Annotated in this window: 37 protein-coding genes and 7 tRNA genes; 19 read left to right on the top strand and 25 right to left on the bottom strand. The window is 71.8% G+C overall.

The genetic code is table 11. The features are described from left to right. Positions 1-255: 255 nt before the first annotated feature. Positions 256-663 carry a thiol-disulfide oxidoreductase DCC family protein gene (locus ABH928_RS34610; RefSeq protein ID WP_370072689.1) on the bottom strand — a complete coding sequence of 136 codons (408 nt, stop codon included), beginning with the start codon at positions 661-663 and terminating at the stop codon, positions 256-258. 109 nt (positions 664-772) lie between these two features. Here ABH928_RS34610 and ABH928_RS34605 point away from each other — a divergent pair, with 109 nt between their 5' ends. Beyond that, a complete protein-coding gene (locus ABH928_RS34605; protein WP_370072693.1) occupies positions 773-2,395 on the top strand; it encodes a hypothetical protein in 1,623 nt (540 codons plus the stop codon). A 99-nt stretch (positions 2,396-2,494) separates the two neighbouring features. Here the strand turns inward: ABH928_RS34605 and ABH928_RS34600 are convergent, their stop codons facing one another. The 4 genes from ABH928_RS34600 to ABH928_RS34585 all read right to left on the bottom strand — a co-directional run bounded on the left by ABH928_RS34600 (position 2,495) and on the right by ABH928_RS34585 (position 7,139). Next, entirely contained in the window at positions 2,495-3,058 is a 564-nt protein-coding gene (locus tag ABH928_RS34600; RefSeq protein ID WP_370072688.1) for an HIT domain-containing protein, read from the bottom strand. A 78-nt stretch (positions 3,059-3,136) separates the two neighbouring features. Beyond that, positions 3,137-5,113 (bottom strand): threonine--tRNA ligase, encoded by a 1,977-nt coding sequence (gene thrS / locus ABH928_RS34595; protein ID WP_370072687.1) that lies wholly within the window; start codon positions 5,111-5,113, stop codon positions 3,137-3,139. A 90-nt stretch (positions 5,114-5,203) separates the two neighbouring features. Beyond that, a complete protein-coding gene (locus ABH928_RS34590; RefSeq protein ID WP_370072686.1) occupies positions 5,204-6,538 on the bottom strand; it encodes a hypothetical protein in 1,335 nt (444 codons plus the stop codon). 43 nt (positions 6,539-6,581) lie between these two features. After that, positions 6,582-7,139 carry a DUF4365 domain-containing protein gene (locus ABH928_RS34585; protein WP_370072685.1) on the bottom strand — a complete coding sequence of 186 codons (558 nt, stop codon included), beginning with the start codon at positions 7,137-7,139 and terminating at the stop codon, positions 6,582-6,584. Between the two features lie 233 nt (positions 7,140-7,372). On the opposite strand from ABH928_RS34585, the gene ABH928_RS34580 reads away from it, so the two are divergent. After that, positions 7,373-8,098, top strand: a complete 726-nt coding sequence (locus tag ABH928_RS34580) for an exonuclease domain-containing protein (protein WP_370072684.1) — start codon at positions 7,373-7,375, stop codon at positions 8,096-8,098. Positions 8,099-8,198: 100 nt separating this feature from the next. Here the strand turns inward: ABH928_RS34580 and ABH928_RS34575 are convergent. Further along, positions 8,199-8,270, bottom strand: a tRNA-Val gene (locus ABH928_RS34575). A gap of 115 nt (positions 8,271-8,385) precedes the next feature. On the opposite strand from ABH928_RS34575, the gene ABH928_RS34570 reads away from it, so the two are divergent. Next, positions 8,386-8,823: an isochorismatase family protein gene (locus tag ABH928_RS34570; RefSeq protein WP_370072683.1), complete on the top strand. Its 438-nt coding sequence runs from the start codon at positions 8,386-8,388 to the stop codon at positions 8,821-8,823. Positions 8,824-8,913: 90 nt separating this feature from the next. On the opposite strand, the gene ABH928_RS34565 is transcribed toward ABH928_RS34570, so the two are convergent. Further along, positions 8,914-8,985: transfer RNA gene (locus ABH928_RS34565), tRNA-Val, on the bottom strand. 309 nt (positions 8,986-9,294) lie between these two features. Here ABH928_RS34565 and ABH928_RS34560 point away from each other — a divergent pair. The 3 genes from ABH928_RS34560 (at position 9,295) to ABH928_RS34550 (ending at position 11,849) form a co-directional block, all read left to right on the top strand. Then, a complete protein-coding gene (locus ABH928_RS34560) occupies positions 9,295-9,708 on the top strand; it encodes an SsgA family sporulation/cell division regulator (RefSeq protein WP_034091203.1) in 414 nt (137 codons plus the stop codon). A 351-nt stretch (positions 9,709-10,059) separates the two neighbouring features. Further along, positions 10,060-10,698: a CGNR zinc finger domain-containing protein gene (locus ABH928_RS34555; RefSeq protein WP_370072682.1), complete on the top strand. Its 639-nt coding sequence runs from the start codon at positions 10,060-10,062 to the stop codon at positions 10,696-10,698. Next, positions 10,695-11,849 (top strand): low temperature requirement protein A, encoded by a 1,155-nt coding sequence (locus ABH928_RS34550; protein ID WP_370072681.1) that lies wholly within the window; start codon positions 10,695-10,697, stop codon positions 11,847-11,849. Before ABH928_RS34555 ends, ABH928_RS34550 begins: the two co-directional genes overlap by 4 nt. A 55-nt stretch (positions 11,850-11,904) precedes the next feature. Here the strand turns inward: ABH928_RS34550 and ABH928_RS34545 are convergent, their stop codons facing one another. After that, a complete protein-coding gene (locus tag ABH928_RS34545; protein ID WP_370072680.1) occupies positions 11,905-12,396 on the bottom strand; it encodes a hypothetical protein in 492 nt (163 codons plus the stop codon). A gap of 93 nt (positions 12,397-12,489) precedes the next feature. Here ABH928_RS34545 and ABH928_RS34540 point away from each other — a divergent pair, with 93 nt between their 5' ends. After that, positions 12,490-12,999: a DsbA family protein gene (locus ABH928_RS34540; protein WP_370072679.1), complete on the top strand. Its 510-nt coding sequence runs from the start codon at positions 12,490-12,492 to the stop codon at positions 12,997-12,999. Between the two features lie 72 nt (positions 13,000-13,071). On the opposite strand, the gene ABH928_RS34535 is transcribed toward ABH928_RS34540, so the two are convergent. The 3 genes from ABH928_RS34535 to ABH928_RS34525 form a co-directional block, all read right to left on the bottom strand. After that, on the bottom strand, positions 13,072-13,908 hold the full coding sequence (locus ABH928_RS34535; protein ID WP_370072678.1) for a GNAT family N-acetyltransferase: 837 nt from the start codon (positions 13,906-13,908) through the stop codon (positions 13,072-13,074). After that, positions 13,908-14,729 (bottom strand): aminotransferase class IV, encoded by an 822-nt coding sequence (locus tag ABH928_RS34530; RefSeq protein ID WP_370072692.1) that lies wholly within the window; start codon positions 14,727-14,729, stop codon positions 13,908-13,910. Before ABH928_RS34530 ends, ABH928_RS34535 begins: the two co-directional genes overlap by 1 nt. Positions 14,730-14,841: 112 nt before the next feature. Continuing rightward, positions 14,842-15,888: a chorismate-binding protein gene (locus tag ABH928_RS34525; protein ID WP_370072691.1), complete on the bottom strand. Its 1,047-nt coding sequence runs from the start codon at positions 15,886-15,888 to the stop codon at positions 14,842-14,844. A 228-nt stretch (positions 15,889-16,116) separates the two neighbouring features. On the opposite strand from ABH928_RS34525, the gene ABH928_RS34520 reads away from it, so the two are divergent. The 5 genes from ABH928_RS34520 to ABH928_RS34500 all read left to right on the top strand — a co-directional run bounded on the left by ABH928_RS34520 (position 16,117) and on the right by ABH928_RS34500 (position 16,633). Continuing rightward, positions 16,117-16,189 (top strand) — tRNA-Gly (locus ABH928_RS34520). A 31-nt stretch (positions 16,190-16,220) separates the two neighbouring features. Further along, a tRNA-Cys gene (locus tag ABH928_RS34515) sits at positions 16,221-16,294 on the top strand. 1 nt (position 16,295) lies between these two features. Continuing rightward, positions 16,296-16,367: transfer RNA gene (locus ABH928_RS34510), tRNA-Val, on the top strand. Positions 16,368-16,441: 74 nt separating this feature from the next. Next, positions 16,442-16,513: transfer RNA gene (locus tag ABH928_RS34505), tRNA-Val, on the top strand. A 48-nt stretch (positions 16,514-16,561) separates the two neighbouring features. Continuing rightward, positions 16,562-16,633, top strand: a tRNA-Val gene (locus ABH928_RS34500). Between the two features lie 153 nt (positions 16,634-16,786). On the opposite strand, the gene ABH928_RS34495 is transcribed toward ABH928_RS34500, so the two are convergent. Continuing rightward, complete coding sequence (locus ABH928_RS34495; RefSeq protein WP_196194181.1) at positions 16,787-16,996, bottom strand: hypothetical protein; 210 nt, start codon at positions 16,994-16,996, stop codon at positions 16,787-16,789. Positions 16,997-17,438: 442 nt separating this feature from the next. On the opposite strand from ABH928_RS34495, the gene ABH928_RS34490 reads away from it, so the two are divergent. The 3 genes from ABH928_RS34490 to ABH928_RS34480 are packed head-to-tail and all read left to right on the top strand — an operon-like array spanning position 17,439 to position 20,711. Continuing rightward, entirely contained in the window at positions 17,439-19,571 is a 2,133-nt protein-coding gene (locus tag ABH928_RS34490; protein ID WP_370072677.1) for a protein kinase, read from the top strand. 56 nt (positions 19,572-19,627) lie between these two features. Further along, positions 19,628-20,107: a hydrolase gene (locus tag ABH928_RS34485; protein ID WP_370072690.1), complete on the top strand. Its 480-nt coding sequence runs from the start codon at positions 19,628-19,630 to the stop codon at positions 20,105-20,107. Then, positions 20,082-20,711 (top strand): TIGR03086 family metal-binding protein, encoded by a 630-nt coding sequence (locus tag ABH928_RS34480; RefSeq protein ID WP_370072676.1) that lies wholly within the window; start codon positions 20,082-20,084, stop codon positions 20,709-20,711. Before ABH928_RS34485 ends, ABH928_RS34480 begins: the two co-directional genes overlap by 26 nt. Before the next feature lie 13 nt (positions 20,712-20,724). Here ABH928_RS34480 and ABH928_RS34475 read toward each other — a convergent pair whose 3' ends face one another. From ABH928_RS34475 to ABH928_RS34435, 9 genes are all read right to left on the bottom strand, one after another. After that, entirely contained in the window at positions 20,725-21,528 is an 804-nt protein-coding gene (locus ABH928_RS34475) for a TrmH family RNA methyltransferase (RefSeq protein ID WP_370072674.1), read from the bottom strand. A gap of 23 nt (positions 21,529-21,551) precedes the next feature. After that, positions 21,552-22,778 carry a uroporphyrinogen-III C-methyltransferase gene (gene cobA, locus ABH928_RS34470; RefSeq protein ID WP_370072673.1) on the bottom strand — a complete coding sequence of 409 codons (1,227 nt, stop codon included), beginning with the start codon at positions 22,776-22,778 and terminating at the stop codon, positions 21,552-21,554. A 161-nt stretch (positions 22,779-22,939) separates the two neighbouring features. Next, on the bottom strand, positions 22,940-26,860 hold the full coding sequence (gene cobT / locus ABH928_RS34465; RefSeq protein ID WP_370072672.1) for a nicotinate-nucleotide--dimethylbenzimidazole phosphoribosyltransferase: 3,921 nt from the start codon (positions 26,858-26,860) through the stop codon (positions 22,940-22,942). A 557-nt stretch (positions 26,861-27,417) separates the two neighbouring features. Next, the gene (cbiE, locus tag ABH928_RS34460) at positions 27,418-28,614 is read right to left on the bottom strand and encodes a precorrin-6y C5,15-methyltransferase (decarboxylating) subunit CbiE (RefSeq protein ID WP_370072671.1); all 1,197 of its coding nucleotides are present in this window, start codon (positions 28,612-28,614) and stop codon (positions 27,418-27,420) included. A gap of 296 nt (positions 28,615-28,910) precedes the next feature. Beyond that, a complete protein-coding gene (locus ABH928_RS34455) occupies positions 28,911-29,579 on the bottom strand; it encodes a GNAT family N-acetyltransferase (protein ID WP_370072670.1) in 669 nt (222 codons plus the stop codon). Between the two features lie 114 nt (positions 29,580-29,693). Then, positions 29,694-30,539, bottom strand: a complete 846-nt coding sequence (locus ABH928_RS34450; protein WP_370072669.1) for a MetQ/NlpA family ABC transporter substrate-binding protein — start codon at positions 30,537-30,539, stop codon at positions 29,694-29,696. A 79-nt stretch (positions 30,540-30,618) separates the two neighbouring features. Continuing rightward, a complete protein-coding gene (locus ABH928_RS34445; RefSeq protein ID WP_370072668.1) occupies positions 30,619-31,428 on the bottom strand; it encodes a methionine ABC transporter permease in 810 nt (269 codons plus the stop codon). Further along, positions 31,425-32,426, bottom strand: coding sequence for a methionine ABC transporter ATP-binding protein (locus ABH928_RS34440; RefSeq protein WP_370072667.1), 1,002 nt, complete (start codon positions 32,424-32,426; stop codon positions 31,425-31,427). Before ABH928_RS34440 ends, ABH928_RS34445 begins: the two co-directional genes overlap by 4 nt. 418 nt (positions 32,427-32,844) lie before the next feature. Then, positions 32,845-33,345 carry a GNAT family N-acetyltransferase gene (locus tag ABH928_RS34435; RefSeq protein WP_370072666.1) on the bottom strand — a complete coding sequence of 167 codons (501 nt, stop codon included), beginning with the start codon at positions 33,343-33,345 and terminating at the stop codon, positions 32,845-32,847. 324 nt (positions 33,346-33,669) lie between these two features. Between ABH928_RS34435 and ABH928_RS34430 the strand changes: the two genes are divergently transcribed. Beyond that, positions 33,670-35,199 (top strand): FAD-dependent monooxygenase, encoded by a 1,530-nt coding sequence (locus ABH928_RS34430; protein WP_370072665.1) that lies wholly within the window; start codon positions 33,670-33,672, stop codon positions 35,197-35,199. On the opposite strand, the gene ABH928_RS34425 is transcribed toward ABH928_RS34430, so the two are convergent. After that, entirely contained in the window at positions 35,188-35,499 is a 312-nt protein-coding gene (locus ABH928_RS34425; RefSeq protein ID WP_370072664.1) for a hypothetical protein, read from the bottom strand. The two genes, ABH928_RS34430 and ABH928_RS34425, sit on opposite strands and share 12 nt — an antisense overlap. Positions 35,500-35,728: 229 nt before the next feature. On the opposite strand from ABH928_RS34425, the gene ABH928_RS34420 reads away from it, so the two are divergent. Beyond that, positions 35,729-36,454 (top strand): lysophospholipid acyltransferase family protein, encoded by a 726-nt coding sequence (locus tag ABH928_RS34420; RefSeq protein ID WP_370072663.1) that lies wholly within the window; start codon positions 35,729-35,731, stop codon positions 36,452-36,454. A gap of 94 nt (positions 36,455-36,548) precedes the next feature. After that, positions 36,549-37,163: a hypothetical protein gene (locus ABH928_RS34415; protein ID WP_370072662.1), complete on the top strand. Its 615-nt coding sequence runs from the start codon at positions 36,549-36,551 to the stop codon at positions 37,161-37,163. A gap of 102 nt (positions 37,164-37,265) precedes the next feature. Here the strand turns inward: ABH928_RS34415 and argH are convergent, their stop codons facing one another. From argH to ABH928_RS34400, 3 genes are all read right to left on the bottom strand, one after another. After that, on the bottom strand, positions 37,266-38,690 hold the full coding sequence (gene argH, locus ABH928_RS34410) for an argininosuccinate lyase (protein ID WP_370072661.1): 1,425 nt from the start codon (positions 38,688-38,690) through the stop codon (positions 37,266-37,268). Positions 38,691-38,695: 5 nt separating this feature from the next. Next, entirely contained in the window at positions 38,696-39,892 is a 1,197-nt protein-coding gene (locus ABH928_RS34405) for an argininosuccinate synthase (RefSeq protein ID WP_370072660.1), read from the bottom strand. A gap of 136 nt (positions 39,893-40,028) precedes the next feature. Continuing rightward, positions 40,029-41,315, bottom strand: coding sequence for an alpha/beta hydrolase family protein (locus ABH928_RS34400; RefSeq protein WP_370072659.1), 1,287 nt, complete (start codon positions 41,313-41,315; stop codon positions 40,029-40,031). 62 nt (positions 41,316-41,377) lie between these two features. Here ABH928_RS34400 and ABH928_RS34395 point away from each other — a divergent pair, with 62 nt between their 5' ends. Next, positions 41,378-41,920: a helix-turn-helix domain-containing protein gene (locus ABH928_RS34395; RefSeq protein ID WP_370072658.1), complete on the top strand. Its 543-nt coding sequence runs from the start codon at positions 41,378-41,380 to the stop codon at positions 41,918-41,920. Positions 41,921-42,016: the final 96 nt, after the last annotated feature.

Below are 42,016 nucleotides of genomic sequence, written 5' to 3'. Positions count from 1 at the left end.
GCCTGGTCCCGCCCACGCGGCGAAGCCGCAGATCAGCAGAGCCCCGCGCCCCTGGGTGTTGCAACTACCTGCGGCAACAAAGCCCCCGCCTGGTCCCGCCCACGCGGCGAAGCCGCAGATCAGCAGAGCCCCGCGCCCCTGGGTGTTGCAACTACCTGCGGCAACAAAGCCCCCGCCTGGTCGCGCCCACGCGGCGAAGCCGCGGATCAGCAGAGCCCCGCGCCCCTGGATAGTGCAACGTCCCTCAGCGCATAGCTACCTGTCAGAGATCGAGCAGGCCGGCGTGCCGCCGGGGAGGCGGTGGCGGTTGGTGGCGATCCAGATGTACAGCTCCGAGAGGAGGAAGCGGAGGCCCGGCAGGAACGCCAGAGCGCCCAGCACCGTCCAGGGGAACCGCCTGCTGCGTAGCAACAGCTTCGCTGCCGCGTCGGCGCCGCCGACGACCGTGCCCGTGGGGGTGATCCAGAGGACCTCGCGCTCCGCGCGGGCCTCGGAGACCGCGCCGTCGGTGAAGGACGCCAGCGCGTCCAGGTCCGCGCGTTGGTACGGGATCGCCGTCCAGCCCGACGTACCGAGGACGCGCTCCGCCGTCCGCACGGACGTCGTACAGAAGGCGCAGTCGCCGTCGTAGAGCAGGACCGGGGTGCCCGCAGTGAGCTCCATACAGCCATTCTCGCAGGTCCGACGGGAACCCCTGACACCGGGTGATCGGCGGCGATACCCTGACTCCGCAGGCCCGTTGACACACGCTCAGAGAGGATTCGCCGTGACGATGAGCGACATCGGGCCGCAGGTGCTGCGGACCGATCCGTCACCGAGCTCGGGGGCCACCACCTCCCTCTCCTCCCTCGCCTACCGCGACGGCGACTTCGAGCGGCTGCTCGACCTCTCCGAGGGCGTCAAGCACAAGTCGGGCCGGATCCGGCTGCTCTCCCCCAACCTCGGCGAGGCCTTCTGCGAGGCCGTGCTGGCCCGCACCCTCGGCGCGACGCGCAAGCCGATGGTGCCGTCGTACGGCGCGGCGTCGCGCCTCGTCGTCGAGCACTGCCTGGAGGCGGAGGACGTCCGCCACCAGCGGGACAAGCGGCTGACCTTGGTGGCCGTCGTCTTCGGACTGCTGTTCCTGCCCGGGGCGTTGCTCTGGCTGCTGGTCTTCGAGGCCGCCCGGCGGTCCGGTGCGAAGCGGCGCGAGGTGGTGCAGAACTTCGGCGTGCTCGTGGCCGTGCTGATCGCGGGCCTGCTGGCGTGGCGACCGGGCACCGTCACCGGGTTCTGGGGCGACTACCTGCGCGTCATGTGCATCGTGCCGGTGGCCGGCTGGTTCGTGGCGCGGCAGATCTGCGTGCGCACCTCCGAGCAGTTGCGGTCGCGCTGGCGCTCGCTGCTCGAGGGCGGCGCCCTCGGGCCGACCGTGCCGGGCGCGGTGCCCAAGGGGCCGGACGACCACAAGGCCGAGAACCAGCGCAAGCAGCTGTCCAAGCTCTCCGCCGAGCAGGACACCAACATCGTCCACTACGCCGGTTCCAAGGGAATACTCGGCCTCGGCCCCCGCTGGGCGTCCTGGCAGCTCGCCGAACAGCTCAAGCCCGCACCGGGGTTCGAGGAGATTCGCCCGTTCCACGCCTTCGACCTGGTGCGGAAGATGGACGAGCGCCTGGGCCGGCTCAAGCGCTCGCCGCTGGCGGACGGCGGCGTCCCCGGCGTCGACGTGAAGCACTGGGTGGTGCTGCCGCTGGGCGAGGGCGCGGACGAGTTCGGCCGGCCGTCGGGGCCGGAGATGGACGGCTTCCTGATGCGGCCGTCCGCGGTGGCCGACGTCGCGAACAAGCAGTCCTTCGGGAGCAGCCCCCGGCACTACCTGGGCACCCAGTTCGTGCTCTGGAACGGCCAGTTGGTCATCACCATGATGACCAGGGTGAGCGTGCTCTCGGAGACGCTGCGGATCGAGGTCTCCGGTCACGCGCTCGGCCCGCTGCCGGGCTGGTTCGGCGACAAGCCGAAGGCGCCGGAGAAGCAGGTGCAGAAGACCGGCAAGTTCTGGGAGGAGCGGACGGTCACCCTGCCCGTCGTCACCAACGCCGAGGTGGTGCGACTGGCCACCCGGGCGCCGTTCACCTGGAACCAGGGGCTGTTGAACTGGCTGGGCGGTTCGGTCAAGCTCCCGGAACCGTTCGGCATCCGCTCCGCCTGGGCGGCGCGCCCGTGGAGCAACCGTTTCATGGCCGACGACGCGATCAACATCGCCGTCCCGGTGCTGCGCGCGGTCCACGAGGCGACGTTGGACGTGCTGCGGGACCACGACATCGACGTCGAGCGCTTCCAGAACCGCTCGCAGATGCTGGGCTCGGAGGCCCAGGGCATCCGGCCGTTCAAGGCCGACGTGTACGACGCGTGAGAGCGACCGTACGACGAGGGGCCCCGGACGCGATGTCCGGGGCCCCTCGCTCTGCATGCTCGCTCAGTCCTGCATGCCCGCTCACTCCTGCATCCCCGCTCAGTCCTGCGGCCAGGCCTCGGCGACCAACTTGCGGGTCTCGCTCAGCATCTGCGGCAGCACCTTGACCCGGCCGACGACCGGCATGAAGTTCGTGTCCCCGCCCCAGCGCGGCACGATGTGCTGGTGCAGGTGGGCCGCGATACCCGCGCCGCCCGCCGAGCCCTGGTTGATGCCGATGTTGAAGCCGTGCGCGCCGGACGCCGTGCGCAGCGCCGTCATCGCCTGCTTGGTCAGGTCGGCGATCTCGACCGTCTCCTCCGCCGTCAGCTCGGTGTAGTCGGCGACGTGGCGGTACGGGACGGCCATCAAGTGGCCACCGTTGTAGGGGTACTTGTTGAGGACGGCGTAGGCGTGCACCCCACGCCGGACGATCAGACCGTCCTCGTCGCTCATCGACGGAATGGCGCAGAAGGGACAGCCGTCGTCCGGCTCGGGGCCGGTCGGCTTGTCCTCGCCCTGGATGTAGGCCATCCGGTGCGGGGTCCAGAGGCGGCCGAACCCGTCAGGGATGCTCTGCTCCTCGTACTGTTCGTACGGCTCCGTGGTCATGCTGATCAGCATAGGCGGAGGGCGGCCCCGGCTGGGACCGCCCTCACCACACCCATACCCGCTGCTCCGGCGGGACAGCGGACCTCGGACTCAGACCTGGACGCGGCGCTCCACCACGTCGAGCAGTTCGGCCAGCGCCTCCTCGCGGGAGATGCCGTTCTTCTGCGAGCCGTCGCGGTAGCGGAAGGAGACGGTGCCCGCGGCCATGTCCTCGTCGCCGACGATGACCATGAACGGGACCTTCTGCTTCTGGTGGTTGCGGATCTTCTTCTGCATCCGGTCCCCGGAGGCGTCCACCTCGAAGCGCAGGCCCTTGGCCTTGGCCTCGCGGGCGAACTCCTGGAGGTACTCGACGTGGCCGTCGCCGATCGGGATCCCGACCGCCTGGACCGGGGCCAGCCACGGCGGCATGGCGCCCGCGTAGTGCTCCAGCAGCACCGCGAAGAAGCGCTCGATCGAGCCGAACAGCGCACGGTGGATCATGACCGGACGCTGACGGGTGCCGTCCGCCGAGGTGTACTCGAGGTCGAACCGCTCCGGCAGGTTGAAGTCGACCTGGATGGTCGACATCTGCCAGGTGCGGCCGATGGCGTCCTTGGCCTGGACGGAGATCTTCGGGCCGTAGAAGGCCGCGCCGCCCGGGTCCGGGACGAGCGGCAGGCCCTGCTTCTCGGCGGCCTTGCGCAGCGTCTCGGTCGCCTCCTCCCAGACCTCGTCCGACCCGATGTACTTCTCCGGGTCCTTGGTGGAGAGCTCCAGGTAGAAGTCGTTCAGGCCGTAGTCGCGCAGCAGGTCCAGCACGAAGGTCAGCAGCGAGTCGAGCTCGTCCGCCATCTGCTCCTTGGTGCAGTAGATGTGCGCGTCGTCCTGGGTGAAGCCGCGGGCGCGGGTCAGGCCGTGGACCACGCCGGACTTCTCGTACCGGTACACCGTGCCGAACTCGAACAGGCGCAGCGGGAGCTCACGGTAGGAGCGCCCACGGGCGTCGAAGATCAGGTTGTGCATCGGGCAGTTCATGGGCTTGAGGTAGTAGTCCACGCCCTCGTCGAGCTGCATGGGCGGGTACATGCCGTCCGCGTACCAGTCCAGGTGGCCCGACTGCTCGAAGAGGGTGCCCTTGGTGGCGTGCGGGGTGTAGACGAACTCGTAGCCCGCCTGCTCGTGCCGCTTGCGCGAGTAGTCCTCCATCGCGCGGCGGATGATGCCGCCCTTGGGGTGGAAGACCGCGAGGCCGGAGCCGATCTGCTCCGGGATGGAGAAGAGGTCCAGCTCGCTGCCGAGCTTGCGGTGGTCGCGCTTCTCGGCCTCCTCCAGGAAGTCGAGGTACGCCTTCAGCTCGTCCTTGGACGGCCAGGCGGTGCCGTAGATGCGCTGCAGCATCGGGTTCTTCTCGCTGCCGCGCCAGTACGCGGCGGCGTTGCGCATCAGCTTGAAGGCCGGGATCAGCCGGGTGCTGGGCAGGTGCGGACCGCGGCAGAGGTCCTTCCAGCACAGGTCGCCGGTCTTGGCGTCCAGGTTGTCGTAGATGGTCAGCTCGCCGCCGCCCACCTCGACGTCCGCGCCGTCGTCGGAGGAGGCGGAGCCCTTGAGGCCGATCAACTCCAGCTTGTACGGCTCGTTCGCCAGCTCCTCGCGGGCCGACTCCTCGGTGACCACGCGGCGCTGGAAGCGCTGGCCGCGCTTCTGGATCTCCTGCATCTTCTTCTCGATGACCTTGAGGTCCTCGGGGGTGAACGGCTTCTCGACGTCGAAGTCGTAGTAGAAGCCGTCCTTGATGGGCGGGCCGATGCCGAGCTTGGCCTCCGGGAAGACCTCCTGGACGGCCTGGGCCATGACGTGCGCGGTGGAGTGGCGCAGGATGTTGAGGCCGTCCTCGCTGGTGATCTCCACCGGCTCGACCTCGTCGCCGTCAACCAGCGTGTAGGTGAGGTCCTTGAGCTCGCCGCCGACCTTGGCGGCGATGACAGCGCGCTCACCCGGGAAGAGCTCGGCGGCCGTCGTGCCCGTCGTCACCACGCGGTCTTCCCGGTCGGGTTCGCGATTGATGATCACACGGACGTCCGACACCGGACTCTCCTGACTCTCGGTTCCTCGTGGAAGGGCAGCAGTGCGCTGCGATCACGATGGTACCGACCCGGCGGGCGCCCTCGCGCAGGCTCACCCCGCTGCACCGCGGTCGGGGCCGGGGCCAGGGCCGGGGTCGCTGTCGGGGTCCGTGTCGGTATCGGTGTCGTCCTCGCCCTCGACGCCGTCCGACTCACCCCCGCCGGGGCCGCTCAGGCGCAGCGTCTTGGCCAGGCGGTCGCGTTCGGCCTCGTCGAGCTCGACCACGGCGACGTCACGGGCGCCGGTGATCTTGCGGAAGCCGCCCTTGCGCTCCAACAGGCCACGCAACCGGACCGGTGCCCCCTCCAGATGGGCGGTCACCGCGGTGCGGTAGTCGCGGTCGCCGAGGCGGACCCGGACCTCCTCGACATCCGCGCCGCTCAGCACCCGCAACCGGACCACGCCCTCCGCTCCCGGGACGGCCCGCTTGAGGCGGACCACCGCGCCGGTGAGGGCGACCTCGACGGCGGGTTCGCTGCGTTCGAGCCGGGCCGCCGCCGCTTCCAGGGCCGGAAGGTCGCCGGGCGAGAAGTCGACGACCAGGCGCCGGTTGCCGAACCCATGCGGGACGCCGACCTGCGCCGACCAGTGCAAGCCGACCTGCGCGCCCTCGCTGCCGCGGACCAGGTGGGCGACCGAGCCGACCAGTTCGCGGCTCAGCCCGAGCCGGACGCCGTTGTCGAACGCGTCGGTCTGGCCGGTGGCCCGCTGCAGGTCGATCGCGTCCCGCAGCGTCTCCAGCGCGCGGACCAGGGTGGTCGTGGCGAGCCGGTCGGCGGGCGCGGGGCTGTAGGCGGTGAGCAACCCGGCGCCGGTGCCGGGCGCGACGACCAGGACCCGCTCGACGTACTCGGCGGCGTAGGCGTCCAGCCGCGCACCGAAGTACGCCGCCCGGGCCTGCCCGGCCTTGGCCGCCGCCGCGAGCATGGCGGCGGCGGCCGAACGCAGCTCCGCCTCCGCGCCCCAGGCCACCGCTCCACCGACACCGGGCACCTCGCGTCGCCAGTGGATCTCGTCGCCGGGGACGAGCAGCGCGGCCAGGATGGCGCGGGCCGAGGGGACGCCGGAGCGGGAGAGGGTGAGGACGGCCTCCTCGATCAGGTCGAGGCTGTCGTCGAAGTGACGGTCACCCGGGACCAACAGGCTGGTGTCCGGCTCCAGGTCGTCGGGCGGGGCCCAGCGGCTGTAGCGGCCCTGCGCACCGCCCTTGCGGATCCAGCCGTGCCGGGCGAGCAGGGTGGTGAGCACGGCGGGGTCGACCCGTCCGGGGTCGGGCAGATCGGGTTCGGCGGGGGGCAGCAGGGTGCGTCCGCCCCGGGCTCGCACGGCGGCGCGGGCCACGGGGATCACGGAATCTGCCGGGGTGTCCTGCCGCCTGGCTGTCACGCGTGCCCTCCCGAGCCGGTGGGATGCCCGTGAATCGGGATGATCACGGCCGGTCGCCCGCCCCCACACGCGCCATGATGGCGCACAGGGCGCGGTCGTCGAAGACCTGCTCCGTCGGTATCCGGACATTCGTCCGCCGCCTGCCGGTGATCGGATGTCCGGCCAGGTTGACCCAGTAGCAGCAGTGCCGCAGCTCCAGCCGGTCGGGCCGGGCGAGCAGCCACTGGTCGACCTGACGGGGCGCCAGCATCACCACCAGGATCTTGTGCACGGCGACCCGGGGGTGGGCGAGTTTGCGCAGGTGGTCGTTGTCGAGGGTGAAGCTGAAGTGCGGTCCGGCCGGGTTCGGCGGGATCTGCGCGGTGCATTTGAGCTGGACCTTGATGGTGGCCTCGTCGTCGACCAGGTGGGCGGAGTTGCCGTGGCTGAGATGCCAGTCGATCCCGTTGTCCGGGAAGGGTGAGGCGAGGGCGCAGCCCGCGGCGGCCGCCACGGCATGGAGATACCCCACCTGCAGCGTCTCCATGCAGGAGGTGACGGCGAGTTGACCGCGAAGAGAACGCCCGTCCGGCGCGGCCGGTTCGGGCCAGGTAGTTGCCATCGGTACCGCTCCGGTCCAGACGACGGGCGGATCCGCCCCGTTTCGGACACCCCGTCAACTTCGGTCTTTCCACGACTGGATGGCGCGAAACAACGCAACAGCTGTGTATCTCCGACAGGAGGATTGAATGCGGAAAGTGACCGGGTATCACCCAGGTGTGAAGCGTTTCTGCCATCCGTCGAGATCACAGTGACGGGGCGAGAAAGGACAGCAGAAAGGACAGGGGGACGGTGATGACGCTCTGGCACGAAGGGCCGCTCGCGTCCTTCGACACCGAGACCACCGGCGTCGACGTCGAACGCGACCGGATCGTGACGGCCGCCCTGGTGCTGCAGGACGCGCCGGGCGGCGAACTGCGGCGGCTGGACTGGGCCGTCGACCCGGGCCTGCCGATTCCCGCGCAGGCCACGGCGGTGCACGGACTGACCGACTCCTGGGCGCGCGAGCACGGCCGGGCACCGGGAGTCGTGGTGGAGGAGATCGCGCACGCTCTGGCCGAAAGCGCGCGCGCCGGACGGCCGTTGGTGGTGATGAACGCCCCCTACGACCTCACCCTCCTCGACCGCGAACTGCGCCGCCACCGTAATCTGATGCTCAGTCACTACTTCTCCGGCACACCGCTGTTGGTTCTGGACCCCTGGGTGCTGGACAAGCATCTCGACCGCTACCGCAAGGGCCGGCGGACCCTCGCCGCACTGTGCGCGAGCTACGACGTCCCACTGGCGGACGCGCACGACGCCGGCGCCGACGCCACGGCGGCGATGGAGCTGACCAGGGCCATAGGGCGTCGTCACCACGGCCGCCTGGAGGGGTTGACCACGGCGGAGCTGCATCTGCGTCAGGCGGTGTGGCACGCGGCGCAGGCGCGCGGACTCGAACAGTGGTTCTCGCGCAGCGGTACACCCACCCCGGTGGATCGGGCCTGGCCGCTGCGGCTCCCCCTGGAGCAGGCCGCCTGAGTGGCGGAGGAAGGTCTGGCGAAGGCCCTGCGAAGGACCGAAAGAAGGGGAAGAACAGCTGAAGGCCCCTCAACTGAGGGGCCTTCATGTCCTGCACGGGTGGGCGATACTGGGTTCGAACCAGTGACCTCTTCGGTGTGAACGAAGCGCTCTCCCACTGAGCTAATCGCCCGGGCACGCAGAGAACATTAGCACTGCCTGGGCCGATGCCAGAAATGCCTATCCCGAGCCTCGTCGTTCGACTCGAACGATCCGAACGATTCGAACACCAGTGCTAACCTGGTCGTATGGCCACCGCACTGCTGCTCCTCGACGTCCAGCGCGACATGCTGCTCACCCCCTCCGTCGCCGCGTCCCTGCGCACACTGCTCAGTCGGGCCAGAAACGCGGGTGCGCCCGTCGTCCACGTCCGCAGCGACGGCCAGCCACTGCTCTTCGGCTCCTGGCACGGGGAAACAGTGGTCGACCGCACCGACGAGAACGCCTTCCTCGGCAGCGCCCTCACCGAGGCGCTCCCGGCGGGGAGCCGACTGGTGGTGGCCGGAGTCTGGAGCGAGCACGCCGTCTCGGCCACGGTGACGGCGGCGCTCGGACGCGGCTACCGCGTGGTGCTGGCCTCCGGCGCGCACGAGGGGTTCACCATGGAGGCGGCGCGACGGGTGGAGGACGAGCTGGCGGCGGTCGGCGCGGTGATCGCCGACGCGGACGCGGTCCCCTTCAGCTGACGCCCCGCTGATCCGGCTGAAGCCGCGCTGCTCCGATCGGGACACGCCGAAGGCCCGCAGGTCGACGACCTGCGAGCCTTCGGTCCGGGGTGGGCGATACTGGGTTCGAACCAGTGACCTCTTCGGTGTGAACGAAGCGCTCTCCCACTGAGCTAATCGCCCGGGCGCAGGGAAAACACTACCGCATGCCGACCCCTGCTCCGGCACCGCTCCGGCCCGTTGCGCCGGGGCGCGGGCAGAGCTGCGCCCACTGGCCGGACACTGGCTGAAAACCGTCCCTGGACGAACCGCGAAACGGCTCTCACCTGCCGCTTCGTGTGACTCCTGTGACGTCTGTGACGACTGCGCCAGATGGGGTATCCGGAGCGCACTAATCCGGACAGAGGGGTTTACACCGGGCCCAACGGTGGGATGGTCCGTTCGCCGACGTGCGATCCCCGAGCGCACACTGAGCGAAAGGCCTTGGCGCTTATGAACACCACGGTCAGCTGCGAGCTGCACCTGCGCCTCATCGTGTCGAGCGAGTCTTCCCTCCCCGTTCCGGCGGGGCTGCGCTACGACACGGCCGACCCCTATGCCGTGCACGCCACCTTCCACACGGGCGCCGACGAGACCGTCGACTGGGTGTTCGCCCGCGACCTCCTCGCGGAGGGGCTGCACCGGCCGACCGGGACCGGCGATGTCCGTGTCTGGCCCTCACGCAGCCACGGACAAGGAGTCGTCTGCATCGCGTTGAGCTCTCCCGAGGGAGAAGCCCTGCTGGAAGCCCCGGCCCGCGCGCTGGAGTCCTTCCTCAAGCGAACCGACGCCGCGGTCCCCCCGGGGACCGAGCACCGGCACTTCGACCTCGACAGGGAGCTGAGCCACATCCTGGCGGAGAGCTAGCACCATGCGCTGACCTCGCACAGCGCTGCACCTACATGCGCGGGCGTGCTACTCGGGGGCACGCGGCGCAGCACGGCAAGGCCGTTGCGGCCCGGTGATGGAGACCCCATCGCCGGGCCGCAGCGGCTTTTCCAGGCCCCTCACACGTCGGTCGCCTCGTCGGTCGCCACGTGGGTCGCCGCATCCGTCGACACGTCAGTCGACGCGCGTCACTCCCCCGTTCGGGCCTGTCAGCACGGGCGATGGTGTCGTCATGACCTTGACCCGTCACGAAGGGTAGAGTCCTCGCCAACCAGTCGGCCCCAACCACGCGGCCGAACCGTCGGGCCACGGAGAGCCAGGAGCCCCGCCGTGCTGATCACCCACGACACCGAATGCGCTCTCGACGCTCTGGTCGAGCTGCTGAACACGTCCCCCGAAGCCTGCGGCCAGGAGGCTCTTCCGGACCTGCCCGCCCTGCGCGGCTTCGTGGCCCACCGCGAACTGAGCGAGGTGGGACGGCTGACCGCCACCGACCTCGACGCGATCCGCCTGCTGCGGGCACGCTTCTGGGAGGTGCTGGGTGCGCCGACCATCCCTGAGGCGGCCGAGCTGCTCAACAGCCTGATCGCCCGGGCCGGCACCACGCCCAGACTGACCGACCACGACGGTCACGACTGGCACATCCACTACTTCGCGCCCGGCGCGGCGCTGGCCGACCGGATGGCCGCCGAGTCCGGGATCGCCCTGTCGATGGTCCTGGTCGCGGGCGAACGCGAGCGGCTGCGCCGTTGCGAGGCCCCGGACTGCGTCCGGGTCTTCGTCGACCTCTCCCGCAACCGCTCGCGCCGCTACTGCGACAGCCGTACCTGCGGCAACCGCCTGCACGTGGCCGCCTACCGCGCGCGGCAGCGCGTCGCTCCCCCGCCGGAGGCCGAGCTCGGCTCCGCGCGGAGCGCGGCCGTGGGTGACACGACGCCGGAGACGCCCGGTGTCGGCGTGGGGACGTGACTGAAGGGAACAACGGGAGCGGCGGCCCGACCGACGCGACGACGGCCGGAACCACGGCGCCCGCGGATTCGGTGCGTCCGCTGGAGCTCTTCTTCGACCTGGTCTTCGTCTTCACCATCACCCAGATCGCCGGGCTGCTCGCAGCCCACCCCGACCTGCTCCGCCTGGCCCAGTCGGCGCTGCTGCTGGCGCTGGTCTGGTGGATGTACGGGGGCTATGCCTGGTTGACCAACGCGCTCGACCTGGAGCAGATCGGCCCCCGCCTGCTGCTCCTGCTCGGCACGGCGGGGTTCTTCGTGATGTCGATGGCGGTGCCGCGCGCGGCGGAACCGGGCCCGTGGGGGCTGGTCTTCGGTGCGGCGTACCTCCTCGTGGTGCTGGTCCACGCCTTCGGATTCCTGGGCACCTCCGGCCACCTCGGGATCACCAGGATCGGCCCGATCAACGTGATCAGCGCGCTGGTGGTGCTCGCCGCCGGGGCGGTTCCCGCGCACGAGCGCGCCTGGGTGTGGGCGGTCGCCGTGCTGATCGAGTGGGTGACCCCGTTCCACGGCGGCGTCGGCGGGTTCAGCGTGGGTGCCGGGCACTTCGTGGAGCGGCACGGGCTGGCCGTGATCATCGTGCTCGGCGAGTCGATCACCGAGGTCGGCGCGGCGGCGACGCACGAGGACCGACTGACGGCGGTGCTGGTGGGCGCTCTGCTGGCGCTGGCCGTCAGCGCGGCGATGTGGTGGCTCTACTTCGACCGCGAGGAGCACGACAGTCTGACCCTGCTGGAGCGGGTCCCGGCGCAGCGTCGCACCCGCGTCGCGGTCCTCTCCTTCGGCTACGCCTACCTGTTCGTCATCTTCGGCATCGCCCTTTCGGCGGTCGGGATGCAGGAGGCGATCGACGCGTTCACCGAGCCGTTGCACGGACTGCCCGCCGCCATGCTGCCGCTCGGGACCGCCCTGTACCTCGGTGGACTGGCCTACTTCCACTGGACCTTGGCCGGGCGGTGGCCGGTACCGCGCCTGGTGGCCGCAGCCGCCGTGCTCGCCGCGGGCGTGCCCGCACTTCTCTGGTCCGGGGGCTGTGCGGCCCTGGCCGCGACGGCCGGCCTGCTGATCGGCCTGATTCTGTGGGAACGGACGCGCCTGAAGCGGGCGTGATCCGACGGCCGCCGAGCGCGCGGGCAGTCGCCCGGCCAGCCGCCCGGAGAGCCGGTCAGATGCCGCGGCGCTTGAGGATCTCCTCGATGTCGGAGAAGTCGCCCAGGTCCGTACCGCCGCTCCCACCGGACGTGCCGGGCTTGCCGGACGACGAGGCGGGAAGTGCCTGGCCGGCTCCCGCCGGGCGTCCGGTGGTGGCCGCCGGGGCGGGCTGCTTGGCGGCGACCGACGTGCCGTTGCCCTGCGACGTGCCCTTCCCCCTGCCCCGACGCAGCCGCACGCCGGTGCTGAACAGCACTACGACCGCCACGCCCAGCATCACGACCCCGATCCACACCCGGGGGTCGAAGACCAGGTGAGTGGCCCAGCTCGCCAGGCTGTGGCCGATCTGCCGGAAGACCGTGATCAGGCCGGTCAGCCAGAGCCCGGTCGGGACCAGAGCGACCGCGAGCCACCGGATCCCCGCCCGAAACCGTCCGCGCGAGGCGGTGAGCACCGCGAGCACCACGCCCACGGCCGAGAGTGCCATGCAGATGATGCCGGTCATGATCGGGCTCTCCTTCTGCTGCCGGGATGCCGCCGGGCTGCTGGGCCAGCGGGCGTCATAACCATCGTGCCCATAAATGGGAGACTTGCGAGCATGACCGAAAGTTCCTCGGGCGCGTCCGCGTCCCCCGTCAAGACCGTCGAGCTCTGGTGCGAGCTGCAGTGTCCCGACTGCGCCACCGCGCTCGACGACGTACACGCGCTGCGCGCCGCGCACGGCGACCGCGTGGAGATCGTGCTGCGCCACTTCCCGCTGGAGAAGCACACGTTCTCCTTCCAGGCGGCCGAGGCCGCCGAGGAGGCCTTCGCCCAGGGCAAGGGCTGGCCGTTCGTGGAGGCGGTGCTGGCCCGCACCGAGGAGCTGGACCGCAGCGGGCTCAAGCTGCTGCTGAAGGTCGCGGAGGAGCTCGGCCTGGACGCCGAGGAGATGGACACGGCGCTGATCGACGGCCGCCACAGCTTCACGGTCGAGGCCGACCACGCCGAGGGCAAGGCCATCGGCGTCAAGGGCACCCCGAACTGGGTCGTCGGCCGCGAGCGCCTCGACGGCAGCAAGAGCCAGGACGGTCTGCGCGAGCGACTCCTCGCCCTGCTGGGCGAGTGACACCGCCGGCCTGCTGACGTTTTCGGCCGTGGGCCGGACCGGGGAAGTCCCGGTCCGGCCCACGGCCGTTGCTCAGAGCAGCGACTTGCCGAAGACCCAGCGGACGGTGCGGTAGCCCAGCGACTCGTAGAGCCGCTCGGCCGGGGTGTTCCCGGCGTGGACGTTCAGGCCGAGACGGCGTCGACCGGCGTCGAGGGTGAGGCCCTCGGCGAGCAGCATCAGCGACCGCCCGTGGCCGCGACCCCGCTGCGCCTCGTCCACCAGCACGTCGTAGACCCAGGCCGGTCGGCGGCCCGACTCGGAGGTGTTGATCCAGACCGTCCCGACCGGGACGCCGTCGACGGTCAGGCGACTGATCACGGTGTCCGGGGTGTCGAGGCCCCCGCCGAGCATGGCCGCGTGGTCCGCGTCGCTCTTGGTCCGCGCCTGGTCGGGCGTCATCCCCATGCCGACCAGCAGCTCGAGATAGCCCGCCGTCTCCTGCGCCAGCCACACCGGGTACTCCGCCCAGGTCATCGGTCGGCCGACCGTTCCGGCGGGCAACACCGGTGCGGTGTCCGGGAGTTGCTTGACCATGTTGCGGGCGGCCGGGGCGTAGCCGAGGCCCGCCACCCAGCGGATGGCGCGGTCGGGCTCGGGCGAGCGCTCCGGCAGCACCGACAGCTCGGCGCGGCGGCAGCCCCAGGAGCGCAGGATCTCCTCGGCGGCGAGGACGGCGACGGTGCCGCGTCCCCGACCGCGATCCGGCTCGTCCACCGCCAGGTCGATCAGCACACCCACGTCGCCCGGCGCGACGCGCAGGCGGACGCCGCCGACCGGCCGTCCGTTGACGCAGATCGCGTAGTCACGCCCGCGCCCGCCGAGCGGCGTCCGGGTCTCGGGACCGGTCGGGCGCAGGGTCGTCGTCACTACGGCTCCAGGTCGGCGGCGGCGCGCGCGGCGAAGATCTCGCCGACCTTGACGGTCACGTGGCCCGGCGCGCCAGCGAGTTCGCGTTGGTCGACCCGGGAGACGCCCTGGACGTCGCGGAGGGTTCCGGTCAGGAAGACCTCCTCCGCCTCCTGCAGCACCGAGTAGGGCAGGTCGGCCTCCTCCGCGTCGGTCCACTCCAGCACGAGCGCGCGGGTGATCCCGGCCAGGCAGCCGGAGGAGAGCGGTGGGGTGAGCAGTCGACCGCCGACGACCACGAAGACGTTCGAGGCCGTGCCCTCGCACAGCATGCCCGCGGTGTTGGCGAGCAGGGCCTCACCGGCGTCGTGCTGGTGGGCGCGGGCCAGGGCGACGACGTTCTCGGCGTAGGAGGTCGTCTTCAGCCCGGCCGTCGCAGCGTGCTCGTTGCGCCGCCACGGGACGGTGACCACGGGGGTGGCACCGGTCCGTCGGACGGTCGGGCCGAGCGCGACGACGAGCGTGGGCGTAATCTCGCCGCGTTCCGAGCCGAGCGGCGCGACGCCGCCGGTGTAGGTGATCCGGAGCCGTCCCAGCGCCGTCGGGTTGGCCTCCAGCACCGCCGCGCAGGCGCGTTCGACCTCGGCCCGGTCGGGGGTGGGCAACCCGAGGCCGCGCGCGGAACGCTCCAGCCGGTCGATGTGGCGGCGCAGCGCGAAGGGGCGGCCGTCGGTCGTCTTCACCGTCTCGAAGACGCCGTCGCCGACGGTCATGCCGTGGTCGAGGACCGAGACCGTCGCCTCCTCGGCGTCGTGGAGTCGGCCGTTGACCCAGATCTGCACGGTGGCACCCCTCACGCTCAACTCGTTACTGCCGCATACGCTCAACTCACCGCATGCGCGCCGTCACTGAATGCGCTGACCTCACTGCATGCGCTGAGCTCACTGCATGCTCTCAGCTCGGCACGTGTGCCGACTCGCTTTCCGACGCTATCGCGACCAGTCGGGACGCCTTGAGTTCGGTCTCGGCCCACTCACGGTCCGGATCGGAGCCCCAGGTGATCCCGGCCCCGGTGCCGAAACGGACGCAGGGCCCGGCCGGGTCGGCCCGGTCGACCCAGAACGTGCGGATGCCGACCGCGAGTTCGCCGATGCCGCGGTCCGCGTCGACCCAGCCGACCGCGCCGCAGTAGGGGCCGCGGGGCGCCGTCTCCAGCGCGTCGATGATCCGCAGCGCGCTGCTCTTGGGCGCTCCGGTGACCGAGCCCGGCGGGAAGGTGGCCGCCAGCAGCTCCGGCCAGCCCGTGCCAGGCCGCAACCGCCCCTCGACCAGCGACACCAGATGCACCAGGCCCGGATGCTTCTCGACCGCGCACAGCTCGGGCACGGTCACGCTGCCGGTGACGCAGACCCGGCCCAGGTCGTTGCGGACCAGGTCGACGATCATCACGTTCTCGGCGAAGTCCTTCTCCAGCAGATCGGCCTCGGTGCGGCCGGTGCCCTTGATCGGGCCGGAGCGGACGACGGCCCCGTCCCGGTGCAGGAAGAGCTCGGGCGAGGCGGTCGCCACCTCGACGCCGTGGTCGGGCAGGCGCACGGTGCCCGCGAAGGGGGCCGGATTGCCGCGGGCCAGGCGCGCGGTCAACGCGTCCACGTCGGCGCGGGACGGGTCGGGCAGCGGCGCGGTCAGCACCCGGCAGAGGTTGGCCTGGTAGACCTCGCCCACGGCGATGTACTCGCGGATCCGGCGGACGCCCGCCGTGTAGGCGTCGCGGTCGAGCGAGCTCTGCCAGTCCTGGGGAGCCGGGCCGAGCCAGCCGTCCGATCCCGTCTCCGGGATGTCCGTCTCCGGGATGTCCAGGCGGACGTCCGCGAAGCGGGCGCAGGTGATCCGGCCCTCGAAATCGGCGACGACGGCCCAGAACCCGGCCCCGTCCAGCACCGCCGGATCATTGCTGACCTCGCACAATCCGGTGGCGACCCGGCCGGCGAACCGGGCCATCGGGACGGACGACGGAATCGGATGGATCACGGGTGCTCTCTGCCTTCTGCGGGACGTACGGCAGGCGGAAGTCTAGGTCTCCGCAGGCAGGAGCGCCTGTGGGGGCGACTGCCGACTACGGCACGCAGGTGGATACGGAATTTGAGCTGGGCCCGGAATCCGCTAGAGTTCAACACGTCGCCGGGACGCGGACCGCAGAAAGTAAGCGGAAAGCAGACCGGAGATCACGCGGACGTGGCTCAGTTGGTAGAGCATCACCTTGCCAAGGTGAGGGTCGCGGGTTCGAATCCCGTCGTCCGCTCGGAAGGAAGATCGCTTGTCGGTCTTTTCCTGGTGGAGTGGCCGAGAGGCGAGGCAACGGCCTGCAAAGCCGTGTACACGGGTTCAAATCCCGTCTCCACCTCCATGCGCGATTAGCTCAGCGGGAGAGCGCTTCCCTGACACGGAAGAGGTCACTGGTTCAATCCCAGTATCGCGCACTGCCCCTCCGGGGGCGTGCACCATGGCAAGGCCCAGCAGTACCGGCAACATCCGCAGTACCGCAGCACCACCCGCGCGATTAGCTCAGCGGGAGAGCGCTTCCCTGACACGGAAGAGGTCACTGGTTCAATCCCAGTATCGCGCACTGCCCCTCCGGGGGCGTGCACCACGGCAAGGCCCAGCAGTACCGCCCGCGCGATTAGCTCAGCGGGAGAGCGCTTCCCTGACACGGAAGAGGTCACTGGTTCAATCCCAGTATCGCGCACCGAAGAAGGCCCCCAGGCTCAGCCTGGGGGCCTTCGCGTTGCCCGTCTCGGAGGGCAAGGCGCGCGAGCACCGCGCCCGGGCTGCCCTCACCGACAGACCGGACACGGCACCCGCCGTTCTCGGGAACGGCACAGGGCCGTCGGGACGGGCCTCAGTGGCCCATCAGCTGCACCACGGTGTTCGCCTGCAAGGCGAACTGGTGCCAGGCGCCGAACGCGTAGGCGAGGAGCGCCGCGACCGGCAGGGCGATGGCAAGCGCGACCAGCGGGTTCCTCGTGCCCTCCGGCGACCTGCGCCGCCGCGCGGGGCCCTCCGTCTGCATCGCCATCGCCAACTCCCCCATCCGCCTCTTCGTCGTCATGCCCGTCACCGTCGTCGTCCTTACTCGTGTTGCCGCAGCGCGCGGACGGAGCCGGTCTGCTGAGGGCGGCGGGCGGAGAACCTCGGGGGACGAGCGTCCCGCCCACCGCACACAACCACCGTATGACTCCCCGCATTCCCGGTCGTCATGCCGACGCAGGGTCCTCGGTGCATCCCCGAGGAGGACCCGCCGACCGTGGATCTCGTCCCCGAGGTGGAGAAGGCCCCGGCGGAACCCTCAGGGAGAACCCTGAGCCGGCCGCTGCGTTGCGTATCAGCACACCGGCGGCGCGAGTCCGTAAGCTGTGCCCAGGCAGACGGCGCGAACCGACCGGACGGGCGGACCGAGCGACCGCAGGACGAACGACAGACGCACGACACACGGGCAGCACCCGCCGCACGGCGGCGACCTGACGGTGGGACGGGACGGCAAGGTGGCGATGATGCGGCTCCGACGGGAGGACCCGCGGCTCGTCGGTCCCTACCGGCTGCACCGCCGTCTCGGCAGCGGCGGGATGGGCGATGTCTACCTCGGCGCCGACCGCAAGGGCCAGAAGGTCGCCCTCAAGCTGATCCGGGCCGAGTTGGCCGAGGACAACGAGTTCCGCACCCGCTTCGCCCGCGAGGTCGCCGCCGCGTCCCGGATCCGCGGCGGCTGCATCGCCCGGCTCGTCGCCTCCGACATCGACGCCGAACGTCCGTGGCTGGCAACGGTCTACGTCCCCGGGCCCTCGCTCTACAAGCGGGTCGGCGACGACGGTCCGCTGCACTGGCCCGAACTCGCCGCCGTGGGCGCGGCGCTGGCAGACGGCCTGACCCAGGTCCACGACGCCGGAGTGGTGCACCGCGACCTCAAGCCGTCCAACATCCTGCTCTCACCCAAGGGCCCGCGGATCATCGACTTCGGCATCGCCTGGTCCAGCGGCGCGAGCACCCTGACGCACGTGGGCACAGCGGTCGGCTCCCCCGGCTTCCTCGCGCCGGAGCAGGTGCGCGGCGTCGGTGTGACGGGCGCCACGGACATCTTCTCGCTCGGCAGTACGCTGGCCTACGGGGCCACCGGGGACACGCCGTTCGGGTCCGGCAGCTCGGAAGTGATGCTGTATCGGGTCGTGCACGAGGAGCCCGATCTGACGGAGATTCCGGCGGCGCTGGCTCCGCTGATCCGTGCCTGCCTGGCCAAGGATCCGGCGGAGCGGCCGACCCCGGCCCAGGTGCACGAGAAGCTGCGCGAACTGGCCGCGCGTGGGGCGGCGATCGGCCGCAGCATCGCACCGCCGACGCAGCAGCCCGCGCGTCCGCCGCGTGAGGCGCGTGCCGGGCACGACGGGCACGACGGGCGTGAGCCCCAGCAGGACACGCTCCCGGACCCGCAGCGGGACCCGCGCGCCCGGCACGAGGCGCAGCGGGAGGCACAGCGAGAGGCGCAGCGCGATCTGCACCGCGACGCGCACCGGGATCCGCATCGCGAAGCCCAGCGTCCGGCGCAGCGCGACGGGCAGCGGACGGCGGCGGCGCCGCGTGACGCCCGGCGTCCCGGCGCGCGGGAGGGGCGCCCGCCGGGGGCACGCCCCGGCGCGTCGGCTTCGCGGGCGGGCTCGGCGTCCGGCGGCAACGCCGGTTCAGGCCTGCGTTCCGACGCCGGTTCGGCATCCGCCACTGCCTCCGCCGCGGCCTCCGGATCGGCCTCCGCTCGCCCGTCCGGGACCCGGCGTCCGGCGCCGGCGACGGCACGCGAGCCGCAGCCCACGCCCGCGCGCCGTCCCGCGCCCCCGCGTGGAGCGCAGCGCACGCCCCCGCCGAACCGGCCCGCCAACCGTCCCGGTGGTCCCGCCGCGCGGCGGCGGTTGCTGCGGCAGCGGCTGATCGTCTTCATCACCGTCACCGTCGGCGTGGCGCTGGCCATCGCCACCGCCCAGGGGTGCGAGAGCCGTTCGCCCAAGGGCTCCGCCCCGGCGAGCCCCGTGGCCGCCCACAGCGCCACCGCCTCCTCCGGCTCCGTCGCCCAGGACGCGAGCCAGGGGCTGGTCGCGATGTCGGCCGGTGACCCGTCGGCCCAGACGGTCACCGCGATCGACTGGGGCGGGCGTTCGTACCAGGACCCGGCCGACGGCTCCCGGATCGACCTGCGTGCCGGGCACGGTACCGGCCCCGGCTCACCGGTCACCTTGACCACGGTGCTGCCCGCCCGGTACATGGGCCGGCCCGCGGCAGTGGTCGTGCTGACCCGCCGGGTCCAGGCGGTGCCCGAGGACATGATCGAGCTGTACCAGGTCCCGTCGAGCGGCGACCCGGTGCTGCTGGCCGCGCACGCCTCGACCGGAAACCCCAACGGCAACAGCAGTTGGCAGATCCAGAACGGCGCGGTGGTCCGCGCGGAGAGCACCCCGGCGACCGGTAGCCGCACGGTCAGCACCACCCGCTACACGGTCGCCGCCAAGGGCGCCATGACCGAGACCTGGCCGGGCAGCACGGCGGCGTCCGCATCCGGCGTCACCTCGCCCACGGCGTCCGCCACGGCCTCGGGGTCCGCCTCCGCAAGCGCTTCGACGTCCGCCTCCCCGACGCAGGGCTGAGCGGCGGAACGGAGCTGGGCGGGGGCGAACTCCCTTGGCACGGAGAGCTTTCCGAGCTGCTTCCGGCCGAGCTCGTCGACGTGCCCTACCTGGCCGCCCGCTACCCCGGCTCCCCCGCCGTCGCCGCCCGGCCGGGCCTCGCCGACGGGGCGAACTGCCAGCTCTACGCCTACGCCGTGCTGGCCCACTTCGGCCTGCGGGTACCGCCGTTGCGCTCCAGGGACCTGTGGTCGGACCGGGCAGCCACGCGCGTCGTCCCGACCGCCCGACCGCTGGACCTGCTTCTCTTCGGCCCCACCGCCGCCCCTTACGGCGCCCACGTCGGCGTCTGCCTCGCTCCGGACCGGATCCTGCACCTGTCCCGCGAGGTCGGCCGCCCGGCCGTCTGGTCCCTCGCCGACTTCGGTGCGCGCCAGCGCCACCGGGTGCTGATCGGCGTCAAGCGCGTGGCGGGAGCGGTCGTTCCGGGCGAGACTCGGAGAGACGGCTCGGAGCGAGGAGGCTCATCCCATGACCACACAGACGCCGGAACCTGACGCCGGCGGGCCCGTGGACTACCGCCCCGCGACCGCTCTGGTCGCCGAAGTCGTGCGGGGCGTGCACGACGAGCAGCTGGACACGGTGACGCCCTGTGCCGGGATCACGGTCGGCGCATTGCTCGACCACATCGACCTGCTCTGCGTCGCCTTCGCGGCGGCGGGCCGGAAGGAGACGCTGCCGGACGGCGGACGGCCCCGGGAGCCGGACGCGTCGCGGCTCGGCGCCGACTGGCGGGACCGGCTGCCCGACCGGCTGGAGACGCTCGCCGAGGCCTGGCGGTCGGCCGACGCCTGGGAAGGGATGACCAGGGTCGGCGGTCTTGATCTACCGGGGCAGATCGCGGGAGCAACCGGCCTGGACGAGGTGCTGGTCCACGGCTGGGACCTGGCCGTCGCCACCGGACAGGCCTTCCCCACCGACGACGCCCAGGCGGCTGCGGCGGTGTCCATCGCAGCCGCCTGGGCTCAGGACGTCGTCGCGCAGAACCCTGACGGCACGCCGGGCCTGTTCGGACCGCCCGTCGCCGTCCCCGACGACGCGCCGCCGCTGGACCGTCTGCTCGGCCTGACCGGTCGCGATCCCGACTGGGCTCCGGTCTGAGCCGGAGGGCCGGTCAGGGACGCGTGGCGTAGAAGGCGACGGCGGAGGCCGCGGCCACGTTGAGCGAGTCGACGCCGTTGGCCATCGGGATGGTGACCCACTCGTCGGCCGCGCGCAGAGCCGCCGTGGAGAGGCCGCTGCCCTCCGTGCCGAAGACCAGCGCCAGGCGCTCGTGCGGGCGGGAGACGAACTCGTCCAGCGGGATCGCCCGGTCCGCGAGGCAGAGGGCGGCGATGGTGAAGCCCTCGTCGCGCAGCATCGTCAGCCCGTCCGGCCACGCGTCGAGGACCGCGTACGGGAGGCTGAGCACCGCGCCCATCGAGACCTTGACGGAGCGTCGGTAGAGCGGGTCCGCGCAGCGCGGGCTGAGCAGGACCGCGTCGACGCCGAGCGCCGCCGCGTTGCGGAAGGCCGCGCCGGTGTTGGCATGGTCGACCAGGTCCTCGAAGACCGCGACCCGCCGCGCCCCGGCCAGCACGTCCTTGACCGACGCGGTGGGCTTGCGCTGCATCGACGCGAGTGCGCCCCGGTGCACGTGGTAGCCGGTGACCTGCTCCGCGACGGCCGGGGTGACCGCGTAGACCGGGGCCGGGACCTCGTCGATGACGTCCTTCATCTGGTCGATCCACTTGGCGGACAGCAGCATCGACCGCATCCGGTACCCGGCCAGCCGGGCACGGCGGATCACCTTCTCGCCCTCGGCGATGAACAGGCCCTCCTCCGGCTCGCGGCGGCGGCGCAGTTCGACGTCGGTGAGGGCGACGTAGTCGTGGAGGCGCGGGTCCTCCGGGTCCTCGATGGTGATGAGCTCGGCCACGGGTCGATCCTGCCCGCTACGGCTCACGGTGCCAAGGCGACGACGTCACCGATCACGACGACCGCGGGCGGCCGGATGCCCTCCGCCTCCACGACAGCGGCCACATCGGCCAGTGTGGCCCGGACGACGCGCTGCGCGGCGGTCGTCCCCTCCTGGACCACGGCCACCGGCGTCTCCGGCGCGCGCCCGCCCGCGACCAGCGCGGCGGAGATGGCGGCGATCCGCTCCACGGCCATCAGCAGCACCAGCGTGCCGCGCATCTTGGCGGCGGCGTCCCAGTTGACCAGCGAGCGCGGGTCCTGGGGCGCGACGTGGCCGGAGATGACGCTGAACTCGTGCGTCACGCCCCGGTGCGTCACCGGGATCCCGGCCGCAGCAGGCACGCTGATGGAGCTGGAGATGCCCGGTACGACCGTGACCGGCACGCCCGCCTCGGTGCAGGCGATCAGCTCCTCCATCCCGCGCCCGAAGACGTAGGGGTCGCCGCCCTTGAGCCGGACCACGAACTTGCCCGCTCGCGCGTGCTCGATCAGCGCGTTGTTGATCGCCTCCTGGGCCATGTACCGGCCGTAGGGGATCTTGGACGCGTCGATCACCTCGACGTGCGGCGGCAGCTCCTCCAGCAGCTCGCGCGGGGCCAGCCGGTCCGCGACGACGACGTCGGCCTCGGCGAGCAGGCGGCGGCCCTTGACGGTGATCAGGTCCGGGTCGCCCGGTCCCCCGCCGACGAGCGCGACCCCGGCCGTGCGACCGCGGTGGTGCGCAGCGGCGAGGCTGCCGTCACGCAGCCCGCCGATGATCGCGTCCCGCAGGCCTGCGGACCGGCGCGGGTCGCCGGAGAGGACGGCCACGACCGTCCCCTCCTGCCGCCCGCTGGCGGGCGTCCACGCCGAGGCGGCGGACGCGTCGTCAGCACGTGAGCAGAAGACCCGGAGCGTCTCGGCGTGCGCCGCGGCCGCGGCGTTGGTCTCCGCGTCGGAGGTGGCGATCAGCGCGTACCACGCGTCCGCGAGGTCACCGGGCAGGTAGTTCCGCTGCTCCCAGCGGAGTTCGCCGGCGTCGGCCATCGCCTGGACGGCGGGGGTGGTCTCCGGCGCGATCACGACCACGTCGGCGCCTGCGTTCAGCAAGGCCGGCAGGCGCCTCTGAGCCACCTGTCCCCCGCCGAGCACCACGACCCTGCGGCCGGCGAGGCGCAGCCCGACGGGGTACGGCGGGGTGGTGTCGTCGTCGAGCGGTGCGGTGGGCATGGTCGGCACTCCGTGGGACGCGAGAACTTTTGAGTACATGGGACGTTGCACGACTTAAGGGGCCCCGCGCCCCTTGATAGTGCAACGACAGGCGGCAGCAAAAGGTGAGCCTCGACACGGCGAAGGTCACTGCAGAAGCGATTCTGCCGCCCACCAGGGCGTTAGTGCTTCTCGGTGACCCCGGCCGAGTCGAACGTGGCGACATCGTGCATCGCCCGCGCCGCCGACTGGACCAGCGGCAGCGCGAGCAGCGCACCGGTGCCCTCGCCGAGACGGAGGTCGAGGTCGATCAGCGGACGCAGACCCAGCTTCGCCAGCGCCGCCTTGTGACCCGGCTCCGCCGAACGGTGGCCGGCGATGCACGCCGCCAGCACCTCCGGGGCGATCGCCTTGGCGACCAGCGCCGCCGAACCGGCGATCACGCCGTCCAGGATCACCGGCGTACGCAGCGACGCCGCGCCCAGCAGGAAGCCCGCGATGGCCGCGTGCTCCAGACCGCCGACCGCCGCGAGGACGCCGATCGGGTCGGCCGGGTCCGGCCGGTGCAGCTCCAGGGCCTGACGGATGACGCCGACCTTGCGGGCGTGCGTCTCGTCGTCGATGCCGGTGCCGCGGCCGGTGACGACGGCCGGGTCCTCGCCGGTGAAGACGCAGATCAGCGCCGCCGCCGCGGTGGTGTTGGCGATGCCCATGTCGCCGGTGACCAGCGCCTTGTTGCCCGCCGCGACGAGGTCACGGGCGGTCTCGATGCCCACCTCCAGCGCGCGCATGGCCTCCTCGCGGGACATCGCGGGGCCCTGCGTCATGTCAGCCGTGCCGGGGCGGACCTTGCGCGGCAGCAGGCCGGTGGTGCGGCCGGACTCGATCGCCGGGGGCAGCTCGGAGGCGACGCCCACGTCGACCACGCAGACCTCGGCGCCCAGCTGGGTGGCGAAGGCGTTGACGACCGCGCCGCCCGCCAGGAAGTTGCCCACCATCTGCGCCGTGACCTCCTGCGGCCACGGGGTGACGCCCTGGGCGTGCACGCCGTGGTCGCCCGCGAAGACCGCGACGCACGCGGGCTCCGGGATCGGCGGCGGGCACTTGCGGGAGAGACCGCAGAGCTGCGCGGAGATTATCTCCAGCATGCCGAGCGAGCCGGCCGGCTTGGTCATCCGCTTCTGCCGGTCCCACGCCTCACCGAGCGCCTTGGCGTCCAGCGGGCGGATACCGCGCAGGGTCTCCTGCAGCACGCTGTGCGGCTCCTCGCCCGGGAGGGCGCGGCGGCCGTAGGTCTCCTCGTGCACGACCCAGGAGAGCGGGCGCTTCTTGGCCCAGCCCGCCTGCGCGAGCTCCGGCTCCTCCGGGAACTCGTTGACGTAGCCGACGCAGAGGTAGGCGACGACCTCCAGGTGGTCCGGCAGACCGAGCTCGCGGACCAGCTCCTCCTCGTCGAAGAAGCTGACCCACCCCACGCCGAGGCCCTCGGCCCGCGCGGCGAGCCAGAGGTTCTCCACCGCGAGGGCGGCCGAGTACGGCGCCATCTGCGGCTGGGTGTGCCGGCCGAGGGTGTGCCGACCGCCGCGCGTGCGGTCGGCGGTGACCACGATGTTGACCGGGGTCTCCCGGATCGCCTCGATCTTCAGTTCCTTGAACTGCTTGGCGCGGCTCTTGGGGAGGGAGTCGGCGTAGACGTCGCGCTGACGCTCCGCCAGCTCGTGCATCCGGGTCCGGGTCTTGGCGGAGCGGATCACCACGAAGTCCCACGGCTGCGAGTAGCCGACGCTGGGCGCGGTGTGCGCGGCCTCCAGGACGCGGATCAGCACCTCGTGCGGGATCGGGTCGGTGCGGAAGCCGTTGCGGATGTCGCGCCGCTCGCGCATGACGCGGTGGACCGCCTCGCGCATGTCCTCGTCGTAGGCCGGGGCTGCTTCGCCGTCCACCTCTTCGTCCTCCGCTTCGTCGGCGTCCTTGGCGTCGTGGGCGTCCTCGGTTCCGGCGTCCGTCTCGGCCTCCGCCTCGGCGGCGGGGTCGGCCTCGGGCCGGGGCGCGGCGTCGGCCTCGGGCTGCGGGACGTCCGACTTCTCGGCGTCCGACTGCTCCGGCCGCTCGGCCTGCTCGGTCTGCTCGGCGTCAGCCCGGGTGCCGGGCGCGTGGGTCGCGTCCTCGGCCGCTTCGGGCTTCGCCTCGGCGGGCTGCTCGGGCGCGGTGACGGCCTCGGGCTGCGCGGCATCGGCAGGCGCCTCGGCGGCAGCGCCGGGCTCGACAGCCTCAGCGACTGCCTCGACGGCGGGGTCGGTCACGGTCGGGGAGCCGGCGGCGGACTCGACAGGGGTTTCGGCGATGGTTTCGACGGCGGGCTCCACAACGTTCTCGACGGCCGGCGACTCGGTCGGGGCGTCGTTCTGGTTCACGATCTCGTTCACGTGCTCGACGTCGCTCGGGGTCTCGGCGACGGCCTGCGGCTGCGTCTCGGCGGGGGCCTCGGACGTGGCGTCAGGCTGCGCGGCGACCAGCTCCGGGTCGACGGTCAGCACGCCGGTGCCCTGGGCGGTGACCTCCGGCTCGGCCGGAGCGGCCAGGGTCTCCGCGGTCGCACCGGACGGGGGCGCGATAAAGCTGGCGATCCGGCTCTGCGGAGCGTCAGCGCGCCCGCCCTGTGGCGGAATCACGGCCTCTGCGACCGGAGCCTCGGCGGCGGCCTGGGCCTGCGGCTCTTCCGACGGCGACGCCTGGGCGGGTTGCTCCGCCTGATCCGCCTGCTGCGGCTGCGACTCCACGGGCGCCTCGACCGCGACCGGCTCGGCGGGCTCCACGGGGGCGACCACGACGTTCGGGGTGTCTGCAGCGACGGGCTCGACCGGTGCAACCGGCTCGCCGGAAGGCCCGGCAACGGCCTCGGCGTGCTGTTGCGCCACCACCGGGTTGCCGCCCAGCGTGCTCTCCGGGGAGGGCATCTGCGCCGGAACGACGGGCATGGGCACGGCGGTGGCGACCGCAATCGGCGCACCCGCCTGGGCCTGAGTCTGGGCCTGGGTCTGCGCCGGGTCGGCCTGAGTCTCCACCGCGGCCTGGACCGCCTCCGCTGCGACGGCATGGTCGAGGTACTCGGGCGAGCCGTTGGTGGCACCCGCCGGAACCGGAGCGACCGGCACCGGGATGCCGTGCGGCGGGGTAGCGGACGGGAGGCCGGAGTTGCCGCCGCTGGGCCCGCGGTCGGCCAGCGAGCGGACCGGGACCTGGCCCGTCATCAGGGACGGGTCCGGGATGGGCGGACCGGCGTGCAGCGGACGCCGCTGCTGAGCCTGCTGCTCCGCGATGCCAGGGCCCGACGCCTGTGCCACGGCCTCGACCGACTGCGTCTGCGGCTGCTCGCCGCCGGGCTGGACCTCTGCTGCGTGCCCTGCCTGGGCGTCCTGCTGGAACTCCGGCTGCGCCTGCACAGGTGCCTGCGGCATCGCCTCGGCCGGGACGAAGCCGAGCGCGTCCGGCGTGGCCTCGGCGTGCAGCGCGGGCGGCGCGACCGGCGGCCAGGACGGCGTGGGGGCACCGTTGTGCGCCTGCGCGTAGGCGACGTCACCCGCAGGCATGGCCTCGGGGGCGACTGCCCCGACCGGCGCGACGGGCGCGACCGGCTCCACGGCCTGCGGCAGCGGATCGGTGTGAGGGCCGGTCAGCGGATCGTTGAACAGCTGCGGGAGCGGGTCCGTCAGCGGGTCGATCGGCCGGCCGGGGCTCGACACCTGCACCGGCTGCGCCGCAAGGACGGACGGCTCGGCCAGCACCGGCTGCTGGGCGTACATCTCCGGGCCCGGCACGCCGCCCTGAAGGTACGCCGCCTCGGCGACCTGCACCGGCTGCGCCGCCTGCGGGATCTGGGCGGCCACCGGCACCTGCGCGGCGTGCGGGGCGGCCATCGGCGCGCCCTGCCCCCGCGCCGTGGCCTCGTTCCAGGCGTCCTGCGGACCGGGCATGAGCAGCTCCTCCTCGTCGTCGACTTCGTCGAGGAAGGTGTACGCAGGGCGGCCGACCGCCTGCGGCACCTGCTCCGGCTCGGCGCCCGAGACCTGCCCCCCGTTCGGGACGATGCCGGATTCGCTCATGTCACTGGCTCCTTCCAGGGCCGCCTGGCGTGCGCGGCGACGCGGTGCGCGACCGCGACACCCACCGTTCCGGTCCTCGCCTCGCCGCGGTGGGCCGGAGAGCACCGGCCTGCCGCAAACAAGAACGACAGAACCCGGGCAACCGGCACGATCGCCCCGGACTCACCCGGCATTCTTCCGTCCCATCAGGGGCGATGGCCAACGAGCACGCCCGCCCGCGCTGTGGCTTCCGCCACGTTGCGCTCGCCCCGTAAGAACAGAGCGTCAGCCTACCTGCCGTCAGTGACGGGCAGTGCCACGGTCTTGCCTCATGGACGCACACGTGTGCGAAGCACGCCGCGCGCGGACGGGATCGTCTTGGCAGGGGGAAGTTGCACCTCCAGCGGCGCGGGGAACTGGTTGATCAACTGCGCGCGCGAGAAACCACCCGGTGCGAATGGCCCTGTGCGTTGAGGACCATCCGTCATGGGTGGCTTGCCGCGCAGTTCCCCGCGCCCCTGGAGGTGCGACCACACCCGGCAGGTCAGCAGAGCCCCGCGCCCACCGCTCAAAGCGCCCTAACGGTCGCCCCAGAGCACGTACCGCGGCACCGCCGCGCCCAACTCGCCGCTCGCGTCCAGCGGAGACGACTGCAGCAGAGTGCCGGAGACCGTGTAGCCCGCCTCCGCGAAAGCGTGGCGGACCTCCTCGGCCTGGCCGAGTGTGCGAGGAACCGTGACGATCCGTTCCGGACGGCGGGTCAGGCAGGCGCGCAGCACGTCCGCGCCGTGGCGGACCAGGACCACGTCCGGCTCGGGCAGGTCGGCGAGGGCCTCCGGCGCGGTGCCAGGGACGGTCTGGACCTCGACGCCCGCGCGGCGGGCGTTGACGTCGAGGCGGGCGCAGGCGTCCGCGTCGCGGTCGACGGCGATGACCGCCGCGCCGCAGCGGGCCGCCTCGACGGCGACCGCGCCGTCGCCCGCGCCGACGTCCCAGAGCAGGTCACCGGGGCGCGGGCCGAGCCGGGCGAGCACGAGCGCCCGCACCGGGGCCGGGAGTTCACGTTCGTACCCGGCCTGTTCGGAGGGCAGCGCCCAGCCACGCGCCGGTCCGGGGAAGTCGACCGGGCGGCCGGCGAGCCAGCCGGAGGGCGGCAGCGACTCGGTGCGTGCGGGCCCGCCGACGACCAGCACCACGTTCGGGTCGCGCCACAGGTGGTTGGGGACCCGGTCGGAGGTGAGGACGGTGACGTTCTCCTCCGGCGTGCCGAGTGCCTCGCAGATGACGAAGGTGCGATGCACGTCGCGCAGCATCAGCGCAAGCTCGGACGGTCCGGCGCCGGGCGCGGTGAGCACCGCGACCTTCGGGTGGGCGCGGCAGATGTTGACGGCACGGCGCAGTCCGCGGTTGTGGGTGCTGACGATCTGGGCGTCGTCCCACGGCATCCCGGCCCGTGCGAAGGCGGCGGCCACGGCGGAGACGGCCGGCATGACCTCGATCTCCAGCCCGAACTCGGGACGGCGCAGCGTGCGCACCACGCCGAAGAACCCGGGGTCGCCCTCGGCCACCACGACGGCCGCGCCGCGGTGCTCGGCGATCCTGCGGGCCACCAGTTCGACGCTGCCCAGCACCATCCGCTCGACGCCCTTGCCCAGGCCGAGCCCCTGCAGCTGGTTACCGCCCGCGGCGACCAGCGTGGCCGCGTCGAGCGCGGCGCGGGCCGACTGGCTGAGCGGCGAGCCGTCCCAGCCGATGACGGTGACGCGGTCAGCCACGGCGGTTCCGCCTCCTCACGATGCCCCCAGCGGCCTCGGCGCGGTCTGTGTCGGTGTGTCGGTTCTGTGCGGGTTCAGCGCCGACGCGCAGCCCGGGCGTGTCGTCCGGGTCGGGCGTCGCGTGCGTCGGGCGGGCATACGAACGGTACGCGACCGCGCGAGCGAGCAAGCTCCCGGCGTCCGCGACGGACAGGCTAACGGGTTCCGGGTCCGCGATCACCCCGGGAAAGCTGTGAGCTCCGACGAGGCCAAGGAGACGAGAGCCAAGGAGACGAGAGCCAAGGAAAGGGCGGGACTCAGGACCAGCCGGGCTCGAGGTCCTCCACCAACAGGTCCTCCACCAACAGGTCCTCGGGCAGCAGGCTCCAGACGATCAGGTCGGAGCGGGTCTCGCGGTCGGGCGTCGCGTCGGCGCCGCGCACCAGCCAGGAGCTGCGCAGCACGCCCTCGCTGATCGCGCCCAGCTTCTGGGCCACCTGCTGGGCGGGGGTGTTGCCGGCGGCGGTGCGGAGCTCCATCCGCTCGAACTTCTGGTCCTCGAAGAGCCACTGCGCGACTGCGTGGACGATCTCGCCGGCGTAGCCCTCGCCGCGTGCCCAGGGCGCGACCACGACCTGCGCCTCGGTGCTGCGCAGCCGCCAGTCGGTGGCGCGGAGCCGGACGGTGCCGATCAGACGCTGGGTCAGGAACTCGACCGCCCCCAGAACCAGGCCCCGGCAGCTGTCGCGCTCGCGGGCGGCCCGGCCGTGGACCCAGGCGTGGGCGTCGGCGGCGGTGTAGGGGTGGGGCACGGTGGTCCACTGGTGGACCAGTTCGTCGTTCAGCATCTCGGCCAGAGCCGGGGCATCCTCCGGCTCGAGGGCGCGCAGCACCAGGCGATCGGTGTTGATGGTGATATCCGGGAATCCGCACGCGGATCCCGCCGCGGACCCGGACGGTCCGGTCGCCGTATCGCTGCTGCTCATGGAACGATCATGCTCCAGGGTGGGGGCCGCCGTCACCTGTTTGCCCCGGCGCGCCGAACTGCTCCGGGGCGAACAGGCACTGACGGCTGTGGGAGAACGAGGCTACTCGCTCCGTCAGAAGGCCGGAATCACCGCCCCGCCGAAGGTCTTCTCGATGTACTGCTTGACCTGCGGCGAGTGCAGCAGCTCGGCGAGCTTCTTGACCCGCGGGTCGTTCTGGTTCCCGGCCTTGACGGCGAGGATGTTGGCGTAGGGGTTGCCCTGCGCCTTCTCCAGCAGCAGCGCGTCCTTCGTCGGGCTGAGGTGGGCGTCGAGGGCGTAGTTGCCGTTGATGACGGCCGCGTCGACGTCGCTCAGGGTGCGCGGCAGCTGGGCCGCGTCGATCTCCTGGAACTTGAAGTGCTTCGGATTGCTCGCGATGTCGTCCGGCGTGGCAGTGATGCCGGCGTCGGACTTCAGGGTGATCAGGCCGTTGTCGGCGAGCAGCTTGAGGGCACGGCCCTCGTTGGTGGCGTCGTTCGGCACCGCGATGGTCGCCCCGTCGGCGAGCGCCTTCGCCGACTTCACCTTGTTCGAGTACAGGCCCAGCGGCTCCAGATGGACGGCCTCGACGGAGACCAGGTCGGTGCCGTGGGTCTTGTTGAAGTCCTCCAGGTACGGCAGGTGCTGGAAGTAGTCAGCGTCGGCGGAGCCGTCCTGCACGGCGAGGTTCGGGGTGACGTAGTCGGTCACCACCTGGACCTGGAGCTTCAGACCGACCTTGGGCGCGAGGTTCTTCGCGATGAAGTCGAGGATCTGCGCGTGCGGCGTCGGCGAGGCGGCGACGATCAGCGGCTTGTCGGCGTCGGCCGCCGAGCCGGAGGCGCTGCCGGAGGTCGAACCGGAGCCGCACGCGGCCAGCGAGAGGGCCAGGGCGCCGGTGACGAGGGCGGTGGTGGTGAGCTTCACGGAGGTACGCACGAAAAGTGCCCTTCCTTGGTTGTGCCGAGCGGTGCTTGGTGGTGCTCTGCTCGCGGTGCTTACGTGTGGTGAGGGTGGATCAGCGCGTGGTGCCGGAGGCGACCGGCTCCTGCGCGGGGGTGTCCGTGGCCGTCGCGTCGTCGGTGACCGACGCTGCGACCACGGAGGTCTTGGGGGTGGTGACGGTCCGTCGGAACGAAAGTGCGAGGGTGAACCGTCGGGAGGTGGTGCCGCGCTTGTGGTCGAGGCCGCGGGCGAGCCCCTCGCCGAGCAGCTGGACCAGCGTCACCAGGACGACCAGCTCGGCCGCGATGACCCACATGAAGGTGGTCTCGAAGCGCATGTAGCCGTAGTTGATGGCCAGCGTGCCCAGCCCGCCGCCGCCGACCGTGCCGGCCATGGCCGAGTAGCCGATCAGCGCGATGACGGTGGTGGTCAGCGCCGAGATGAGACCCGGCAGCGACTCGGGGAGCAGCGCCTTGCGGACCACCGTCCAGGTCGAGCCGCCCATCGCCTGCACGGCCTCGATCAGCCCGCCGTCCACGTCGCCGACAGCGGTCTCGACCAGCCGGGCGAAGAACGGGATCGCGCCGACGGCCAGCGGCACGGTCGCCGCCTGCCACCCGAGCGTGGTGCCGGTCAGCCAGCGGGTGAACGGGATGATGGCCACGATCAGGATCACGAACGGCAGCGAGCGGCCGATGTTGACGATCGCGCCGATCAGCTTGTTGACCGCCGCGTTCTGGAGCAGCCCGCCACGGCGGGTCAGCACCAGCAGCAGTCCGAGCGGCAGGCCGACCACGACGGTCGCGAGGGTGGCCAGGCCGACCATCCAGCAGGTCTCCTGCGTCGACTGCCACAGCAGCGGCTGCATGTCCGACCAGTTCACGCCGCCACCTCCACCTGAAGCCCCTGCTCGCGCAGGTAGCCGATCGGTACGACGTTCTCCTCGAAGCTGCCGGGCAGCGCGACGCGCATCCGGCCGACCTGGCGCCCGCCGATCGTCTCGACGGCCGCGCCGACGATGTTGACGTCGACGTTGTAGGTGCGCGCCAGCTGGGAGATGAACGGCTGGACGGCGGCGTCGCCCTGGAAGGTGATGTCGACCAGGGTGCTGCCCTGCAGCGGCTCGTCACCGGCGACGGGCGTGCCGCCGCCGAGCGGGAAGAGCTCGCGGGCCAGCTCCGAGCCGGGCCGGGCGAGCAGCTCGCTCAGCGTGCCGGACTCGACGACCTTGCCCGCCCGCATCAGCGCGGCGGAGTCGCAGACGGACTTGATGACGTCCATCTCATGCGTGATCAGCAGGACGGTCAGGCCCAGCTGTTGGTTGAGTTCGCGCAGCAGCTGGAGCACCGAGCGCGTGGTCTCCGGGTCGAGCGCGGAGGTCGCCTCGTCGGAGAGCAGCACCTTCGGATCTCCGGCCAGCGCCCGGGCGATGCCGACGCGCTGCTTCTGTCCGCCGGACAGCTGCGCCGGGTAGGCGCGGGCCTTGTCGGCGAGGCCGACCAGGTCGAGCAGCTCGGCCGCCTTGGCGGCCCGCTCGCGACGGGTGAGCCCGGTCAGCTCCAGCGGCAGCTGGACGTTCTCGGCGACCGTGCGGCGGGCCAGCAGGTTGAAGTGCTGGAAGACCATCCCGATGGAGCGGCGGGTGGCCCGCAGCTCGCTCGCGGAGAGCTCGGTCAGCTCGCGTCCGTCCACCTGGACGCCGCCCGAGGAGGGCCGCTCCAGCAGGTTGACGCAGCGGATGAGCGTGCTCTTCCCGGCGCCGCTGGTACCGACGACGCCGTAGACCTCGCCGGTGCGGACGTGGAGATCGACGCCGTCGAGAGCGACGGTGTCCCGGCCATGGGCGCGGTAGACCTTACGCAGGTCAGATGTGGTGATCACAGGTGATTCCGTGGGTCGGCGCGCGAGGGCGTGGCACTCGCGCGAGAAGGGGCGTGCGGGGCAACCCGGAGCGGAGCTCTACGGGCGGGGACGAGGCCGAGCGGGGAGGCTCAGCAGCCGCACATTCGACAGCGGCTGCGCGTCATGGCGCGCATGCCACGACCACCTGCCGGCGTTGCGCCGGTGAGGAGGAAGGTCGTGTTCGCTGTCATGGGACTCAGTAAAACAGATGATCCTGGGATCATCCAAAACGAATGCTTGGGCAATAGAGAAGTTGCACTTATCTAAGGGGCGCGGGGAACCGCGCGACAAGCCACCCACGCAGGTAGGGCACCGAACGGGCGGGGCCATCCGCATGTCAGTGGTTTCTCGCGCAGTTCCCCACGCCCCTGGACAGCGCAACCGCGCCTTGAGGAAATCAGGCGGTCGCGGCCAGGTCCTCCACGGGCTTCTCCAGGCCGATGAAGCTCAGTCGGCTGTTGACCTCCTCCACGTCCACCCGGCGGTAGCCGAGGCGCTGGTAGAGGCGGAGGTTGCCGACACTCCGATGCCCGGTGGAGAGGCGGAACGAGCGGGGACGCGGGTCCTCGGCCGTGAGGAGGGTCTCCATCGCGCGCACCAGCCGGGTGCCGAGGCCGTGACGCTGCATCCGCGGGTGGACGCAGAGCCGCCCTATCCTGCCGACGCCGTCCTCGTCGACCCAACCGCGGATCGCCCCCACGACCTCGTCGCCGAGGCGGGCGACCAGCATGCGACGGTCCTTCAGCTCGGCCCGGACGCTCTCCAGGCTCTCCGTCAGCGGGTCGATGGCCCAGTCGCCGTAGAGCTCGGCCTCGTCCTGGTAGCAGAGGTACTGGAGCTTCAGGATCCGCTCGGCATCGTCCTCGGTGGCGACCGAGGTGGTCACGCTCATGCCCATGTGCGCTTCCTCCCTTTCTCGTGAGCCCGGCCGCGCGGAACTGAGGGGAAGCGACCGGGATGCTGACCGGAGGTGTGGTCCGCCCGACGATCATGCGGTGCCACCGGCGAACGTTCCAGAGCCCTTTACCCCGTGGTACTCCGATTGCAACCTGCGCGGTCGTCGGACCGGTTCGCCCGCCGGAGCGGCTTTCCTTGCGACACAGCCGAGTTAGCGCCAGAGTGACACTCCTCACGCCACACTCGAACGGAGCGCCCCGACGTCGGGACACCCTGACGTCCGGCCACCTCACCGCCTCACCACTTCTCCGGGGAGCAACGAGCGATGCGCACAGGCAAGAACACCGACGCGGGCAGGGCCGTCGAGACCGACTACGACCTCCTGGTCGTCGGCGCCGGGCCGACCGGCCTGCTGCTGGCCGGGGACGTCGCCGCGGCCGGGCTTCGCGTGGCGCTGCTGGAGAAGCGTCAGGAGGAGTCGAACCTGTCCCGCGCGTTCGCCGTCCACGCGCGGACGCTGGAGCAGCTGGACGCCCGTGGCCTGGCCGACGAGCTGATGGAGACCGGGGCGCAGATCGACAACCTGCAGATCTTCGGCAGGCTCAAGGTGGAGATGGGCCAACTCCCCAGCCGCTTCCCCATGGTCCTGATCACCCCTCAGTACAACACCGAGGCCGTGCTCCAGCGCCGCGCCCTGGACGCCGGGGTCACCCTCGTGCGCGGGGCCCACGTCACCGCGCTGCGCCAGGACGCCGTCGGCGTGGAGGTCGACGCGACCGTGGACGGCGGCGCCGTCACCTTCCGGGGCACGTACGCCGTCGGTACCGACGGCGTCCACAGCACCGTGCGCGAGTTGCTGGGCGTTCCGTACCCGGGCGAGTCCGCGATCCAGTCGGTGATGCTCGCCGACGTCCGGCTCGAACGGGAGCCGTCCAGCCTGCTGAACGTCGGCGCGAGCGAGGCCGGCTTCACCTTCATGGCGCCCTACGGCGACGGCTGGTACCGGATCCTCACCTGGGACCGGCACGACCAGCAGCCGGACCGCGCCCCCGTCGACTTCGACCGGCTCTGCCGGGTCACCACGCGCATCCTCGGCGAGGACTTCGGCCCGCACGAGCCGCGCGCGCTCTCCCGGTTCCACAGCGACGAGCGGCAGGCGCCGACCTACCGGGTCGGCCGGGTCTTCCTCGCGGGCGACGCGGCGCACTGCCACTCCCCCGCCGGCGGCCAGGGCATGAACACCGGCCTCCAGGACGCCGCCAACCTCGGCTGGAAGCTGGCCGCCGCGCTGCGCGGCTGGGCCGGGCGGGATCTGCTCGACAGCTACCACGCGGAGCGGCACCCGGTCGGGGCGCACGTCCTGCGCACCTCCGGCGGTCTGCTGCGCCTGTCGATCGGTGACGAACCGGCACTGCGGCTGGCCCGCAGGCTGATGCTGGGCGTCGGCAGCCGACTGCGCCCGCTGACCCGACGCGGCGGGCTGGAGATCTCCGGCATCGGCATCTCCTACCACAAGCAGGCCCCGTCCGGCTCCCACCCGTACGTCGGCACACGCGCCCCCGATCTGGAGCTGTCCCGCGACGCGGAGCATGACGGCAAGGGCCCGTCCCGGCTCTACGAGGCCCTGCGGGAGGGGAAGTTCGTCCTGGTCAGCGCGAACGGCCAGGCATCCGACGACCGCTGGTCGGACCGGCTGCTGCACGTCACCTCGCCGCGGCTGAACCACCGGGTAGTGCTGGTGCGCCCGGACGGATACGTGGCCTGGGCGGCTGACGGCCCGACGCCGCAGCAGATGAGCGCGGGCATCGGTGGATGGCTCGGGGAACCGGCGCCCGTGAGCGACCTACAGGCCTGAGAGTGGACCGAGGCGCCGTCTCAGACAGCTGAGACAGCGTGAGCGCGTCGGCCCGATGCTGCCGCGCGGCATCCGCAGCCGCGCGGCCAGCTCGCCGTAGTCGGTGGTGGGCTCGTCGAGGAGCGCGCCCACCAGCTCCGCGCACCGGGCAGGCAGCAGCGCGACGGCGGCGCGCACCTCCGCGGCACGCTCCCGCGCGAGGACGCGCGCCTCCGGGCAGGTGGCGAGGCGGGGCAGCCGCAGTCCGGCCGGGACCTCGTACTCCGGGAACATGTACACACTGTCCATGCCCGTGCTCATGCCTGTGCTCATGCCTGGACAACGGCCGGTGACGGTGCCTCGGCTGCGGCCTCGGCGGGACCGCCACCCGAACGAGGGCAAACCACAGGAAAGCCAGCGACACTCAGGCGTAATCAAGCGATCAACGGAATGTAACCGGGAGCACGTCGCCCGGTGTACCCGTCGGTAACGGGAGGCGACTAGGATCCTGCGCATCGCGCCCGCGCCAGTTACAGATGACGGAGGAACGGTGTTCTACTGGCTGCTCAAGAGGATCGTGGTCGGCCCCGTGGTCCGCACGCTCTACCGCCCTCGTGTCACCGGGGTGGAGAACATCCCCCTCGACGGCCCCGCCATCATCGCGCCGAACCACCTGTCGTTCTGCGACTCGGTCTTCCTCCCGCTGGCCGCGCCGCGTCAGGTGCACTACGTCGCCAAAGAGGAGTACTTCACCGGCCGCGGCGTCAAGGGCCGGCTGATGGCCTCCTTCTTCCGCGGCGTCGGCGCGGTCCCGGTCGACCGCAGCGGCGGGCGCGCCTCCACGGCCGCGATCGACACGGGCATGCGCGAGCTGGCGGCGGGACGCCTGTTCGGCATCTACCCGGAGGGCACCCGCAGCCCTGACGGCCGGCTCCACCGCGGGCGCACGGGTGTCGCCCACCTCGCGCTCGCGAGCGGCGCGCCGGTCATCCCCGTCGGCCTGGTCGCGACGGACGAGGTCCAGGCCAACGGCAGCATGCGCTGGCGCAGGCCGTTCCGGGCCCGCCCCGAGATCCACTTCGGCAAGCCGCTGACCTTCGACCGGTACGAGGGCATGCAGCGCGACCGCTTCGTGCTGCGGGCGGTGACGGACGAGATCGTCTCCGCGATCCTCGACCTCTCCGGTCAGGAGTACGTGGACATGTACGCCACGAAGGCCAAGCTGCTGGCCGCGAAGGCGGCGAAGTCCGAGACGGAACTGAAGAAGGCCGCCTGACGTCGCACGCGCCCTCGGACGCGGCTCCTGACCGGCGCCGCGTCCGAGGGCGCGTGACAATGGTGCGAGGGGTCCCCGATCCCGGGAGGACCCGATGAGTTCCCATGCGCGAGATGCGCGATTCCTTGCCGCCGCAAGCGCGGTCGCCGCGGGGCTGCTGGTGGTGACCGCCGGTGCCACCGGTGCCGTGGCCGCAGGCTCCGGTTCGGCCGGCCCCTCCGGCCCGCCGCCGATGACGACGTCCTCGGCGGGCGCGACCCCGAGCGGCTCCACCAGCGCCTCAGGTGGCACGACGACCACCGTATGGAAGTTCTACAGCGTCAACACCCTGTCCAACATGTACACGGTCAACGGCCAGCCCATCACGAACCCCAGTACCAGCCCGGCCGTCGGCGACTACTTCATCAGCACGGACAACGACTACGCGGGCACCCAGGCCGGCCACTCCTCCGACGTCTCCGCCACCGACCACATCTTCTGCCTGTTCACCAAGCTGCCGGGGACAGCCACCTGCTCCGCGCAGATCGGCACGAGCCAGGGCATGCTCCTCGCGGACAACTCCGTCCAGAACTTCGCCTCACAGAGCCCGACCATCACCCTCAAGATCACCGGCGGCACCGGCGCCTACCAGGGCGCCACGGGAACCGTGGCGGTCACCTCCATCGCCAACACCAGCAACTCCAACGCGGTGGTGACCTGGTCCAAGTAGCAGCACCACGCACCCCCGGGTACAGCGACGGGCCCCTCGTACGAGGGGCCCGTGCCGCAGCGCCATGTTGCGCAGGGTTGTGGCGGGTTGCGCCGGGGGCGACTACCGCTTGGCGGCGAGCCACTCCTCCTGGAGGGTCAGGTTGGACTTGACCTCTGCCAGTTGGACCGCGACCGCCTCCGGCGCGGTGCCGCCGCGGCCGTCGCGGGCGGCGATCGCGCCGTGGACGGAGAGGACCTCGCGGACGTCCGGGGTCAACGCCGGGCTGATCTCCGCGAACTGCTCGTCCGTCAGATCCCACAGCTCCATGTCGCGCGGTTCGCAGAACTTCACGCAGGCGCCCGCGACCTCGTGCGCCACCCGGAAGGGGACGCCGCGCTTGACGAGCCACTCCGCGATGTCCGTGGCCAGCGAGAAGCCAGCCGGGGCCAGCTCCTCCAGACGCTCCTCGTGGACCGTCAGGGTCGCCATCATCCCGGTGAACGCCGGGAGCAGCACCTCCAGCGTGTCGCAGGAGTCGAAGACCGGCTCCTTGTCCTCCTGGAGGTCCCGGTTGTACGCCAGCGGCAGCGCCTTGAGCGTGGCCAGCAGGCCGGTCAGGTTGCCGATCAGGCGGCCGGACTTGCCCCGGGCCAGCTCGGCGATGTCCGGGTTCTTCTTCTGCGGCATGATCGACGAGCCCGTCGAGAACGCGTCGTGCAGCGTGATGAAGCCGAACTCCTTGGTGTTCCAGATGATCACCTCCTCCGCGATGCGGGAGAGGTTGATGCCGATCATCGCCGTCACGAAGGCGAACTCCGCGACGTAGTCGCGGGAGGCCGTCCCGTCGATGGAGTTGGCCGCCGAGCCGCCCTCGAAGCCGAGCTCCGCCGCGACGTACTGCGGGTCGAGGCCGAGCGAGGAGCCCGCCAGCGCGCCCGAGCCGTACGCCGAGACGGACGTCCGCACGTCCCACTGGCGCAGCCGCTCCGCGTCCCGGCTGAGGGCCTGGACGTGGGCGAGCACGTGGTGGGCGAAGAGGACGGGCTGGGCGTGCTGCAGGTGGGTGCGGCCGGGCATGGCCACGCCCGGGTGGGCCTCGGCGAGGCCCACCAGCGCCTGCTGGAGCTCCAGGATCAGGCCGCCGATGATCCGCGCGTGGTCGCGCAGGTACATCTTGCCCAGCGTGGCGATCTGGTCGTTGCGGGACCGGCCCGCGCGCAGCTTGCCGCCGAGCTCGGGGCCGAGCCGCTCCAGCAGGCCGCGCTCCAGCGCGGTGTGCACGTCCTCGTCGGCGACGGTGCCGGTGAGGACGCCCGACTCGACGTCGGCGAGCAGGGCCGTCAGGCCGTCCAGCATCCGGGTCAGCTCGTCGTCGGTGAGCAGTCCGGCGCGGTGCAGGACCTTGGCGTGGGCCTTGGATCCGGCGATGTCGTACGGCGCGAGCCGCCAGTCGAAGTGCACACTTGCTGAAAGTGCAGCCAGCGCCTCCGACGGACCGTCGGCGAACCGCGCACCCCAGAGCCGGACGTCTTCAGTCTTGGCCATGTCGATCAGCCCTGGAGGTCACGCTTGGCGGCGATCTTCGACGACATGCCGAAGATCTCGATGAAGCCCTTGGACATCGACTGGTCGAAGGTGTCGCCGGTGTCGTAGGTGGCCAGGTTGAAGTCGTAGAGCGACTCGGCGGACTTGCGGCCGTCGACGACGGCCCGGCCGCCGTGCAGGACCATCCGGATGTCGCCGGTGACAGACTGGTTGGCCTCGTTGACGAAGCCGTCCAGGGCGCGCTTGAGCGGGGAGAACCACAGGCCGTCGTAGACCAGCTCGCTCCAGCGCTGCTCCACCTGCCGCTTGTAGCGGGCCAGTTCACGCTCTACGGTGACGTTCTCCAGCGCCTGGTGCGCGGTGATCAGCGCGATCGCGCCCGGAGCCTCGTAGATCTCACGGGACTTGATGCCGACGAGGCGGTCCTCGACCATGTCGAGGCGGCCCACGCCCTGCGCACCGGCCCGCTTGTTGAGCTCCTCGATCGCCTGAAGGACCGTCACCTTCCGTCCGTCGATGGCGACCGGGACGCCCGCCTCGAAGGAGATGACGACGGTGTCGGCGTCGCGGGCGACGGCCGGGTTCTGGGTGTAGTCGTAGACGTCCTCGATCGGCGCGTTCCAGATGTCCTCCAGGAAGCCCGTCTCGACGGCGCGACCGAAGACGTTCTGGTCGATCGAGTAGGGGGACTTCTTGGTGGTCGCGATCGGGAGGTTGTTGGCCTCGGCGAAGGCGATCGCCTTGTCACGGGTCATCGCGTAGTCGCGGACCGGGGCGATGCAGGTGAGCTCGGGCGCCAGGTTGGCGATGCCGACCTCGAAGCGGACCTGGTCGTTGCCCTTGCCGGTGCAGCCGTGGGCGACGGTGGTGGCGCCGTGCTTCTTGGCGGCGGCGGCCAGGTGCTTGACGATGACCGGGCGGGAGAGCGCCGAGACGAGCGGGTACTCGCCCTGGTAGAGGGCGTTGGCCTTGATGGCCGGCAGGCAGTACTCGTCGGCGAACTCGTCGCGGGCGTCCGCGACCTCGGCCTCGACGGCGCCGCAGGCGAGGGCGCGCTCGCGGATGACGTTCAGGTCCTCGCCGCCCTGGCCGACGTCGACGGCGACGGCGATCACCTCGGCGCCGGTCTCCTCGGCGATCCAGCCGATGCAGACGGACGTGTCCAGACCGCCCGAGTAGGCAAGTACGACGCGCTCGGTCACGGCTATCTCCAATCACTCACAGGGCAGACGGGGGCATGCATCCAGGACCGCCGGGGGCGACCACGGAAGCACATGGCGACTACGCGGGCAGAGCCTCGCGGCGCTAGGCATAATTATGCATGCCCCCGTATGAAATTCAAAGCCGCTGCGCAGCGATCCAGTCCGCGATCTCCCCGACCACGACGCCGTCCACATGTCCGGGGACCGCATAGTCCGCCGGCGTGGCCGGGCCGTCCCCCATGAAGAAGAAGTGGTCGGCCCGCTCGTGGACGCTGATGGTCACCCCGCGCCGCCCGTCGAGACCCGCGCGCCAGAGGGCGAGATCGTCGGCGACCGTCACCTGGTAGTCGCGCCCACCCTGCAGCACCAACGCGGGCACGTCCAGCGCGGCGAGGGTCGCGACGGGGTCGTAGCCGCGCAGGTCGAGCCAGTAGGCGCCGGAGAGGCCCAGCGGAAGTTCCGTGCCAGGCGTGTCGGCGGCCAGGTCGGGGCTGTCCACCCGGGCCGCCTCGCGCTCCAGCTCGGCGATGGCCGGCTCCGCCTCCGCTGCCAACCCCGGGGTGAGCGCGGCGATGTGCCGGAAGACGCGCACCGCCGCATGGTTCATCGGAGCCGCGTCGGCGGCGAACAGGACCAGCCCCGCGACGGAGGGCTCCGCAGCGGCGACGCGCGGCGCGACCTTGCCTCCCGCACTGTGGCCGAGCACGAAGACGTGCGCGGGATCGACGCCAGGGGTCGCCTGCAGCGCACGGACGGCGGCGACGGCGTGCGGGACGTACTCGTCGGCCAGGGTGAATCCAGGGGTGGCGGCGACGCGGTCGGTGTGGACACCGGTCACCTTGTCGAAGCGCAGCGACGCGACGCCGCGGCTCGCCAGCCCCCAGGCGAGGTCCTTGAGCGGTTTGAGCGGCCCGGCGGTCCCGTCCCGGTCGAAGGGCCCGGCGCCGGAGAGGAGCACCACGCCCGGGGCGGGCGCGGCGACGTGCGGAAGCGTGAGGACGCCCGCGACGGGGCCGAGTCCGGCGTCGAGGACGACCTCGCGCTCCTCAAAGCGGGCCGGGTCGGCGTAGGAGGGCGGGGCCCACGCGGATTCGCCGCCGCCCGCACCGTCGAGCCGCAGCCCCTGCACCGCACCCTCGGTGTCGATGCCCATCAGCACCGTCAGCCCGCCGTGCCGACCGACCAGCGGGACCCCGACACGGACCAGCCCCGGGCCGATCTCTTCGGTCGTCGGCTCGCCGCGCCGCAGGTCCGCTCCGATCATGCCGATCTCGCTCTCCCACGCCTTGCGCAACCCGCCGGCCGGGAGAGCCACCCGCAGCCGCGGCGCGAACCGCGCCTCGATCGCGGCGAAGTCGCCTCGCATCGCCAGGTCCACGAGCGTCAGCCCGACGGCCACCGCTGCTTGCTGTGCTGCCTCCATGCGGTACCCCCTTCGATTGTTCTCACCTTTGCGAAAGGTAGCACACATGAGAGTATTCGACGATGGACTCCCTCGAACTGTTCGCGCATCCGGTCCGCCTGCGCATCATCCACGCCCTGCGCGGCGGGCGGATGCTGACGACCAGTCAGCTGTGCGAGCGGATCCCCGACGCCAGCAAGGCCACGGTGTACCGGCACGTGGACCAGCTCGCGGGCGCGGGCGTGCTGGAGGTCGCCGAGGAGCGTCGCGTCCGCGGCGCGGTCGAACGCGGCTACCGCCTGCGACAGGAGAAGGCCTCCGTGGACGCCGAGACCCTCGCGTCGCTCACCGCGGACGACCACCGGCATGCGTTCACGGCAGCGATGGCGACGCTGATCGCCGAGTTCAGCGGCTATCTGGACCAGGCCGCAGCCGACCCCGTCGCCGACCTGGTCGGCTACCGGCAGCACGGGATCTGGCTGAGCCGGGAGGAACTGACCACGCTCATCGGCGCGCTCCAGCAGGCGATCGTGCCGCTGCTCGGCAACGAGCCCGCGCCGGAACGCGCGCGCTACCTGCTCAGCCCGATCCTCTTCCCGGTCGAGCAACCGGAGAGTCCCAGCTAGGTGTATTGACCACGAGCGTTGTTGACGGTCCTGGGGGCTTGATCATGACGAAGACCTCCGGTGTGGTGGAGGTGTCTAGGCTTCACCGCACACACG

Source organism: Streptacidiphilus sp. MAP5-3, from assembly GCF_041262505.1.
GTDB lineage: Bacteria > Actinomycetota > Actinomycetes > Streptomycetales > Streptomycetaceae > Streptacidiphilus.
The sequence above is the reverse complement of the archived record's forward strand: the minus strand, read 5'-3'. Positions and strand labels throughout refer to the sequence as shown.

Bases quoted from the DNA above. Each gene is read 5' to 3' on its own strand.
- ABH928_RS34610 (WP_370072689.1), bottom strand. From the start codon at position 663: ATGGAGCTCACTGCGGGCACCCCGGTCCTGCTCTACGACGGCGACTGC.
- ABH928_RS34605 (WP_370072693.1), top strand. From the start codon at position 773: ATGAGCGACATCGGGCCGCAGGTGCTGCGGACCGATCCGTCACCGAGC.
- ABH928_RS34600 (WP_370072688.1), bottom strand. From the start codon at position 3,058: ATGCTGATCAGCATGACCACGGAGCCGTACGAACAGTACGAGGAGCAG.
- ABH928_RS34585 (WP_370072685.1), bottom strand. From the start codon at position 7,139: ATGGCAACTACCTGGCCCGAACCGGCCGCGCCGGACGGGCGTTCTCTT.
- ABH928_RS34580 (WP_370072684.1), top strand. From the start codon at position 7,373: ATGACGCTCTGGCACGAAGGGCCGCTCGCGTCCTTCGACACCGAGACC.
- ABH928_RS34570 (WP_370072683.1), top strand. From the start codon at position 8,386: ATGGCCACCGCACTGCTGCTCCTCGACGTCCAGCGCGACATGCTGCTC.
- ABH928_RS34560 (WP_034091203.1), top strand. From the start codon at position 9,295: ATGAACACCACGGTCAGCTGCGAGCTGCACCTGCGCCTCATCGTGTCG.
- ABH928_RS34545 (WP_370072680.1), bottom strand. From the start codon at position 12,396: ATGACCGGCATCATCTGCATGGCACTCTCGGCCGTGGGCGTGGTGCTC.
- ABH928_RS34540 (WP_370072679.1), top strand. From the start codon at position 12,490: ATGACCGAAAGTTCCTCGGGCGCGTCCGCGTCCCCCGTCAAGACCGTC.
- ABH928_RS34525 (WP_370072691.1), bottom strand. From the start codon at position 15,888: ATGGCCCGGTTCGCCGGCCGGGTCGCCACCGGATTGTGCGAGGTCAGC.
- ABH928_RS34495 (WP_196194181.1), bottom strand. From the start codon at position 16,996: ATGACGACGAAGAGGCGGATGGGGGAGTTGGCGATGGCGATGCAGACG.
- ABH928_RS34490 (WP_370072677.1), top strand. From the start codon at position 17,439: ATGCGGCTCCGACGGGAGGACCCGCGGCTCGTCGGTCCCTACCGGCTG.
- ABH928_RS34480 (WP_370072676.1), top strand. From the start codon at position 20,082: ATGACCACACAGACGCCGGAACCTGACGCCGGCGGGCCCGTGGACTAC.
- cobA (WP_370072673.1), bottom strand. From the start codon at position 22,778: ATGCCCACCGCACCGCTCGACGACGACACCACCCCGCCGTACCCCGTC.
- cobT (WP_370072672.1), bottom strand. From the start codon at position 26,860: ATGAGCGAATCCGGCATCGTCCCGAACGGGGGGCAGGTCTCGGGCGCC.
- ABH928_RS34455 (WP_370072670.1), bottom strand. From the start codon at position 29,579: ATGAGCAGCAGCGATACGGCGACCGGACCGTCCGGGTCCGCGGCGGGA.
- ABH928_RS34435 (WP_370072666.1), bottom strand. From the start codon at position 33,345: ATGGGCATGAGCGTGACCACCTCGGTCGCCACCGAGGACGATGCCGAG.
- ABH928_RS34430 (WP_370072665.1), top strand. From the start codon at position 33,670: ATGCGCACAGGCAAGAACACCGACGCGGGCAGGGCCGTCGAGACCGAC.
- ABH928_RS34425 (WP_370072664.1), bottom strand. From the start codon at position 35,499: ATGAGCACGGGCATGGACAGTGTGTACATGTTCCCGGAGTACGAGGTC.
- ABH928_RS34415 (WP_370072662.1), top strand. From the start codon at position 36,549: ATGAGTTCCCATGCGCGAGATGCGCGATTCCTTGCCGCCGCAAGCGCG.
- argH (WP_370072661.1), bottom strand. From the start codon at position 38,690: ATGGCCAAGACTGAAGACGTCCGGCTCTGGGGTGCGCGGTTCGCCGAC.
- ABH928_RS34400 (WP_370072659.1), bottom strand. From the start codon at position 41,315: ATGGAGGCAGCACAGCAAGCAGCGGTGGCCGTCGGGCTGACGCTCGTG.
- ABH928_RS34395 (WP_370072658.1), top strand. From the start codon at position 41,378: ATGGACTCCCTCGAACTGTTCGCGCATCCGGTCCGCCTGCGCATCATC.